This is a genomic window from Streptomyces sp. NPDC021080 (assembly GCF_044333225.1).
Lineage (GTDB): Bacteria > Actinomycetota > Actinomycetes > Streptomycetales > Streptomycetaceae > Streptomyces.
The window spans coordinates 348,789-406,459 of the sequence record NZ_JBIRQM010000010.1 but is presented as its reverse complement, the minus strand read 5'-3'; the positions used below and the strand labels follow the sequence as shown (position 1 = coordinate 406,459).

General features: G+C 72.3%; 45 protein-coding genes (2 of these 45 cut by a window edge). 27 read left to right on the top strand and 18 right to left on the bottom strand.

Annotation, left to right across the window (positions count from 1 at the left end; all coding sequences use genetic code 11):
- Both ACH4S8_RS26170 and ACH4S8_RS26165 read right to left on the bottom strand, forming a co-directional pair.
- Window positions 1-1,066, bottom strand: part of the annotated coding region (locus tag ACH4S8_RS26170) for a maltotransferase domain-containing protein (protein ID WP_398398040.1) (this coding region is incomplete at its 3' end). Its footprint begins 613 nt before the window's first position; 1,066 of its 1,679 annotated nt are in view.
- A gap of 221 nt (window positions 1,067-1,287) precedes the next feature.
- Entirely contained in the window at window positions 1,288-2,517 is a 1,230-nt protein-coding gene (locus tag ACH4S8_RS26165) for a S8 family peptidase (protein WP_398398038.1), read from the bottom strand.
- A 330-nt stretch (window positions 2,518-2,847) separates the two neighbouring features.
- Between ACH4S8_RS26165 and ACH4S8_RS26160 the strand changes: the two genes are divergently transcribed.
- Entirely contained in the window at window positions 2,848-5,466 is a 2,619-nt protein-coding gene (locus tag ACH4S8_RS26160) for a glycosyltransferase family 1 protein (RefSeq protein ID WP_398398036.1), read from the top strand.
- Between the two features lie 256 nt (window positions 5,467-5,722).
- Here the strand turns inward: ACH4S8_RS26160 and ACH4S8_RS26155 are convergent, their stop codons facing one another.
- The 3 genes from ACH4S8_RS26155 to ACH4S8_RS26145 form a co-directional block, all read right to left on the bottom strand.
- Entirely contained in the window at window positions 5,723-6,223 is a 501-nt protein-coding gene (locus tag ACH4S8_RS26155; protein ID WP_398398034.1) for a DUF1990 family protein, read from the bottom strand.
- Between the two features lie 70 nt (window positions 6,224-6,293).
- Window positions 6,294-7,958, bottom strand: coding sequence for a M4 family metallopeptidase (locus ACH4S8_RS26150; protein ID WP_398398032.1), 1,665 nt, complete (start codon window positions 7,956-7,958; stop codon window positions 6,294-6,296).
- 308 nt (window positions 7,959-8,266) lie between these two features.
- Window positions 8,267-10,312, bottom strand: a complete 2,046-nt coding sequence (locus ACH4S8_RS26145; RefSeq protein ID WP_398398030.1) for a M4 family metallopeptidase — start codon at window positions 10,310-10,312, stop codon at window positions 8,267-8,269.
- Between the two features lie 566 nt (window positions 10,313-10,878).
- Here ACH4S8_RS26145 and ACH4S8_RS26140 point away from each other — a divergent pair.
- Window positions 10,879-11,805, top strand: a complete 927-nt coding sequence (locus ACH4S8_RS26140) for a glycohydrolase toxin TNT-related protein (RefSeq protein ID WP_398398027.1) — start codon at window positions 10,879-10,881, stop codon at window positions 11,803-11,805.
- 29 nt (window positions 11,806-11,834) lie between these two features.
- Window positions 11,835-12,323 carry a hypothetical protein gene (locus ACH4S8_RS26135; RefSeq protein WP_398398025.1) on the top strand — a complete coding sequence of 163 codons (489 nt, stop codon included), beginning with the start codon at window positions 11,835-11,837 and terminating at the stop codon, window positions 12,321-12,323.
- Between the two features lie 155 nt (window positions 12,324-12,478).
- On the opposite strand, the gene ACH4S8_RS26130 is transcribed toward ACH4S8_RS26135, so the two are convergent.
- The 4 genes from ACH4S8_RS26130 to ACH4S8_RS26115 form a co-directional block, all read right to left on the bottom strand.
- Window positions 12,479-14,236, bottom strand: a complete 1,758-nt coding sequence (locus ACH4S8_RS26130; RefSeq protein WP_398398023.1) for an ABC transporter ATP-binding protein — start codon at window positions 14,234-14,236, stop codon at window positions 12,479-12,481.
- Window positions 14,233-16,005: an ABC transporter transmembrane domain-containing protein gene (locus ACH4S8_RS26125; RefSeq protein WP_398398021.1), complete on the bottom strand. Its 1,773-nt coding sequence runs from the start codon at window positions 16,003-16,005 to the stop codon at window positions 14,233-14,235. The genes ACH4S8_RS26130 and ACH4S8_RS26125 overlap by 4 nt, the downstream gene beginning before the upstream one ends.
- A gap of 67 nt (window positions 16,006-16,072) precedes the next feature.
- Window positions 16,073-18,166, bottom strand: a complete 2,094-nt coding sequence (locus tag ACH4S8_RS26120) for an ABC transporter ATP-binding protein (RefSeq protein ID WP_398398018.1) — start codon at window positions 18,164-18,166, stop codon at window positions 16,073-16,075.
- Window positions 18,163-20,334, bottom strand: coding sequence for an ABC transporter transmembrane domain-containing protein (locus tag ACH4S8_RS26115; RefSeq protein WP_398398016.1), 2,172 nt, complete (start codon window positions 20,332-20,334; stop codon window positions 18,163-18,165). Before ACH4S8_RS26115 ends, ACH4S8_RS26120 begins: the two co-directional genes overlap by 4 nt.
- Window positions 20,335-20,521: 187 nt before the next feature.
- Here ACH4S8_RS26115 and ACH4S8_RS26110 point away from each other — a divergent pair, with 187 nt between their 5' ends.
- From ACH4S8_RS26110 to ACH4S8_RS26095, 4 genes are read left to right on the top strand one after another with little or no spacing between them, the layout of a single operon-like run.
- Window positions 20,522-21,427, top strand: coding sequence for an ABC transporter ATP-binding protein (locus ACH4S8_RS26110; protein WP_398398014.1), 906 nt, complete (start codon window positions 20,522-20,524; stop codon window positions 21,425-21,427).
- Complete coding sequence (locus ACH4S8_RS26105) at window positions 21,424-22,158, top strand: ABC transporter permease (RefSeq protein WP_398398012.1); 735 nt, start codon at window positions 21,424-21,426, stop codon at window positions 22,156-22,158. Before ACH4S8_RS26110 ends, ACH4S8_RS26105 begins: the two co-directional genes overlap by 4 nt.
- Window positions 22,159-22,183: 25 nt before the next feature.
- Window positions 22,184-23,449 carry a sensor histidine kinase gene (locus tag ACH4S8_RS26100; protein WP_398398009.1) on the top strand — a complete coding sequence of 422 codons (1,266 nt, stop codon included), beginning with the start codon at window positions 22,184-22,186 and terminating at the stop codon, window positions 23,447-23,449.
- Window positions 23,439-24,077, top strand: coding sequence for a response regulator (locus tag ACH4S8_RS26095; protein ID WP_398398006.1), 639 nt, complete (start codon window positions 23,439-23,441; stop codon window positions 24,075-24,077). The genes ACH4S8_RS26100 and ACH4S8_RS26095 overlap by 11 nt, the downstream gene beginning before the upstream one ends.
- Window positions 24,078-24,110: 33 nt before the next feature.
- Here ACH4S8_RS26095 and glgX read toward each other — a convergent pair whose 3' ends face one another.
- Entirely contained in the window at window positions 24,111-26,435 is a 2,325-nt protein-coding gene (gene glgX, locus ACH4S8_RS26090) for a glycogen debranching protein GlgX (RefSeq protein WP_398398004.1), read from the bottom strand.
- Between the two features lie 151 nt (window positions 26,436-26,586).
- Between glgX and ACH4S8_RS26085 the strand changes: the two genes are divergently transcribed.
- From ACH4S8_RS26085 to ACH4S8_RS26060, 6 genes are all read left to right on the top strand, one after another.
- Window positions 26,587-27,816 carry an Ig-like domain-containing protein gene (locus ACH4S8_RS26085; protein ID WP_398398001.1) on the top strand — a complete coding sequence of 410 codons (1,230 nt, stop codon included), beginning with the start codon at window positions 26,587-26,589 and terminating at the stop codon, window positions 27,814-27,816.
- 168 nt (window positions 27,817-27,984) lie between these two features.
- Window positions 27,985-29,232 (top strand): Ig-like domain-containing protein, encoded by a 1,248-nt coding sequence (locus ACH4S8_RS26080; RefSeq protein WP_398397999.1) that lies wholly within the window; start codon window positions 27,985-27,987, stop codon window positions 29,230-29,232.
- A gap of 168 nt (window positions 29,233-29,400) precedes the next feature.
- Window positions 29,401-30,168: an enoyl-CoA hydratase/isomerase family protein gene (locus ACH4S8_RS26075; protein ID WP_398397997.1), complete on the top strand. Its 768-nt coding sequence runs from the start codon at window positions 29,401-29,403 to the stop codon at window positions 30,166-30,168.
- Window positions 30,169-30,570: 402 nt separating this feature from the next.
- Window positions 30,571-31,074 carry an ATP-binding protein gene (locus ACH4S8_RS26070; protein ID WP_398397995.1) on the top strand — a complete coding sequence of 168 codons (504 nt, stop codon included), beginning with the start codon at window positions 30,571-30,573 and terminating at the stop codon, window positions 31,072-31,074.
- Between the two features lie 794 nt (window positions 31,075-31,868).
- Window positions 31,869-32,702, top strand: coding sequence for a polysaccharide deacetylase family protein (locus tag ACH4S8_RS26065; RefSeq protein WP_398397992.1), 834 nt, complete (start codon window positions 31,869-31,871; stop codon window positions 32,700-32,702).
- The gene (locus ACH4S8_RS26060) at window positions 32,702-33,901 is read left to right on the top strand and encodes a YncE family protein (protein WP_398397990.1); all 1,200 of its coding nucleotides are present in this window, start codon (window positions 32,702-32,704) and stop codon (window positions 33,899-33,901) included. Before ACH4S8_RS26065 ends, ACH4S8_RS26060 begins: the two co-directional genes overlap by 1 nt.
- 38 nt (window positions 33,902-33,939) lie before the next feature.
- On the opposite strand, the gene ACH4S8_RS26055 is transcribed toward ACH4S8_RS26060, so the two are convergent.
- Window positions 33,940-34,575: a GNAT family N-acetyltransferase gene (locus ACH4S8_RS26055; RefSeq protein WP_398397988.1), complete on the bottom strand. Its 636-nt coding sequence runs from the start codon at window positions 34,573-34,575 to the stop codon at window positions 33,940-33,942.
- A gap of 48 nt (window positions 34,576-34,623) precedes the next feature.
- Between ACH4S8_RS26055 and ACH4S8_RS26050 the strand changes: the two genes are divergently transcribed.
- Window positions 34,624-35,538, top strand: coding sequence for a MerR family transcriptional regulator (locus ACH4S8_RS26050; RefSeq protein ID WP_398397985.1), 915 nt, complete (start codon window positions 34,624-34,626; stop codon window positions 35,536-35,538).
- Window positions 35,539-35,610: 72 nt separating this feature from the next.
- The gene (locus ACH4S8_RS26045; protein WP_398397982.1) at window positions 35,611-35,823 is read left to right on the top strand and encodes an EF-hand domain-containing protein; all 213 of its coding nucleotides are present in this window, start codon (window positions 35,611-35,613) and stop codon (window positions 35,821-35,823) included.
- Between the two features lie 195 nt (window positions 35,824-36,018).
- On the opposite strand, the gene ACH4S8_RS26040 is transcribed toward ACH4S8_RS26045, so the two are convergent.
- Complete coding sequence (locus tag ACH4S8_RS26040) at window positions 36,019-37,191, bottom strand: N(5)-(carboxyethyl)ornithine synthase (protein WP_398397980.1); 1,173 nt, start codon at window positions 37,189-37,191, stop codon at window positions 36,019-36,021.
- Between the two features lie 179 nt (window positions 37,192-37,370).
- Window positions 37,371-37,928: a glycoside hydrolase family 25 protein gene (locus ACH4S8_RS26035; RefSeq protein WP_398397978.1), complete on the bottom strand. Its 558-nt coding sequence runs from the start codon at window positions 37,926-37,928 to the stop codon at window positions 37,371-37,373.
- A 509-nt stretch (window positions 37,929-38,437) separates the two neighbouring features.
- Between ACH4S8_RS26035 and ACH4S8_RS26030 the strand changes: the two genes are divergently transcribed.
- The 6 genes from ACH4S8_RS26030 (at window position 38,438) to ACH4S8_RS26005 (ending at window position 44,996) form a co-directional block, all read left to right on the top strand.
- Window positions 38,438-39,628, top strand: coding sequence for an MFS transporter (locus ACH4S8_RS26030; RefSeq protein ID WP_398398067.1), 1,191 nt, complete (start codon window positions 38,438-38,440; stop codon window positions 39,626-39,628).
- 249 nt (window positions 39,629-39,877) lie between these two features.
- Window positions 39,878-40,963, top strand: coding sequence for a hypothetical protein (locus tag ACH4S8_RS26025; RefSeq protein ID WP_398397976.1), 1,086 nt, complete (start codon window positions 39,878-39,880; stop codon window positions 40,961-40,963).
- Between the two features lie 194 nt (window positions 40,964-41,157).
- Complete coding sequence (locus ACH4S8_RS26020) at window positions 41,158-42,246, top strand: hypothetical protein (protein ID WP_398397974.1); 1,089 nt, start codon at window positions 41,158-41,160, stop codon at window positions 42,244-42,246.
- Between the two features lie 21 nt (window positions 42,247-42,267).
- The gene (locus tag ACH4S8_RS26015) at window positions 42,268-42,996 is read left to right on the top strand and encodes a hypothetical protein (protein WP_398397970.1); all 729 of its coding nucleotides are present in this window, start codon (window positions 42,268-42,270) and stop codon (window positions 42,994-42,996) included.
- Window positions 42,997-43,007: 11 nt separating this feature from the next.
- Window positions 43,008-43,775, top strand: coding sequence for a hypothetical protein (locus tag ACH4S8_RS26010; protein ID WP_398397968.1), 768 nt, complete (start codon window positions 43,008-43,010; stop codon window positions 43,773-43,775).
- Between the two features lie 111 nt (window positions 43,776-43,886).
- On the top strand, window positions 43,887-44,996 hold the full coding sequence (locus ACH4S8_RS26005; RefSeq protein WP_398397966.1) for a M14 family metallopeptidase: 1,110 nt from the start codon (window positions 43,887-43,889) through the stop codon (window positions 44,994-44,996).
- Window positions 44,997-45,212: 216 nt separating this feature from the next.
- Here ACH4S8_RS26005 and ACH4S8_RS26000 read toward each other — a convergent pair whose 3' ends face one another.
- The 5 genes from ACH4S8_RS26000 to ACH4S8_RS25980 form a co-directional block, all read right to left on the bottom strand.
- Entirely contained in the window at window positions 45,213-46,232 is a 1,020-nt protein-coding gene (locus ACH4S8_RS26000; RefSeq protein ID WP_398397964.1) for a methyltransferase domain-containing protein, read from the bottom strand.
- Complete coding sequence (locus ACH4S8_RS25995) at window positions 46,229-47,587, bottom strand: dipeptidase (RefSeq protein WP_398397962.1); 1,359 nt, start codon at window positions 47,585-47,587, stop codon at window positions 46,229-46,231. The genes ACH4S8_RS26000 and ACH4S8_RS25995 overlap by 4 nt, the downstream gene beginning before the upstream one ends.
- 142 nt (window positions 47,588-47,729) lie before the next feature.
- Window positions 47,730-49,037 (bottom strand): MFS transporter, encoded by a 1,308-nt coding sequence (locus ACH4S8_RS25990; RefSeq protein WP_398397960.1) that lies wholly within the window; start codon window positions 49,035-49,037, stop codon window positions 47,730-47,732.
- Between the two features lie 20 nt (window positions 49,038-49,057).
- The gene (locus ACH4S8_RS25985; protein ID WP_398397958.1) at window positions 49,058-50,320 is read right to left on the bottom strand and encodes an ATP-grasp domain-containing protein; all 1,263 of its coding nucleotides are present in this window, start codon (window positions 50,318-50,320) and stop codon (window positions 49,058-49,060) included.
- Between the two features lies 1 nt (window position 50,321).
- Window positions 50,322-51,617 carry an ATP-grasp domain-containing protein gene (locus ACH4S8_RS25980; protein WP_398397956.1) on the bottom strand — a complete coding sequence of 432 codons (1,296 nt, stop codon included), beginning with the start codon at window positions 51,615-51,617 and terminating at the stop codon, window positions 50,322-50,324.
- 367 nt (window positions 51,618-51,984) lie between these two features.
- On the opposite strand from ACH4S8_RS25980, the gene ACH4S8_RS25975 reads away from it, so the two are divergent.
- From ACH4S8_RS25975 to ACH4S8_RS25950, 6 genes are all read left to right on the top strand, one after another.
- Entirely contained in the window at window positions 51,985-53,292 is a 1,308-nt protein-coding gene (locus ACH4S8_RS25975) for a hydroxyacid-oxoacid transhydrogenase (RefSeq protein WP_398397954.1), read from the top strand.
- Window positions 53,293-53,337: 45 nt separating this feature from the next.
- Complete coding sequence (locus ACH4S8_RS25970; protein WP_398397952.1) at window positions 53,338-54,795, top strand: aldehyde dehydrogenase family protein; 1,458 nt, start codon at window positions 53,338-53,340, stop codon at window positions 54,793-54,795.
- Between the two features lie 168 nt (window positions 54,796-54,963).
- Window positions 54,964-55,362, top strand: a complete 399-nt coding sequence (locus ACH4S8_RS25965; protein WP_398397950.1) for a response regulator transcription factor — start codon at window positions 54,964-54,966, stop codon at window positions 55,360-55,362.
- Window positions 55,363-55,481: 119 nt separating this feature from the next.
- Complete coding sequence (locus ACH4S8_RS25960; RefSeq protein ID WP_398397948.1) at window positions 55,482-56,456, top strand: GlxA family transcriptional regulator; 975 nt, start codon at window positions 55,482-55,484, stop codon at window positions 56,454-56,456.
- Window positions 56,457-56,485: 29 nt separating this feature from the next.
- Entirely contained in the window at window positions 56,486-57,535 is a 1,050-nt protein-coding gene (locus tag ACH4S8_RS25955) for an aspartate-semialdehyde dehydrogenase (RefSeq protein ID WP_398397946.1), read from the top strand.
- On the top strand, window positions 57,532-57,671 hold the start of the coding sequence (locus ACH4S8_RS25950; RefSeq protein WP_398397943.1) for a hypothetical protein. It continues 1,060 nt past the right edge of the window; the window shows 140 of its 1,200 coding nt (coding positions 1-140); the start codon lies at window positions 57,532-57,534; its stop codon lies off the right edge, out of view. The genes ACH4S8_RS25955 and ACH4S8_RS25950 overlap by 4 nt, the downstream gene beginning before the upstream one ends.

Below are 57,671 nucleotides of genomic sequence, written 5' to 3'. Positions count from 1 at the left end.
GGGTGAGCGCGGCGGCCAGCCGGGCGGCCACGGGACGGCCGGTGTCGCGCAGCGCGTCCACGGCCGCGAGGAGCGCGTCCCTGCTCTTCTTGCCCCGGGTCCCCTTCGGCAGGCCGGTGGCCGCCCGCTCGTACAGCAGGGCGCCCTCCTCCAGCACCAGCTCGGTGTCGAGACCGGCCGGGATCTTGATCCCCGCGTGATGCCGCCAGGTGGTGACCGGGTCGCTCCACGCCTCCACCGTGTACGTCCAGCGGCCCTCCGCGCCGGCGCTCACCCTGGCACCCCAGCGGTCGGTGCCGGGGGCCAGCTCGCGCATCGGCGTCCACGGCCCGGCCCGGCCCTCCGGGTCGCGCAGGACGACATGCGCGGCGACGGCGTCATGGCCCTCGCGGAAGACCGTGGCCGAGACCTCGAACTCCTCGCCCACCACCGCCTTGGCGGGACGGCGTCCGTTCTGCACGAGCGGGCGGACGTCGAGGACGGGGATGCGCCCGACGGCCGTCACCGGGGCGAGAGCCGGGGCGAGGGGGCCGTCGGCCGCGTCGGGGGTGCGGGTGGCGGGCACGGCGGCCCGGCCCGCCTTCGGAGCGGCGTCGCTCCGCTTGGCAGCGGTCCTCTCCGTCTTCGGAACGGCCTTCCCCGTCTTCGGGGCGGAGGACTTGACCGCCTTCGGGGTGGAGGCCTTGGCCGTCTTCGGGACGGAGGTCCTGGCCGTCTTCGGGACGGACGACTTGGCCGTCCTGGGAGCGGACGCGGCCGGCTTGGCCTTGGGGGCGGCGCCGCGACGGGCGGACGTTCCCGCGGCGGACGTGTCGGCGGGCGAGGTCTCCCGGGCGTCGGCGGGCGTGTCGGCGGCGTAGGCATGGGAGCCCGGGCCGGTGGCACCGGCGCTCGTGGGGCGCGCGCCGGGAGCGGACGCGCGGGCGGCCGACGGTTCCTCGGGCGTGGCGGGTGTGGCGGGTGCAGCGGGTGTGGCAGGTGTACGGGACTCGGCCTCGGCCGTGCGTGTCCGGGGTGTCTCGGGGGTGGTCGTCGGGGGTGGCGACGTGTGGTGCGTGGCGGGCATGACCGCTCCTGTCCGCGTCAACGTGGGTGGGCGGATGGGGTGTGGGGAGGTGGGGCCTGCGGGCGTACCGGAGGAGCCTTCCCACACTGTGCGGGTGGGCATTCCGGCACTTTGTTAACTACTCACGCGTATGTCTACACACAAGACCGGCCTCGTCCCGGGCAGGCGAGGCCGGTGCGGTGTGGCCGAATCACTCTGGTCGTACCGGCGTCACCCCGGGGTCAGCCGACGTGCAGGAGCCTGTTCGGCGAACCCGGGCCCGCGTCCGAGACCTTTCCCGGCACCGCCTGTCCCACCAGCGCCTTCACCACCTGGGCCGGTGCGGCCCGTGGACGGTCCGCCAGGTACAGCGCAGCCGCGCCGGCGGCGTGCGGGCTCGCCATCGACGTTCCGGAGCAGGTCGCTCTCGCCGTGTCGCCGGTGTACGAAGTCGACGTGATGTCCACCCCCGGCGCGAAGAGGTCGAGCGCGGGTCCGGTGTCGGAGAAGCCCGCCCGCGCGTCGCTCCGGTCGGTCGCGCCGACCGTCAGGGCCTGGGCGACCCGGGCCGGGGAGTAGAGCGAGGCCGGCAGCCCGGAGTTGCCGGCCGCGACCGTGTAGGTCACCCCGGAGGCGATGGAGTTGCGGACGGCCGCGTCGAGCCGGTCGTTGGCGTACCCGCCCAGGCTGAGATTGGCCACGGCCGGTTTCCGCGCGTGCCGGGTGACCCAGTCGATGCCCGCGATGACCTGGGCGGTGGAACCGGCCCCCCGGTCGTCGAGGACGCGGACGGCGACGACCCGGGCCTTCTTGGCCACGCCGTACGCGGTCCCGGCGATCGTTCCGGCGACATGGGTGCCGTGGCCGTTGCCGTCCTCGGCCGTCCGGTCGTTGTCCACGAAGTCCCAGCCGTAGCTCGCCCGGCCCCCGAAGTCCCGGTGCGTGATGCGGATGCCGGTGTCGATGACGTAGACGGTCACTCCCGCGCCCGCCGACGCGGGTGCCGTGTACCGCCCGTCGAGCGGCCGGCCCCGCTGGTCGATCCGGTCCAGGCCCCACGGGGGCGGGTTCCGCCGGCCGCCCCCGGGTGCCGTGCCGGTGTCCCGGACCCCCTCGAACGTCACCCGCGTGTCCTGGACGACGGAGGCGACGCGGGGATCCGCGGCGATCCGCCGGGCCTGTCTCCGGTCGGCCCGCACGGCGAAGCCGTTGAGAGCCGTGCCGTAGGTGTGGCTGATTCTCGCTCCGTACAGCCCGGCGACCGCCGCCGCTCCGACCGACGACGGAGCCCGTACACCCCTCTTCAGCGTGACGATGTAGCTGCCGCTGACGGACCCGGGCTCCCCCGCGCCGAGTATCCGTCCCCGCCCGGCCGCCTGCGCGGGCGGGGCGATGGCCGAAAGCACCGCGGCCGTCGTGACCGCGGTGACCCCCGCCGCCCAGCGCAGACGCCACTTCCTCGTCCGTGCCATGACCTGAGTTCCCCTCCTCAACTCGACGTACCGGGGCCGGGACCGGCCTCTTCGGGCAGGGTCCGGCCGTACGTCACCCGCTGAGCCTCTCGTGCGGGTGCGAAGCACCACAAGACCGCCCATGCGGGCAGAACCGGCCATGTCGTCCACGAGGTGTCCGCGAAGGTTGCGTCGATTTCCCGCCGATGTCACACGGTCGGCCCCGATCGGGGGCCGTGCCGCGATGCGCCGTGTCGCGAAGGCACCCTCGCCGCTAACGTCGTGGGTGACGAAGGGCGCACAACGCCGTGCGTCCCTCAGCCGCGTACGTCCCCCGTGAAGGTGGAATTCGTGAAGGCGATCCGCAGATTCACCGTCCGACCCGTTCTCCCCGAAGCCCTTCACCCGCTCAGCGACCTGGCCCGCAACCTCCGCTGGTCCTGGCACGCAGAGACCCGCGACCTCTTCCGGTCCGTCGATCCCGAGCGCTGGACCGCGTGCGGCGACGACCCCGTACGCCTGCTCGGCAGCGTGCCGGCCGGGCGGCTCGCGGAACTCGCGGAGGACAGCCGCTTCCTGCGCCGTCTCGCCGCGGCCCGTGACGATCTGCGCGAGTACACGAGCGGCGACCGCTGGTACCAGGAGCAGACCTCCGACCTGCCCACCGCCATCGCCTACTTCTCGCCCGAGTTCGGCATCACCGCCGCGCTGCCGCAGTACTCCGGAGGCCTCGGCATCCTCGCGGGCGACCATCTCAAGGCCGCCAGCGACCTCGGCGCCCCGCTGATCGGCGTGGGCCTGCTCTACCGGCACGGCTACTTCCGCCAGTCCCTCTCCCGCGAGGGCTGGCAGCAGGAGCACTATCCGGTCCTCGACCCCAACGAACTGCCCGTGGTGCCGCTGAGCGAGGACGACGGCACACCCGCCCAGGTGTCCCTCGCCCTGCCCGGCGGCCGCGCCCTGCACGCCCGGATCTGGCTCGCCCAGGTCGGCCGCGTCCCGCTGCTCATGCTCGACTCCGACGTCGAGGAGAACGGCGTCGGCGAACGCGGGGTCACCGACCGGCTCTACGGCGGCGGCAGCGAACACCGGCTGCTGCAGGAGATGCTGCTCGGCATAGGAGGTGTACGGGCGGTCCGGACGTACTGCCGGCTGACCGGGCACCCGCAGCCCGAGGTGTTCCACACCAACGAGGGGCACGCGGGGTTCCTCGGTCTGGAACGGATCGCCGAACTCGCCGACCAGGGACTGGACTTCGCGTCCGCGCTGGAGGCTGTCAGGGCCGGCACGGTCTTCACCACCCACACCCCGGTGCCCGCCGGCATCGACCGCTTCGACCGGGAGGTGGTCGCCCGCCACTTCGGCGCCGACGCCGAACTCCCCCGCATCGAGGTGGAGCGCATCCTCGCCCTCGGCATGGAGACCTATCCCGGGGGCGAGCCGAACCTCTTCAACATGGCCGTGATGGGGCTGCGTCTGGGCCAGCGGGCGAACGGGGTCTCCCTGCTGCACGGCCAGGTCAGCCGGGAGATGTTCTCCGGGCTCTGGCCGGGCTTCGACCCCGAGGAGGTGCCGATCACCTCGGTCACCAACGGCGTCCACGCGCCGACCTGGGTGGCGCCCGAGGTCTTCCGGCTCGGTGCCCGGCAGGTCGGCGCGCAGCGCACCGAGGACGCGCTGACCGTCGGCGGCCCGGACCGCTGGGACGCCGTGGCCGAGATCGCCGACCAGGAGATCTGGGACCTGCGCCGGGTGCTGCGGGAACAGCTGGTGCTCGAGGTACGGGACCGGCTGCGGGCGTCCTGGCGCCAGCGCGGCGCGGGCACCGCCGAACTCGGCTGGATCGACGGCGTCCTCGACCCCGACGTCCTCACCATCGGCTTCGCGCGCCGGGTCCCCTCGTACAAACGGCTCACCCTCATGCTGCGCGACCGTGACCGGCTCATGGACCTGCTGCTGCACCCCGAACGGCCGGTCCAGATCGTCGTCGCCGGCAAGGCGCACCCCGCGGACGACGGCGGCAAGCGGCTGATCCAGGAGCTGGTGAAGTTCGCGGACGACCCCCGGGTGCGCCACCGCATCGTGTTCCTTCCCGACTACGGCATGGGGATGGCGCAGAAGCTCTATCCGGGCTGCGACATCTGGCTCAACAACCCGCTGCGCCCGCTGGAGGCGTGTGGGACGAGCGGGATGAAGGCCGCGCTCAACGGCTGTCTCAACCTCTCCGTCCTGGACGGCTGGTGGGACGAGTGGTTCCAGCCCGACTTCGGCTGGGCGATCCCGACCGCGGACGGCACCGCGACCGACGACGACCGGCGGGACGAGCTGGAGGCCGGGGCCCTGTACGACCTCCTGGAGCAGCGGGTGGCGCCCCGCTTCTACGAGCGCGGCCAGGAGGGCCTGCCCGACCGGTGGATCGAGATGGTCCGCCGGACCCTGACCCACCTCGGCCCGAAGGTCCTGGCGGGCCGGATGGTACGCGAGTACGTGGAGCGCCTGTACGCCCCCGCGGCCCAGGCCCACCGTTCCCTCACCGCCGAGGCGGCCACCGAGCTGGCCGCCTGGAAGGCCCGGGTCCGCGCCGCCTGGCCGCGGATCAGCGTCGATCACGTCGAGGCGTCCTCGGCGACCACGACCGCCGAACTGGGCACCACGCTGTCGCTGCGCGTCCGTGTCGGCCTCGGTGACCTCGCCCCGGACGACGTGGAGGTGCAGGCGGTCGCGGGCCGGGTCGACGGGGACGACCGCATCGCGGACGCGGTCTGCGTCCCGCTGAAACCGGCCGGCGGGCCCGATCTGGAGGGCCGCTGGTCGTACGAGGGGCCGCTGTCCCTCGACCGCACGGGTTCCTTCGGCTACACGGTCCGGATCCTGCCGTCCCACCGCCTGCTGGTCTCCGGTGCGGAACTGGGGCTGGTGGCGGTGCCCTCCGAGGAGACCGGGGAGGGCGCGGGCCTGCTGATGCGCTGAGACACAGGCGCGTCACCTGAGTGGAAGGGGCGGGGCCGTGCCACGGCCCCGCCCCTCGGCCGTGCCGGCCGGGGCGGTCCGTGCTGCCGCGCTCGCCCTCCCCGAGCCGGGCGCGGGGCGGGACGTGCGCCACGCTTCCGTCCCCCGTCACACCGCTCGACTCGTACGGGAGCGGCGCCTGCCCAGGGGGCGGTCCGACCCGGCGCGCGTCACCGGCCCGGTCCTGCCGGTCACGGTCCGGGTCTCGCGGGCCGATTCAGTCGTCGAGGCCCGCGCACAGCCGCCGCATCACCTTGCCGCAGCGCTGGGCGTAGGCGCGCTGCAGTCCGCGCGTCGCGGCGCCGCCCGCGCGGGCGTACCACTTGGCCGCCCGGCTGAAGGCCGTGACCGTCAGCCAGACGGTGCCGTCGCCGGTGCGGTTCACGACGAAGGCCTCCTCGCCGCACTCGGGATGGCCGGAAAGGGTTCCGTAGGCCCACGCGGTGCGCCGGGGCTCCTCGGCGGTCCAGACTATGCGGCAGGGGGCCTTGATCAGGCCGATCCGGACCGTGACGTCGACGCCCGGCGCCGCCTTGCCGGCGTCGGAGACCATGCGGATCCCCATGGCCCGGTGCAGCTCCCAGGACATCAGGGCCTCGGACGCGCGCCGGAAGACGGCCTCGCCCTCGCCGATGCGGGAGCGGACGTGCAGTGGGTGGAAGCCCGGGGGGCAGCGGTCCTCGCGGGTCGCGCCCACGTCCTCGTACGTGTAGGGCATGGGGGCAAGAGTAAGGCGGCACCCGGCACCGTCCGGTGCCGGGTGCCGCCTCGGTTCGATTACGTTCGCGCTAGCTGACGTTGACCGCGCTCCAGGCGGCAGCGACCGCGTTGTACTGGGTGCTGCCGGAGCCGTACAGTGCCGCCGCCGCCGAGAGGGTTCCCGTGCGGGCGGACTTGTAGTTGGTCGAGGACGTGAAGTACGTCGTCAGCGCCTTGTACCAGATCTGCAGCGCCGCGGCGCGGCCGATGCCGGTGACCGTGGAGCCGCTGTACGTGGGCGAGTTGTAGCTGACTCCGTTGATCGTCTTGGCGCCGCTGCCCTCCGAGAGGAGGTAGAAGAAGTGGTTCGCGACGCCGGACGAGTAGTGCACGTCGAGGTTGCCGACGCTGGAGGACCAGTAGTCGGCGGAGCCGCCGTCCTTGCTGGGCTTGTCCATGTAGCGCAGCGGGGTGCCGTCGCCGTTGATGTTGATCTTCTCGCCGATGAGGTAGTCGCCCACGTCGGAGGAGTTCGCCGCGTAGAACTCGACACCGGTGCCGAAGATGTCCGAGGTGGCCTCGTTCAGGCCGCCGGACTCGCCCGAGTAGTTGAGGCCGGCGGTGTTGGCGGTGACGCCGTGGCTCATCTCGTGGCCGGCGACGTCGAGCGAGGTCAGCGGGTGCGTGTTGCCCGAGCCGTCGCCGTAGGTCATGCAGAAGCAGCTGTCGTCCCAGAACGCGTTGACGTACGCGTTGCCGTAGTGGACGCGGCTGTACGCTCCGACGCCGTTGTTCTTGATGCCGCTGCGGCCGAAGGTGTTCTTGTAGAAGTCCCAGGTCACCTGCGCGCCGTAGGCGGCGTCGGCGGCCGCGGTCTGGTCGGTGGTGGAGCTGGAGGCCGCGCCGGTGCCCCAGACGTCGTCCGCGTCGGTGAACAGCGTGCCCGCGGAGGAGGACGTGCCGTGCGACTTGTTGTACGTCTTGTGGCTGCCGCGGGTGCCGTCGGTCAGGCTGTACGTCGAGCCCGACAGGGTCGTGTTGAGGGTGACCGTGCCCGAGTAGAGGGTCTTGCCGGTGCCCGTCTCGATGCCCTGGTACTCGAAGAGCTTCTTGCCGGTGGCCGCGTCGGTGATGACGTGCAGCTCGTTGGGGGTGCCGTCGTCCTGGAGGCCGCCGACGACGGTCTCGTAGGCGAGGGTCGGCCTGCCGCTCGCGGCCCAGATCACCTTGCGGGGGGCCTGGTCGGCGGCCGTCTTGGCCGAGCCCGCGTCCTTGGCGGCGGTCAGCGCCTGCTTCTCGGCCTTGGCGGTGGTGACCAGCGGCTTGAGCGAGGCGACCTTGATGGCCGCCTTGGTCGCCTTGGTCACGCCCTCGGTCTTGCCGGCCTTGCTCTCGTGCACGACGAGGTCGCCGCCGAGGACCGGGAGTCCGTTGTACGTGCGTTCGTAGCGGGTGTGGACCGTGCCGTCGGCGTCCTTGACGACGTCTCTGACGACCAGCTTCTCCTTGGCGCCGAGACCTATGTGCCGGGCCGTCTCCGTCTTGGCGGCGTCGGCCTTCTGGATCAGCGCGGTGCGCGCGGAGGCGGAGAGCTGGACCGGCGACGCGGCGCGGGGGGTGACCCGGCCGGCGGGGGACGCCGCGGTCTGGGCGGAGGCACCGGTGGTCAGACCGGTGGTGAGCAGGGCTCCGGCGGCGACAGCGGTGGCGATGGCCAGAGTGGTGCGCTTGTGACGCGCGTAGAGGGGGGTCACGCAAGCTCCTTCTTGTGGGGACGTCCGAGCGGCGTGGGGGCCGGACGAACGGTTGTGAAGTTGCGGTGCGGGTGAGCCGTGCGGGTGAAGCGTGCCATCTCAGGCGCGTACATGTCAGGAGCCCATAAAGACCTTGGCCGAAAATCGTCGATCGGGTGAACAGTTGGGATACCGGAGGCCGAACGGGCCCGCCCCAAGGGCCGGTCGGTGCAAACTCCCTTTCGGGCAAAGGCGGGCGCCGCCCGGGGGGGTCGACCCCCGGGGGCGGCGCCCTGGCGCACCGCTCGCGCGCGGACCTCCGCAGCGGCCTACGGGAAGGTGAGCTTCCAGCTGTTGATGTAGCCGGTGTCCTGGGCCGCCTTGTCCTGGACCTTCAGTTTCCAGGTGCCGTTGGCGACTTCGGAGGACGCGTTGACCGTGTAGGTCGTGTTCACGTTGTCCGCCGAGTCGGACGAGCTGGTGCTCTTCAGGCGGTAGGTCGAGCCGTCGGGGGCGACCAGATCGATCTGAAGGTCGCCCCGCCAGGTGTGCACGATGTCCACCGCGACCGCGAGGTTCGACGGGGCGTTGCCGGTGCGGCCGCTGACCGTGATCGACGAGGTGACCGCCGGACCGTTGTCCGGAATCGATACGTCGGTCGTGTTCTCGAACGACGTGCCGCCACCGCCGCCACCGCCCGGCCGTGAACCGACGTTCACGGCGGCCCAGGCGTTCGCCACCGCCGTGTACTCGGCGCTCGTCGTGCCGTACAGCTCACCCGCCGCCGCGAGCGTGCCGGTGCGCGCCGACGCGTAGTTGGTGGTCGAGGTGAACTTGGTGGTGAGCGCGCGGTACCAGATCTGCAGCGCCTTGTCGCGGCCGATGCCGGTGACCGGAAGCCCGTCCGAGGTGGGCGAGTTGTAGCTGACGCCGTTGATGACCTTGGCGCCGCTGCCCTCGCTCAGCAGGTAGAAGAAGTGGTTGGCGACACCCGACGAGTAGTGCACGTCGAGGTTGCCGACGCCGGAGTACCAGCTGTCGGCGGAGCCGCCGTCCTTGCTGGGCTTGTCCATGTAGCGCAGCGGGGTGCCGTCGCCGTTGATGTCGATCTTCTCGCCGATGAGGTAGTCGCCCACGTCGGTCGAGTTGTTGGCGTAGAACTCCACGCCGGTGCCGAAGATGTCCGAGGTCGCCTCGTTCAGACCGCCGGACTCGCCCGAGTAGTTGAGGCCGGCGGTGTTGGAGGTGACGCCGTGGCTCATCTCGTGGCCGGCCACGTCGAGCGCGGTGAGCGGGTCGTTGTTCCCGGACCCGTCGCCGTAGGTCATGCAGAAGCAGCTGTCGTCCCAGAACGCGTTGACGTACGCGTTGCCGTAGTGGACGCGGCTGTACGCTCCGACGCCGTTGTTCTTGATGCCGCTGCGCCCGAAGGTGTTCTTGTAGAAGTCCCAGGTCTCCGCGGCGCCGTAGTGCGCGTCCGCGCCGGCCGTCGCGGCGTTCGACGTGGTGCCGTTGCCCCAGGTGTCGCTGGTCTGCGAGAACAGCGTGCCGGTGCCGGACGAGCCGTGGTTCAGGTTGTACGTCTTGTGGCCGCCGCGCGCGCCGTCGGTGAGCGTGTAGTTGGAGCCCGACTGCGTGGTCGTCAGGGTCACCTGGCCGCTGTACTGGGTGTTGCCGATGCCGGTCTCGATGCCCTGGTGCTCGAAGAGCTTCTTGCCGGTGGCCGCGTCGGTGATGACGTGCAGCTCGTTGGGGGTGCCGTCGTCCTGGAGGCCGCCGACGACGGTCTCGTAGGCGAGGGTCGGCCTGCCGCTCGCGGCCCAGATCACCTTGCGGGGCGCGCGGTCGGCGGCGGTGCTCTTCGAACCGGCGGCCCGGGCGGCGGACAGCGCCTGCTTCTCCGCCGCGCCCGCGGCGACCGCGGGCTTGAGGGTGGCGACCTTCAGGGACGCGTTCGTCGCCTTGTAGACGTGCCCGGTCCTGCCGGACTTCGAGGTGTCGACGACCAGGTCGCCGCCGAGGACCGGAAGTCCGTCGTACGTCCGCTCGTAGCGGGTGTGGACGGTGCCGTCGGCGTCCTTCATGACGTCACGGGCGACGAGGCTCTCGCCGGCGCCGAGACGGAGGTCCCGGGCGGTCGTGGCCTTGGCCGCGTCGGCGTCGCGTATCAGCTCGGCGCGCTGCGAGGCGGTGAGCTTCATGGCGACGGCGCCCGGGTTGATCCTGCCCGCCCGGGGGGCCTGTTCGGGGGCGGCGTTCGCGGCGCCCGACTGGACGGCCGCGGCCAGCAGCGCGGAGACGCCGACGAGGGCGACACCGGCGACACGGCGCTTGGTGATGTGGGAGGTGCGTCTGTGGGGAGAACTGCTGCTCAACACTGACTCCTTCTGCATGGCCGCGGGTCGCGCGGCCAGGGGAGACCGGGCGGTGTGGAGGAACCCGTCCGGGCAGAACTGGGCGTACGCGGAACCAGGTGCATGGGGTCGTTCGGCACGACACAGCGGGATTTGCTGTGAGGTTGCTGTGAAGTTGCCGAGGGAAGAGTGGCAGGAGATACCCCTTTCTGTCAGGACCGCGTCACGAAAATGGCCGGAAACGGTTCGTTGTCCGGATGGTCGAGTTCGATATACGGACTGTCCTTCGGGTGTTCGCCTTGGGGTGCAGACGTGACGGTGCGGCGGCCCGGGACCGTGGCGGTGTGACGGCTGCCGCTGCGGGGCGCCCGGGCGGGCGGCTCCGGCCGGGCGCCGCGTACCGCCAGATGACCGGCCCGCCGTCAGCAACGGAATGAAGCCCTGACCCTTTCGGGCGCCTTCCGGCACGTCCGCTCGCCCGCCTCCCGCCGCTGCGGTTTGAGTGATCCCCGCCATTCCGGTCCGTACCGGGCGTCCTCGACGGGCGGGTCGGCGCGATCCGGACACGAATTCCCGCAGGAGGTTTGGTGAGAAGGTCACATTGGTGTGCGAGCCTCGCGGCGCTGGGAGGCCTGACCGGCTCCCTGATGCTCGGGTCCCCCGTCTCGTCCGCGGCGCCCGACCGCCCGGCCGGCGGTCGCCCGGACGGCGTCCACGCCCTGTCCGCCACCCCGGGACCGAAGCCGGCCCCGGGTCACGTCAAGCCGTCCGACGAGCACGCCGGGTCCGCCACCCCGGGACCGAAGCCGGCCCCCGGGCACGTCAAGCCGTCCGACCAGCACGCCGGGTCCGCCACCCCGGGACCGAAGCCGGCCCCGGGGCACGTCAAGCCGTCCGACCAGCACGCCGGGTCCGACCCGTCGCGCGTGTGCGAGGGACTCGTACCGGATCCCGTCCCGCCGAGGCTGCGCCGCCTGTTCTTCTGCGGTGACTGGCGCCTCGGCCCCCGGCGGCTGCCGACCCGGGGTGTGCTGGGGAGGATCCTCCACCGCTACGACCGGCTCGGCGGTCTCACCGCCGTGACGTTCCTCGACAAGTGGTGGGACCCCACCGCCGACTCGGGCCAGGGCGACTGGCGTTACCCGCCGGACGACGGCTTCACCCACCGGAACGGGACCGTGATCGCCACCCCGCTGGTGCTCCACGCCGGCCTGAGGCTCGACCGCTTCGGCAGCGAGGCCGGCCGCTTCCTGGCCCCGGCGGGCACCAAGTACGGCAAGCGGGCCATCCCGCCGTCCAGCCTCAACACGATGGACCCGCGCTACCCGTACAACTACCACTCCTACGAGCTGGCCAAGGACGTGACGGTCTGCGCGGGCAGGACCGCCCCCGGGTTCGAGCAGTCCGGCCTCGGCACCCAGTACGTGACGTCGAGCAAGTTCTGCCCGGACATCCCCCGCACCACGGTGGCCGACCTCGTGAGCAACGGCACGCTGGTGCGGACCAACGACTGACCCCGCCCCACCCGTGGTGGTCCGCGACCGTGACCACGCGGAAGCCGGCCCCGGCGACGGCCGGGCCGGCTCCGCCCCGCAGGAAGGCCGAACGCTTGGACCGCTTCGCGCTGTGCCGGGCCCTCCGGGAAGCGGGGGTTCCCGCCGCGTACTACGAGATCGCGGACTGCCCCGGCGGCCACATGGCGGCCGACCGCTACTTCCTCGCAGGCCACGCCGGGGACTGGACCGTGGGCGTCCACGAGCGGGGGACCCGTGAGGTCTTCGAGCGGTTCGCCGACGAGGACGAGGCCTGCCGGTGGCTTCACGACCGGCTTCTCGGCGGGGAGCCGGCCGCCACGGAGCCCGCCCCCGTACCCGGTGGGCCCGCCGACCCGGGGCCCGCCGGCCCGGGGCCCGGCCCCGAGGCCCTGCAGCGACAGGCCGACGAAGAACTCGAAGCGGCCCTCACCGAACTGCGCCGCCGGACGCGCGGGGAGCACCGCGGGGAGCCCGCGGAAGGGGACGGTCCGGCGTAGGGATGCCGTCCGGGTCGGCCCGGCCGGCGCTCGGACCGCCTCGGCCCGGCCCGGCGCTCGGCCCGGGTCGGCTCCTCCAGGCCCGGACCGGGGCGGGTCGGAGCGTTGTCCGGCCGGGCCGGCGTCCGGACCACCGGCCGGGCCCGGGGCGTGGTTCAGCCGTCCGAGGGGCCCCGGTTCCCGTGCCAGGAGTGCCACAGCGCCGCGTAAGGCCCCTCGGCCGCCACCAGTTCGTCGTGCGTGCCCAGTTCGGTCACCCGGCCGTCCTCCATGACCGCCACCCGGTCGGCGTCGTGGGCGGTGTGCAGCCGGTGCGCGATCGCGATGACGGTCCGGCCCTCCAGCACGGTGGCCAGCGCACGCTCCGTGTGCCGGGCGGTCGTCGGGTCGAGGAGCGCCGTCGCCTCGTCGAGGATCAGGGTGTGCGGGTCGGCGAGCACCACCCGGGCCAGCGCCAGTTGCTGGGCCCGGGAACCGTCGACGGCCACGGCCCCGGGCCCCAGCTCGGTGTCCAGCCCGTCCGGGAGCTCCCCGGCCCAGTCGTCGGCGCCGACCGCCGCGAGCGCCGCCCACAACGCGCTGTCGTCGGCGCCCGGTTCGGCGATCAGCAGGTTGTCGCGGACCGTGCCCAGGAACACGTGGTGCTCCTGGGTGACGAGGACGACATGCCGGCGCAGCTGCTCCGGGTCGAGGCCGGCGACCGGCACCCGCCCGACCGTCACCGTCCCGCCGGTCGGAGCGTCGACGCCCGCCAGCAGTCTGCTCAGCGTCGTCTTCCCGGCACCGGAGGGGCCCACGACGGCGAGCCGTTCCCCGGGCCGCACCGTCAGATCGACCCCGCGCAGCACCTCGCCGCCGCGGTCGTACGCGTACCGCACACCGACGACGTCGATCCGGTCGTCCTCCGGTACGGGGGAGCCGGCCGAGGCGGCGCGCGGCGCGCAGGCCAGACCTTCCACACGGGCGAACGAGGCGCTGCTGCTCTGCAGTTGCTCGACCTGGTTCAGGATCTGGTCGAGCGGTTCGGCGAGCCGGTGCAGATACAGCGTCGCGGCGACCACGGTGCCGAGGCTCAGCGTCCCCCGGGCGTGCAGCGCGCCGCCCACCAGGAGCACGACCACGACCGGCACGACGTACGAGATCTCCACGGCCGGGAAGAACACGCTGCGCAGGAACAGTGTCCGCATCCGCGTCACCCGGGAGACCTCCAGCGCGTCCCGGCTCGCCCGGATCCGGCGCTCGCGCAGCCCGAACGCCTCCACCGTGCGGGCGCCGGACGCGGTGGCCCCGAGGATCTCGGCGACCTCGGAGGTGGCGGCCCCCTGGGCGAGATAGGCGCCGCGCGCCCGGCGCAGATACCAGCGCAGCGCGAAGGCGATGCCGGCCAGGCCCAGCACCCCGCAGGCGCCGAGCAGCGGGTCGATGACGAAGACGGCGACGAGGACGAACAGCGCCTGCGCGCCGGAGACCAGCAGCTGGGGTCCCGTGTCGCGCAGGGCGTTGCCCACCACCGTGACGTCGGCGGTGCCGCGTGCCGTCAGATCGCCGGTGCCCGCCCGCTCCACGACCGACGCGGGCAGCGTCAGCGTCCGCTCCACGAACTCCTCCCGCACCCGCGCGAGGGTCCGCTCCCCGAAGCGGTACCCCACGTAGCGGGCCCAGCGCGCCAGCAGCAACTGGGCCACCGAGGCCACCAGGATGACGAGCGCGGGCCCGTCCACGGCCTCCACGCCCGCGCCGCCCCGTACGTCGTCGATCATCCGCCCGAGCAGCCAGGGGCCGACCAGACCGGCCGCGGCGGCCAGCGCGTTCAGGGCGAGCACGGCGGCGAACACCCGCCCGTCCGCCCGGATCAGCCGCCCCGCCGCCCGCCGCACGTCGACGCGCCCCGCCACCGGCAGGTGGACCGTCACAGCACGACCTCCTCGTCCATGCCCACCGCGGGACCCGCGTCCCCGTCGTCACCCCTCTCGGCGTCCTCGTCCGGCTCCGTGTCGCGGGCCACCAGCGCCCGGTATCCCGGTTCCGTCCGCAGGAGTTCGCGGTGGGTGCCGGTGGCCGCTGTCTTGCCGTCGACCAGGAAGCAGACGGTGTCCGCGTGGTCCAGCACGAGCGGCGACGTGCTGGTCAGGACGGTCGTACGGCCCGAGCGGGCGGCGCGCAGCCGGGCCGCGACACTCGCCTCCGTGTGCGCGTCGAGCGCCGAGGTCGGTTCGAGGGCGAGCAGCACCTCGGGATCCGCGAGGAGCGCGCGCACGAGCCGGACCCGCTGCCGTTGCCCGCCGGACAGGTTCCGGCCCTGCGCGTCGACGGCCGCGTCGAGGCCGCCCGGCAGCCCGAGGACGATGTCGTCGGCGGCGGCCGCGCGCACGGCTTCGCCGATGGTCTCCTCGGCGAGGTCCCGGCGTCCGCGCACCAGCTCGCGCAGGGTGCCCGCGAACAGGTCGGCCTCGTGTTCGGCGACCAGGATCCGCTCGCGCACCCGGGGCAGCGCGACCCGGTCGAGCCGTACGCCGCCCCAGGTCACGTCCGAGGCCGCGTACCGGCCGAGCCGGTCGACGACGGCCGCGGACTGTTCGGGGCGGGCCCCGGCCAGCACGGTCAGCCTGCCCGGGACCACCCGGACCCCGGACTCCGGATCGTGCAGCACGGCCGGGAACCCCGGGGCGTCCTGCGCGATGGGGGGAGAGGAGGCGGGCTCCAGGGACAGGAACCGTACGACGCGCCGCGCGGCGACCACGGCCCGGGAGAGCTCGTAGCCGCAGTCGATGAAGAAGTACACCGGCAGGACGAGGACCGCGACATAGCCGTACACGGACACCAGCTGGCCGACGGTGATCTCCCCCTGGGCGGCCAGCCGGGCCGCGAGCCAGGTCACCACGGCCAGGAAGACGGACGGCAGCCCCATGCCCAGCGCCTGGATCCAACTGGTCACCGCGCCGACCCGGTACCCCTGTTCCCGCAGTTTCTGAGAGTCACGACGGAACGCGTCCGCGAACAGCCCCTTGCCGCCGAGGCCGTTCAGGACGCGCAGACCGCCCGCGAGGTCGCCGATCCGCGCGGTCAGGACGGCCTGCCGCTCGCGGTACCCCGTCTCGGTCCCCTGGAGGCGCACCGTGAGCGGCCCGACGAGCCCGGCCGTCAGCGGAACCCCGAGCAGGATCACCGCGGAGAGCAGCACCGAGACCGGCAGCAGCAGCGCCGCCACCACGCCGTAGGTGACGACCGCGGCCAGACCGGGCCCGACGATCGTCAGCGAGTTGCTGATCGTGTCCACGTCGCGGACGCCGACCGTGACGATCTCCCCCGTGCCGATCTGCCGCGAGAGCGCCGCGCCGAGCCGGGCCGCGTGCTCGACCACGAGTTTGACCGTACGGAAGTTGGCGTCCATCCGGACCTTGGTCATCGTGCGGTGCCGTACGACACCCAGGCCGGCGTTGAACACCCCGGCGGCGAGCACGGCGGCCGTCCAGCCGGCCAGCGCCGCCCCGTCGCCCGGCGCCAGACCGTCGTCGATCGCCCGGGACAGCAGATACGGCGTCAGCGCCATGAGCCCCATCCACACGCTGGAGACCACCGCGCCGGTGACCGACCGGTACGTCTGCCGGGTGACCAGCCACCACAGGAAGTGCCAGCCGCCCCGGCGGTCCGGTGCCCCCGGATCCGCGTAGGTGTCGATCACCGTTCCTCTTCCACCCCTCGGTCCGTTCCTCGGCCCACTCCTCGGCCCGCCCCTCGTCCCTCCGCCGTCAGACGAGGCTGTCGCGCCAGGCCCTGTGCAGATCGGCGAACCGGCCCGTGCCCGCAACGAGTTCGTCGGGTGTGCCGTCCTCGACGATCCGGCCGTGCTCCATCACCAGCACCCGGTCGGCGATCGCCACCGTCGACAGCCGGTGCGCGATGACCACCGCCGTACGGCCCCGCAGGACCGTCGACATGGCGCGCTGCACCGCCCGTTCGCCCGGGATGTCGAGGGAGCTGGTCGCCTCGTCGAGGATCAGGACGGCCGGGTCGGCTAGCAGGGCCCGGGCGAAGGCGACGAGCTGACGCTGGCCCGCGGAGATCCGGCCGCCGCGCTTGCGTACGTCCGTGTCGTAGCCGTCGGGCAGCGCGCTGATGAAATCGTGTGCGCCGATCGCCTTCGCCGCCTGCTCGATCTCCTCGCGGGACGCCTCGGGGCGGCCGATCGCGATGTTCTCGGCGACCGTGCCCGAGAACAGGAACGCCTCCTGGGTCACCATCACGACCCCGCGCCGCAGTTCGGGCACCGGCAGCTCGCGCAGATCGACGCCGTCGAGCAGGACCCGCCCGTCGGAGGGGTCGTAGAACCGGGCCAGGAGCTTGGCCAGCGTCGACTTGCCGGCGCCGGTCGAGCCGACGACGGCCACCGTCTGGCCGGCGGGCAGCGTGAGCGAGAAGGAGGGCAGGACCTCCCCGCCCGTGCGGTACGCGAAGCGGACCCCGTCGAACACGACCTCACGGCCGGGGTGTTCGGAGGCGAGGGCCGGCAGCTGCCGGGGCACGGACGGCTCCGGCACGGACGGCGTCTGGGCCAGCAGGCCGGCGATCTTCTCCAGCGAGGCCGCCGCGGACTGGTAGGAGTTCAGGAACATCCCGAGACGGTCGATGGGGTCGTAGAGCCGGCGCAGGTAGAGGACCGCCGCGGCGAGCACACCGAGTGCCAGCGAACCCGACGCCACCCGGTGGGCGCCCCAGAGCACGATGCCCGCGACCGCCGTGTTGGCGACGAGACGGGAGCCGACGACGTATTGGGCCATCTCCAGCAGGGCGTCGCCGTTCGTCCTCTCGTGCCGCGTGTTGAGCACCTTGAACTCGGCCTCGTTGGCGGCCTCCCGGCGGAACGCGCGCACCGGCCGGATGCCGTTCATCGTCTCCGCGAACTTCACGATCACCGCGGCGATCGTCGTCGAGCGGACGGCGAAGATCCTGCCCGCGCGGCGCTGGTAGCGGCGGATGAGCAGGTACAGCGGCACGAAGGAGGCCACCGCGACCGCGCCGAGGCCCGGGTCCAGCCAGAGCAGCATCGCCGAGATGTAGACGAAGGAGAGGATGACCGTGACGAGTTCCTGGAGCCCCTCGCTGAGCAGTTCGCGCAGCGACTCGACATCCGTCGTGGAACGGGAGATCAGCCGGCCCGAGGTGTAGCGCTCGTGGAAGTCGATGCTGAGCGCCTGGGCGTGCCGGAAGATCCGGCCGCGCAGATCGAGCAGCACGTCCTGGTTGACCCGGGCCGAGGCGATGATGAACGCGTACTGGAGGGCGCCGGAGGCCGCCGAGCACACCAGGTAGGCGGCACCGACGGCGATCAGCGGACCGTGGTCGTCCCGTCGGAAGGCCGGTACGGCACGGTCGATGGCGTACGCCACCAGCAGCGGGCCCGCCTGCACGGCGGCCTGCTGGAGCAGCAGCAGGACGGTGGTCACGGCCACCCGGGCCCGGAGCGGGGCGAGCAGCGAGCGCAGCAGCGTCGCGGTCGCGCCCGGGGGAGTGGGCAGGGTGTCGTGGTCGAACGGGTCCTGGTACGGCTCGGGTTCCGGGGCCGCGGGGCTCTTGTGCCGCCGACCGTCCGGTCCGTCGTCGGGTCCGTCGTCCGGGGTATCGGTGCCGGTGTCGATGGCGGTTCCGGTGCCGTCGTTCCGGTCCGTGTCCGGTTCACCGCTCCGTCCGCTGTCCCCCGCCTCGCCGGGACCCCGTCCGGTTCCTCCGCCGGCTCCTTGGTCCGGACCCCCGTCCGGACCCCCGTCCGGACCCCCGTCCGGACCCCCGTCCGGTTCCTCGTTCGGTTCCTTGTCCGGTGCGGTGGTCGTGGGCGCCGCCGTCATCGGCCGTCCTCCTCTGCCCCCGACATCAGGTGGGCGTATTCGGCATGGGTGCGCAGCAGTTCGTGGTGGGTGCCGACCGCCGCGATCCGGCCGCCGGAGAGCAGGGCCACCCGGTCGGCCAGCAGGACCGTGGACGGGCGGTGCGCCACGATCAGCGCGGTCGTCTCCGCCAGTACCCGGCGCAGAGCGGCCTCGACGGCCGCCTCGGTGTGCACGTCCAGCGCCGACAGCGGGTCGTCGAGCACCAGGAAACGCGGCCGGCCGACCACCGCGCGGGCCAGGGCGAGCCGCTGCCGCTGCCCGCCGGAGAGGCTGAGGCCCTGTTCGCCGACCTGCGTGGCCGTGCCCTGGGGCAGCGCGTGCGCGAAGTCGGCCTGCGCGACGGCGAGGGCGCGGTCCAGCTCCGCGCGGCCGGCAGAATCGGCGGCGCCCATCAGGACGTTCTCGCCGACCGTGGCCGAGAAGAGGGTGGGTTCCTCGAAGGCGACGGCGACGAGTTCGCGCAGTTCCTCGCGGGGCATCCCGGTGATGTCCCGGCCGTCCAGGGTGATCCGGCCGGACGTCACCTCGTGCAGGCGGGGGACGAGCGCGGTGAGGGTGGTCTTGCCGGTGCCGGTGGCCCCGACGAGCGCCATGCTCTCGCCGGGGCGTACGTGCAGGTCGATGCGGGCCAGCACGGGCGGCGCGTCCGCGGGAGCGTCGGGATAGCGGAACTCGACTCCGTGGAACCGCAGTCCGCCCTCGCCCCGGTCCCGGCCTTCGCTCCGGCTTTCGTCCTGGTCCTGGTCTTCGTCCCGGTCCCGGCCCTCGCTCCGGCTTTTGTCCCGGCCCTGGCCCTCGCCCCGGTCCCGGCCCTCGGCCGTGTGGGCGGCCCGCTCGACCGGTTCGCCGCCCTCCCGTGCGGCCGTGGCGTCGCTGTCCCGCGTGGCCGTGGCGATGGCAGGCGTGGCCTCGCCGGACAGGCCCTCGGCGCCGCCCTCGCGCGTGGCCGTGGCCCTGCTGTCCCGCCCGGCAGTGACGCTGCCCTGCCGCCCGGCCGGGGCGTTGCCGCCCGGCGCGGCCGAGGCATCGCCGTCCCGCGCGGCCGGCCCGCTGTCGTTCCGCGCGGACCCGGTCGCGGGTTCCCGGGGCGTCACCGGCCCGGCCAGGACGGCCGTGTCGTCCGACTCCGGCGTCGCGTTCATGACCTCGAAGTACCGCTCCGTCGCCGTCGCCGCCTCCTGGCTCATCGCGAGGAGGAAGCCGATCGAGTCGACGGGCCAGCGCAGCGCGAGCGCGGTCGACAGGAACGCGACCAGCGTGCCGGCGGACAGACGGCCGTCGGCGACCTGGACCGTGCCGAGGACGAGGGCGGCACCGATCGCGAACTCGGGCAGGGTGACGATGACACCCCAGATCGAGGCGAGCAGCCGGGCCTTGACCAGTTCCGTGCCGCGCAGTGTCCGGGACAGTTCGCGAAACGCGCGCGCCTGGCTGCGGTGGCGCCCGAACCCCTTGATGATCCGGATGCCGAGCACGCTCTCCTCGACCACCGTCGTCAGATCGCCGACCTGGTCCTGCGCCCGTCGCGCCACTTCCGAGTAGCGCCGCTCGAAGAACCAGCAGACGACCATGACGGGAAGCGCGGGGGCGAGGAGCACCAGCCCGAGGGTCCACTGCTGGGCCAGCATGATGGCGATGCCCGCGAGGATCGTCACGCCGTTCACCAGCAGGAAGGTCAGCGGGAACGCCAGGAACATGCGGACCAGCATCAGATCGGTCGTCGCCCGGGACAGCAGCTGGCCCGACGCCCAGCGGTCGTGGAAGGCGACCGGCAGCCGCTGCAGATGGCGGTACAGGCCGGCCCGCATCCCCGCCTCGACCCCGGCCAGCGGGCGGGCCACCAGCCACCGGCGCAGCCCGAACAGACCGGCCTCGGCGATGCCGAGCAGCAGCAGGTACAGCGCCCCGAGCCACACCCCCGCCGGATCGTGCCCGGCGACCGGACCGTCCACCATCCACTTCAGGATCAGCGGGAACACGAGCGAGAGACAGGACGCGACCACCGCGACGAACGCCGCGCCGAACAGGCGCGCCCGCACCGGCCGTACGTACGGCCACAGGCGCAGCAGGCTGCGTACGGTCGAACGGCGGGGGTGGTCGGTGGTGACTGCATCGAGAGTGGTCATCACGAGCGAGCCTACGTTTCACCACTGACAGTGCCCACCGAGTTTTCGGCGTACCTGAGGGGAGCGAAGGGTCCGCGGCCGGGCCCGGCGACCGCGCGGTCGTACCGCCGTATCAACCGATCGGCTGATGCCGGTCCGAGCGCGATGGCCGATGTGACGGCGGGGGCCGCGCTGGGACTCTCGGGGCATGTCAGTCATCGAAGTGAGCGGACTGCGCAAGTCCTACAACGGCCGGGCCGTCGTCGACGACGTCTCCTTCACCGTCGAGGAGGGCGAGATCTTCGGGATCCTCGGCCCGAACGGCGCCGGCAAGACCACCACCGTCGAATGCGTCGAGGGGCTGCGGGTCCCCGACGCCGGCCGGGTCCGGGTCGCCGGCCTCGACCCCGTCGCCGACCGCGAGGCCACCAGCCGCGTCCTCGGCGCCCAGCTCCAGGAGAGCGAACTCCAGCCGAAACTCACCGTGCGCGAGGCGCTGGAGCTGTACTCCGCGTTCTACCCGGACCCCGCCGACTGGCGCCCGCTGGCCGAACGCCTCGGCCTGACCGGCCGGCTCGGCACCGGCTTCGGAAAGCTCTCCGGCGGCCAGAAGCAGCGTCTGTTCATCGCGCTCGCGCTGATCGGCGGCCCGCGCGTGGTCGTGCTCGACGAGCTGACCACCGGACTCGACCCGCGGGCCCGCCGCGACACCTGGGAGCTGATCGAGGACGTCCGCGAGCGGGGCGTCACGGTCCTGCTGGTCACGCACTTCATGGAGGAGGCGCAGCGGCTGTGCGACCGGATCGCGGTCATCGACAAGGGACGCGTGGCCGCCCTGGACACCCCGGCCGGTCTGATCCGCCGCTCCGCCGGTTCCACCGTCATCAGCTTCACCCCGTCCGCCCCGCTGGACGAGCGTGACCTGGCGGCGCTCCCCGCGCTGGCGTCCGTCGAGCACAAGGACGGCCGCGTCACGCTGTCCGGCACCGACGAGACGGTCAACGCCGTCGTCACCCTGCTCGCCCGCCATCGCGTCACAGCCCACCAGCTGCGCGTCACCGACGCCACGCTCGACGACGCGTTCCTCGACCTGACCCGGGAGGCCACGGCATGAACACCGCCGTCCTGCGCACCGAGATCCGCCTCTTCCGGCGTGAACCCGGCGCCCTGTTCTGGATCCTGCTCTTCCCGACCCTCCTGCTGGTGATCCTCGGCTCGATCCCGTCCTTCCGGCAGCACCAGGCCGATCTCGGCGGTCTGCGCACCATCGACGTCTACGTCCCGGTGGCCGTCCTGCTCGGCCTGATCGTCGGCGGACTGCAGTCGATGCCGCAGACCCTCACCGGCTACCGCGAGCGCGGCATCCTGCGCCGCATGGCCACCACCCCGGTCCGCCCCGGTGCCCTGCTGTCCGCGCAGACGGCGGTGTACGGCGGTGCCGCCCTGGCGTCGGCGCTGCTCGTGCTCGCGGTCGGCCGGCTCGCCTTCGGCGTACGCCTGCCGAGGCAGCCCCTCGGCTACCTCCTCGCCCTGCTGGCGGCCGTCCTGGTCGCCCTCGCCCTCGGATCGGTGGTGTCGGCGCTGTCCCGTACGACGAAGATCGCCGGCGCGATCGGATCGGCCGTGTTCTTCCCGTCGATGTTCTGCGCGGGTGTGTGGCTGCCGGTGCAGTCCATGCCGCACCTGATGGCCCGGATCGTCGGCTTCACCCCCTTCGGCGCGGCCGCGCAGGCGCTGAACCAGGCGGCGGCCGGTCACTGGCCGGGCTGGGGTCACCTCGGCGTGCTGGCGGTGTGGATCCTGCTGCTGACCGGTGCGGCCGTCCGCTGGTTCCGGTGGGAGTAGGCGGCCGGCCGTGCAGACTGGGCCCATGACCGTGACGGACCGACAGCTCGACCGGCGCTGGGAGCAGCTCCACACCTGGGGGCCCTACGGGCTGCTGGGCACCAGCATCGTCCTCGCGGTCGCCTCCGCCGATCCGCACGCCGCCTGGGCCAAGTGGTACGCCGCCTGGGCCCTGTCCGGTGCGGGGGTCGTGCTCCAGCTGTGGTGGCAGGGCACCCGTCCCCGCCGGTCCGGCCGCGGCCGGACGCCGTCCCGGGCCGGGACGGCGTACTACGCCGTCCGGTGGGCCCTCGCCTTCGCCCTCACCTGGATCACCCCGTTCTTCGCGTTCTACGCCGCCTGCGGCTACATGGACGCCGACGAACTGATACCGGGCAGGTGGCAGCGGCTCGGACTGTTCGCGAGCGCGGTCACCGTGGCCGGCGCGCAGGCGGGCGGAATGCCGTTCGAGGGCGGAACCCAGTGGATCGTCTTCGCCGGTCTCCTGGCCGCCAACTCCGGCCTGCAGATGGTGGTCGCCCACCTCACCACCCAGGAGGCGCAGCGGGTCCGTGAGCGTACCGAGACCATCGCCGAACTCGAGCGCACCAACGCCGCGTTGCAGCAGGCCCTCGACGAGAACGCCGCGCTTCACTCCCAACTCCTCGTCCAGGCACGGGAAGCCGGGGTCGCCGACGAACGCCGGCGGCTGGCCGCCGAGATCCACGACACCATCGCCCAGGGGCTGACCGGCATCATCGCCCAGCTCCAGGTCGTGGCGAACGCGCCCGATCCCGCCGGCGCCCGCGTCCACCTCGAACGCGCCTCGGCGCTCGCCCGCCACAGCCTCGGCGAGGCCCGCCGCTCGGTGCACAACCTGGCCCCGGTGGCGCTGGCGGACGACGGTCTTCCCGAGGCGTTGAAGAAGACGGTCGCCGAATGGGGCGAACGCACGGGAGTACGCGCCGAGTTCACCGTCACCGGCACCAGTGAGCAGCTCCACGACGAGGTCTCCGCCACCCTCCTGCGCATCGCCCAGGAAGCCCTCTCCAACGCCGGGCGCCACGCGGCGGCCGGCCGGGTCGGGGTGACCCTGAGTTTCATGGGCGACGAGGTCACCCTCGACGTCCGCGACGACGGCCGCGGCTTCGACCCGCTCGCCGTCCCGGCCCGCACCGGCACCGGCGGATTCGGCCTCGACGGCATGCGCGCCCGGGCCGAACGCATCGCCGGCCACCTCGCCGTGGAGTCCGAACCGGGCCACGGCACGGCGCTGTCGGCTCGCGTACCGTTGGTACGCCATGACCGATGACCCCCGCATCTCGCTGCTGATCGTCGACGACCATCCCGTCGTACGCGACGGCCTGCGCGGCATGTTCGAGTCCGCGCCCGGTTTCACGGTCGTCGGCGAGGCGGTGAACGGGGTCGAGGCGCTCGAGCGGGCCGCCGTCCTCGACCCGGACGTGATCCTGATGGACCTGCGCATGCCGGGCGGCGGGGGAGTGGACGCCATCGCCGAACTGACCCGGCGCCGCTCCCGCGCCCGGGTCCTCGTCCTCACCACCTACGACACCGACTCCGACACCCTGCCCGCGATCGAGGCGGGCGCGACCGGCTATCTGCTCAAGGACGCGCCCCGCGACGACCTGTTCACGGCGGTCCGGGCCGCGGCCGAGGGCCGCACCGTCCTGTCCCCGGCCGTCGCCTCCCGGCTGGTCTCGGCCGTGCGCGCGCCCGCCTCCGCCGAGTCCCTCTCGGCCCGCGAACGCGAGGTGCTGGTCCTGGTGGCCAGGGGCACCTCCAACCGCGAGATCGCCCGTGAACTGTTCATCAGCGAGGCGACCGTGAAGACCCATCTCACCCACGTGTACGGCAAGCTGGGCGTCAAGGACCGTGCGGCGGCGGTGGCGACGGCGTACGAGCGGGGCATCCTCGGCTGACCTCCGCGCCGGGCGGCCGCGGGGGCCGTGCCCTCAGCGGACCCTCAGCAGCAGGACGGACCGCGCCGGGACCGTGATCGCCGTGCCCGCCCGGTGCGTGAGCGCGGGCGCCTCCGCCTGGTCCTCGCGCGAGGTGTCCACGACCACCTCGTACCCGGCGGCCCAGGGCGTCCCCGGCAGCTCGAAGGAGGCCGGCCGGTCCCCGGCGTGCAGCACGGCGAGGAAGCTGTCGTCGACGACCGGGACGCCCCGCGCGTCCCGGCCGGGGATGTCCCGGCCGGACAGGTACATGCCGAGGGTCGCCGCGGGCGCGTACCAGTCCCGTTCCGTCATCTCGGTGCCCCGTGCGGTGAACCAGGCCAGGTCCCGCAGTCCGTCCGCCGAGTGCGCCCGCCCGGAGAAGAACGCCCGGCGGCGCAGCACGGGATGCGCGTGCCGCAGCGCGATCAGACGGGACGTCAGCTCGAACAGCGCCCGCCAGTGCGGGTCGTCGAGCTGCGACCAGTCGACCCAGCTGATCTCGTTGTCCTGGCAGTAGGCGTTGTTGTTGCCCCGCTGGGTGCGCCCGAACTCGTCCCCGGCGACCAGCATCGGCACCCCCGTGGACAGCAGCAGTGTCGTCAGCAGGTTCCTCAGCTGGCGCCGACGCAGCGCCTGCAGGCCCTCGTCCTCGCTCTCGCCCTCGGCCCCGCCGTTCCAGGCCCGGTTGTCGTCGGTGCCGTCCCGGTTGCCCTCGCCGTTGGCCTCGTTGTGCTTGCGTTCGTACGACACGAGGTCGCGCAGGGTGAATCCGTCGTGCGCGGTCACGAAGTTGACGGAGGCGTACGGGCGCCGGCCGCCCCAGGCGTACAGGTCGCTCGACCCCGACAGGCGGTAGCCGAGGTCCCGTACGTCGGGCAGCGCCCCGCGCCAGAAGTCCCGTACGGCGTTGCGGTAGCGGTCGTTCCACTCCGTCCACAGCGGCGGGAAGGCGCCGACCTGGTAGCCGCCGGAGCCCACGTCCCAGGGTTCGGCGATCAGTTTGACCCGGCGCAGCACCGGATCCTGGGCGATGACGGCGAGGAACGGCGACAGCATGTCGACGTCGTGCATGGACCGGGCCAGGGCCGCCGCCAGGTCGAAGCGGAAGCCGTCGACGCCCATCTCGGTGACCCAGTAGCGCAGCGAGTCCGTGATCAGCCGCAGCACCTGCGGCTGCACGACGTGCAGGGTGTTGCCGCAGCCCGTGTAGTCGGCGTAGCGGCGGGCGTCCGACTGGAGCCGGTAGTACCCCCGGTTGTCGATGCCGCGCAGCGACAGCATCGGGCCCAGCTCGCCCGCCTCCGCGGTGTGGTTGTAGACCACGTCGAGGATGACCTCGATCCCCGCCGCGTGCAGTGCGCGCACCATCCGTTTGAACTCGCCGACCTGTTGGCCGCGCGTGCCGGAGGCGGCGTAGGCCGCGTGCGGGGCGAAGTAGCCGATCGAGTTGTAGCCCCAGTAGTTCCTCAGGCCCCGGCGCAGCAGGTGGTCCTCGTGCGCGAACTGGTGCACCGGCAGCAGCTCCACCGCCGTCACCCCGAGGTCCACCAGGTGCTCGATCGCCGCCGGATGCGCCAGTCCGGCGTACGTGCCGCGCAGTTCCTCGGGGATCGAGGGGTGCAGACGGGTGAATCCGCGCACGTGCAGTTCGTAGATGACCGAGTCCGCCCAGGGGGTCTTGGGGCGGTGGTCGTCCGACCAGTCGTCGTCGTCCTGGACGACCACGCCCTTGGGGACCAGCGGCGCCGAGTCGCGGTCGTCGCGCACGGTGTCGGCGACCTGCTGCTGGGGCCAGTCGCGGACGTGCCCGTACACCTCGGGCGGCAGGGTGAAGTCGCCGTCCACCGCACGGGCGTACGGGTCGAGGAGCAGTTTCGCCGGGTTCCAGCGGGCTCCGGTCCACGGGTCCCAGCGGCCGTGCACCCTGAAGCCGTAGCGGCGGCCGGGAAGCACGCCGGGGACGAAGCCGTGCCAGATCTCGTGGGTGAGTTCGGTCAGCGGGACGCGTGTCTCGGTGCCCTCCTCGTCGAAGAGGCACAGGTCGACGGCTTCCGCGCCGCCCGCCCACAGCGCGAAGTTGGTGCCCGTGGTGCCGTCGGGACCCGCCCTGAAGCGTGCGCCGAGCGGGGTCGGGGCACCCGGCCAGGCGTCGACGGGCGGCGGCGCCGCCGGGCGCCGTGAGCCGTTCAGCGCGGGAGCGGCCGGCCCCACCGCCGGGTCCGCGGCCGCGGGTGCGGCGGCGGACGGCCCCGCCGGGTCCGTGACGGTCTGCGCGGGCAGCCCGCCGCCCGCGGCGCGTCCCTCGTGGACCGCCTCCTGCTCGGGTGCGCTCGACACCGGTCAGCCTCCCACGGCTCGTGGAACGGCACGGAAAAGGGTGCACGGCGTCCCGGCCGCGGCTCCTTGGCGCGTCGTCCTCCCCACTGTTCTGCCCAGAGCGTGGCTCGCACTCACGTTTCCCCGCAGCGGCGGCGTCGTTGGGTCCCTTGTGAAGCACGTACAGACGCGCGCGCGGCGCGCAGGGGCCGCGCTGGCCGCCGCAGTGACCTGGGCCGGTCTGCTGGCCGGAGCCTCCGGCTGCACCTCCTCCCCGATCCCGGACGGGATCGGGGAGGCGTTCGGCAAACCGAGGTCGCCCGAAGACGTCATCCACGTCTCGCCCGACGACAACACCAAGGGCGTACGGCCGCAGGAGGCACTGCTGGTGCGGGTGCCCCGCGGGCGCCTGGAGTCCGTGAAGGTCGTCAGGTCCCAGGACGCCGAGGAGTCACCCGTACCGGGACACATCAGCGAGGACGGCCTGTCCTGGAAACCGGACGAGGCGCGGCTCGCCCTGGCCGCCAAGTACACCGTGGACGCGGTGGCCCTGGACGGCGACGGGCACCGCTCGGCCCGCCACACGACGTTCACCACGGCCGTCCCCGGCGAACGGTTCATCGGGTACGTCACTCCGGAGGACCGCTCCGTCGTCGGCACCGGGATGATCGTCTCCCTCCAGTTCAACCGGGAGATCGCGAACCGGGCCGCCGTCGAGCGCGCCATCCACGTCGAGGCGCACCCGGCGGTGCAGATCCGCGCGCACTGGTTCGGCGGCGGCCGCGTCGACTTCCGCCCGGAGCGGTACTGGAAACCGGGCACGAAGGTCACCGTGGCACTGCGGCTGCGCGACGTCGAAGGGGCACCCGGCGTGTACGGACTCCAGTCCAGGTCCTTCTCGTTCACCGTCGGCCGCGACCAGACGTCCCTCGTCGACGCCCGCGCCCACACCATGGAGGTGCGCCGCGACGGCAACCTCCTCGCCACGGTGCCGATCACGGCCGGGGCGCCGAAGACGACGACGTACAACGGGAAGATGGTCGTCACCGAGATGCTCGAGGTGACCCGGATGAACAGCCGGACCGTCGGCTTCGGCGGTGAGTACGACATCCCCGACGTGCCGCACGCGATGCGCCTGACCGACTCCGGCACCTTCCTGCACGGCAACTACTGGGCGCCGGACGCCTTCGGCAACACCAACGTCAGCCATGGCTGCGTGGGTCTCAGGGACGTGAAGGGCGGCAGTTCCGACACCCCGGCGGGCTGGTTCTTCGACCGCAGCCTCATCGGTGACGTCATCGAGGTCGTCCACAGCAAGGACAAGACGGTCGCCCCCGACAACGGACTCGGCGGCTGGAACATGGGCTGGAAGGAGTGGAAGACGGGCAGCGCAGTCGACTGATCTTCGCTCCCCGGTGCAACCATCTTCGCGGTCGATGGTCCAAGTTGCGACGGAACGGTGACATTCACCTGACACGGAGCTCAAAACCGTGAGGTTAATATGCGCCAGTGATCGCGTGGGACGCGCCGGGGTGGGGGCCTGATCAGGCCTTGCGAGGGGAGAAAGACTGTGAACGTGCGACCGATATCGGGGGCGTCGGCAGGTGGACGCTCACGCGGCCGCAACAAGCGGTGGGCGGTGATCGTCGGCGGTGCGCTGCTGGCCGTCACGGCCTGCGGCGGGGGCGGGGGAACGGACTCGGGGTCCGCAGGGAAGGACAAGGACGGCAAGGGCAGCACCACCACGGAGAGCAAGCAGTCGGTGGCCGTCGTCACGATCGCGCCGAAGGCCGGCGCCAAGGACGTCGACACCAGCGGCACCCTCAAGGTCACGGCCAGTAAGGGCAAACTGACCGAGGTCACCGTCAAGGACAACGAGGGCGCGAAGATCGACGGCGAGATATCGGCCGACGGCAGCGGCTGGACGCCCGCCACACACCTCGCGGCGTCCACCAAGTACCAGGTGCACGCGGTCGCGAAGGACTCCGAGGGCCGCACGGCGGCCGAGGACTCGTCCTTCACGACGCTGAGCCCGCAGAACACCTTCACCGGCAACTTCACGCCCGAGGACGGCTCCAAGGTCGGCGTCGGCATGCCGTTCTCGGTCCGCTTCACCCGGGGCATCACCAAGCCGGACGACGTCGAGAAGGCCATCAAGATCACGACCGAGCCGGCCGTCGACGTCCAGGGCCACTGGTTCGGCAACGACCGCCTCGACTTCCGGCCCGAGAAGTACTGGAAGGCCGGCACCAAGGTCACCGTGAAGCTGAACCTCGACGGCGTCGAGGGCCGCAAGGGCGTCTACGGCAAGCAGGCCAAGACGGTCTCCTTCACCATCGGCCGCGACCAGGTGTCCGTCGTGGACGCCAAGAAGCACACGATGAAGGTCATGCAGGAGGGCAAGGTCGTCAAGACCATCCCGGTGACCACCGGCAAGCCCGGCTACGCCACCTGGAACGGCCAGATGGTCATCAGCGAGAAGTTCACCGTGACCCGGATGAACGGCGACACGGTCGGCTACGACGGCGAGTACGACATCAAGGACGTCCCGCACGCCATGCGCCTGACCAGCTCCGGCACCTTCGTGCACGGCAACTACTGGGGCGGCGGCGCCTTCGGCAACTACAACGCCAGCCACGGCTGCGTCGGCCTGCGGGACGTGCGCGGCGGCTACGACAGCGGCGTGCCGGCCGCCTGGTTCTTCAACCACTCGATGGTCGGTGACGTGGTGGTCGTGAAGAACTCCACCGACCCGACGGTCGACCCGGCCAACGGTCTCAACGGCTGGAACATACCCTGGGCGGACTGGATCAAGTGATGCGCCGGAACGGATCGTGTGACGGTCCGGCAGGGGATCGGCCGGCCGCCTCCGAGCGGATCGGGTGACTCCGTCCGACCCGATCGCGTGACCGTTCTCCACCGGGCCGGGTGTGCTGTGACTCAGCACACCCGGCCCGGTGCCGTTAACGGCCACTAACCTGCTTCCATGACTGTGCATCTCGAAGTGGCCGAAGGCGTGGGCACCATCCGCCTGGACCGCCCTCCCATGAACGCCCTGGACGTGGCGACGCAGGACCGCCTCAAGGAGCTGGCCGAGGAGGCCACGGCCCGGCCGGACGTCCGTGCCGTGGTGCTGTACGGCGGGGAGAAGGTGTTCGCGGCGGGCGCGGACATCAAGGAGATGCAGGCCATGGACCACGCCGCGATGGTCGTGCGGTCCCGGGCCCTGCAGGACTCCTTCACCGCCGTCGCCCGCATCCCCAAGCCCGTCGTCGCCGCCGTCACAGGGTACGCGCTCGGCGGCGGCTGCGAACTGGCCCTGTGCGCCGACTACCGCATCGCCGGGGACAACGCCAAGCTTGGCCAGCCCGAGATCCTGCTCGGCCTGATCCCCGGCGCAGGCGGCACCCAGCGGCTCTCCCGGCTGATCGGCCCCTCCAAGGCCAAGGACCTCATCTTCACCGGCCGCATGGTCAAGGCCGACGAGGCCCTCACGCTCGGGCTGGTCGACCGGGTCGTGCCCGCCGACGAGGTCTACACCGCCGCCCACGCCTGGGCCGCCAGGCTCGCGCAGGGCCCGGCCATCGCGCTGCGGGCCGCGAAGGAGTCCGTCGACGCGGGTCTGGAGACGGACATCGAGACCGGACTGGCCATCGAGCGGAACTGGTTCTCCGGCCTGTTCGCGACCGAGGACCGCGAGCGGGGCATGCGGAGCTTCGTGGAAGAGGGCCCCGGCAAGGCGAAGTTCCTCTGAGCCGTCCGCCGCGCCGGCCCGGTGAACGGTGCCCCGTCTCCCGGGCCGGGGTCCCGTCTCCCGGGGGCTCGTCCCCCCGGAGCGGGGTTCCCCGTTCCCGGCCGGCGCGGTCCGGCTGTGCCCCCGCCCTTCCCTCCGGTCGACGCGCGGTTGACGCGGTGTCATGGCGGCGTCCCCCGTTGGGGCGTTTTATCCCAGGCTTAAGACAACCTTAAGCACGCCTTGCCGTCGGACGGTGGCGATTGCCCTCGACCGGCCTGTTCTGGCAGGTCGGACGGGCTGTCGTCGCCCCTGAACTGCCTCTGGCATATGCCGATCGGATGGGGCGGAATGTCGTGTTCCGGGGGGCCTATTCCCGTGGAACGGCCCCGAAAGGGGCTCTGGGCGTCCATGATGGGGGGCATGGCGGGGCTGGAGGGTATGGAACAGCCGCGGCGGCACGGAAGTGCGACCGCGGCGCGCTGGACACCTGCGGTCGAGGACGAACGAGCGCTCAAGGCGCTGGAGTTGTTCGGCAATCCCACCGAGGGAGAGGTGCCGTTGCCGTCCCGCCCGGAGTCCGCGGCCACCGCGCGCCGGCTCACCCAGGTCGTGGTTCTGCGCCACTGGGGTCTGTCCCCGAAGATGACCGAGGACGCGGTCTTACTCGTCTCCGAACTCGTGGGCAACGCCGTACGGCACACCGGCGCCCGTGTGTTCGGACTCCGTATGCGCCGCCGCCGCGGCTGGATCCGCATCGAGGTCCGTGACCCCTCCCGCGGCCTTCCCTGTCTCATGCCGGTCCAGGAGATGGACCTGAGCGGCCGGGGTCTCTTCCTCGTCGACAAGCTCTCCGACCGCTGGGGCGTCGACCTGCTGCCCCGCGGCAAGACCACCTGGTTCGAGATGCGCGTCGTCGACCGCTGACCCACGTCGACCGCCGGCTCCGGGCCGACCCCGGCCCGCGTCGACTGGTCACGCATGGACTCCGGATGCGCGGGGGGCTCGGGCGGCACGCATGCCTCGGGGCACGCATAAGCCCCGGCCGCATGGCAGCCGGGGCTTGCGGGGTGCCGCGGAACGAATGGGGTGTGAACCGCGCCACCGGCGACAACCGTGGCCCGGGTCAATGGGGGGAGGTCGCACTGCCGACTATCGCAGACCTGTCCGACTGATCCAAAACAGGGGTCTCCCACTCCGCTCACGGTCCTCGCACCCGAAGGCTTGCACTCCCGCGCGGGAAGACTGCGGCCCTGCGCCGGGGAGTTGGCGTTGTGGTCCCGTACCGAGAGCCTGTGCTCCCGCGCCGGGAAGCCTGTGGTCCCGTACCGGGAAGTCTGCAGCCACACGCTGGGGAGCCGACGTTCCTGCACCGGGAAGTCTGCGTGCCCGCGTCGGGGAGCCGGCGTTCCCGTGCCCGGAGGTCTGTGTTCCTGCGCCTGGAACGTTGCGCCTCGTGCCCGGAGGTCTGTGTTCCTGCGCCTGGAACGTCGCGCCTCGTGCCCGGAGGTCTGTGTTCCTGCGCCTGGAACGTCGCGCCTCGTGCCCGGAGGTCTGCGGTCCCGTGCCCGGAACGTCGCGTCCCGTGCTCGGAGGTCTGCGGTCCCGTGCCCGGGGGCTCGTGGGGTCGTGTGTGCGAGCCGCGCAGCGACCCGCACCACCACCCGGTTGGGTCAATCGCCGGTTTTTCGGCTGATTCGCCCTTAAATGGTCCGGTGACCATGCCCGCCGAAGACCACGCAGCCCCCGCCCCGCCCCGGCGCGCTGCCCTGCTCACGGGACTCGCGCTCACGGCAGGAACCCTCGCCGCCGGAACGACCGCGGGCTGTTCCGCCCCGCGAGCCGCCCACGCCCAGGGCCTCACGGCACCTCCGGCCGCGCCCAGCGCACCCCCCGCCACGGCGACCCGCGGAACCCCCGCGACCGCCCCCACCCCCCGCGGCTATCCCGCCCAGCCCCCCGAAATCACCCACGGCCCCCGCACCCACCCGTCCAAAGTGGCGCTCACCTTCCACGGCCAGGGCGACCCCGCCGTCGCGAAGGCGCTGCTCGGCGAGGCGGAGAAGGCGGGCGCCCGGATCACCGTCCTCGCCGTCGGCACCTGGCTGGACGAGCACCCGGACCTCGCCCGCCGCATCCTCGACGGCGGCCACGACCTCGGCAACCACACGCTTCGCCACCTCGACATCAACGCGATGACGGCGACGGAGGCGGCCGCGGAGATCCGGGGCTGCGCGGACCGCCTGAGGCGGCTCACCGGCTCGATCGGCACCTGGTTCCGGCCCTCCCGCAGCCCCCGGGCCTCCCCCCTGGTCCAGCGCCTCGCCCGCGAGGCGGGCTACCCCCACACGCTCTCCTACGACGTCGACTCCCTCGACTACACCTCGCCGGGAGCCGCCGCCGTCACCCGCAAGGTACTGGCCGAGGTCCGTCCCGGCTCCGTCGTGAGCCTGCACTTCGGATACGCCGACACGGTCGCCGCCCTCCCCTCCCTTCTGCACGAACTCGACCGCCGCGGCCTCGGCGCGGTCACCACCACGGAGCTGCTGAGCTGATGCTGACGCCACCCTCCTCCCTGCGCCGTGCGCTGATCGCCGGCACCGCCCTCACCACGTTCGCCGCCCTCGCGGGCTGCGGCGGGACATCCCCGGACCACGCCGAGCAGGTCCACCGCACCACCAAGGCGGCCGTCCGGCCGGCTCCGGTGAAGAAGCCGGCCGTCCAGGGCCTGCCCGGCATGCCTCCCCTGCTGGACCCGACGGACGTCTACGCCGCCGACCGGCCGAACCGACTCTCCCCGGTGGTCAAGGACTTCCCCTCGCGCGTCTACGTGCCCAACACCAACTCCAACACGGTCTCGGTCATCGACCCGCACACGTACAAGGTCATCGAGACGATCCCGGTCGGCGTCCAGCCCCAGCACGTCGTTCCCTCCTGGGACCTGAAGACCCTGTGGGTCAACAACGACCGGGGCAACACCCTCACCCCCATCGACCCGAAGACCGGCAAGGCCGGCGAACCCGTCGACGTGCACGACCCGTACAACCTCTACTTCACGCCCAACGGCAAGTACGCGATCGTGATGGCCTCCCTCGACCGCGAGCTCGTCTTCCGCGACGCGCACACCATGAAGACCGTCAGGACGGAGCCGGTCAGCTGCTACGGCGTCAACCACGCCGACTTCTCCCCGGACGGCCGCTACTTCATCGTGTCCTGCGAGTTCAGCGGCGAACTCCTGAAGGTCGACACCGAGCGGATGAAGGTGATCGGCCAGCAGAAGCTGCCGTTCCACGGGGCGATGCCGCAGGACGTCAAGATCTCCCCGGACGGCAAGCGGTTCTACATCGCCGACATGATGGCCGACGGCGTGTGGATCCTCGACGGCGACAAGTTCACCCGGCCGACCCTGCTGCACACGGGCAAGGGCGCCCACGGCCTCTACGTCAGCCGGGACTCGCGCGAGATGTACATCTCCAACCGCGGCGAAGGCACCATCTCCATCTTCGACTTCAAGCAGAACCGCCTCACCAAGAAGTGGCGTCTGCCCGACGGCGGCAGCCCCGACATGGGCGGCGTCTCGGCGGACGGCAAGGTCCTGTGGCTCTCCGGCCGGTACAACTCGGAGGTGTACGCCATCGACACCCGCACCGGAGACCAGATCGCCCGCATCCACGTCGGCAGCGGTCCGCACGGCCTCGCCGTCTACCCCCAGCCCGGCCGGTACTCGCTCGGCCACACCGGCATCTTCCGCTGACCCGCCCGCGCCGGGCCGTTCGCCGTTCGCCGACCCGCTCAGCGGGCCGGGAGCAGCAGCGCCTCCGCGCCCACCGGCAGGTAGCCCGCCGCCTGGAACGCCCGCAGACTGCGGGCGTTGCCCGGCGAGACCTGCGCCCACACCGGTTCCGTCGCGAGGTGCCGGGCGGCCGTCACCAGCAGCCTGCCCAGGCCCCGGTGCCGTACGCCGTCCGTCACCTCGACCGAGACCTCGAGCCGGCCGGCCACCCCGCGCCCCAGCACCACCACCCCGCCGTCCGCCTCCCAGGCCCGCACCTCGTCGCGGCGCCCGCGCGCGTACGCGACGCGGGGATGGTCGGGACCGGTGAGCTCCACCAGGTCCAGGAGCGTCTCGCCGGGCAGCGGCGCCGCCACCAGCAGGGCGTCCACCGTGTCGTGGGCGCGGCCCGTGCGGTCCATCAGGGCCGTGAGGAAACGGGGGCTGAGCGGGGCGGCGAGCGGGTCGCAGCCGGCCGCCCGCAGCGCGGCCCGCACCCACCGCGGATCCTCGTCGGTGAAGACGACCGAGTGAGCGGTGAGGGAGAGGACGCCCGTGTCCCGGAGCGAGGGCGCCCGCACGATCGTGGTGGTGCCGTCGTCCGGCGGGAAGACATCCCGCGCGGCCGCGTCGAGGATGTCCCGCAAGGTGTCCATCACGCGCTCCTTGAGTCTCCACCCACTGGAAGGCCCAGACTCGCAGACATGATCGACGACGGCACCGGACTCTTCACCATCGGCGAACTGTCCCGGAACACCGGCCTGAGCGTCCGCACCATCCGGTACTGGTCGGACGAGGGCGCGCTGCCCCCGGCGGCCAGGTCGGCGGGCGGCTACCGGCTGTACGACGCCGGTTCCGTGGCCCGCCTGGAGCTCATCCGGACCCTGCGCGAACTCGGGCTGGGTCTCGGCGACGTGCGCGGGATCCTGGCGGGCGAGACGACGGTGGCGGAAGTGGCGGCCGCGCACGTGGCCGCGCTGGACGCGCAGATCAGGTCGCTGAAGGTGACCCGGGCGGTGCTGTCGACCGTGGCACGACGTGGTTCGAGCGCACAGGAGACGACACTCATGAACAAGCTGGCGCGGCTCTCGGCCGCCGAACGCGGACGCATCATCGACGATTTCATGGAGGAGACCTTCGGCGGACTGGACACCGCCGACCCCGACATCCGCACCCGGCTGCGGTTCGGCGTCGGTGATCTGCCGGACGACCCGACCCCCGAGCAGGTGGACGCCTGGGTGGAGCTGGCCGAGCTGATCCAGGACCGCGGCTTCCGCGCCCGGATGCGCGAGATGATCGAGTTCAACGCGGCGGACCGGGGGCCGGACGTGCCGCCGGGCACCTCCCTGTGGTTCATGAGCCGGCTGGTGCACCTCGCGGGCGAGGCGCTGGAGCGAGGCGTGGACCCCGGGAGCCCGGAGGCGGACACGGTGCTGAGGGGGCTCCTCGGCACCGCGGACCGGGCCGCCGTCCTGGCCCGCATGGAGTCCGCGGCCCATGCCGAGGTGGCCCGTTTCCGGGAGCTGAGCGCCCTCGCGCGCGGCATGGACCCGCTGTCGGCGCACCGTGAGGAGTTCGCGTGGGTGGTCGCGGCACTGCGCGCTCACGCGGACCGTTAATCTGACCTCCGTACACACAGCAGTCGCCCATGCAGTCACGCATGCGGTGATGCACGACGAAGGGGCGGACCGGTGGCCGACATCGAGGAAGCACGCAAGCAGTTCGAGCGGATCGATTCGGACGGTGACGGGTTCATCACCGCGGCCGAGTTCAAGACCGCTCTCGCCCAGGGCGGCGACTGGAACGTCACCGAGTCGGTGGCGGAGGCCGTCATCGCCACCCGTGACCTCAACGGCGACAAGGTCCTCTCGTTCGACGAGTTCTGGATCCACCTGAACAAGTGACGCCGTCCGGAGGGGCGCCCGCCGGAGTTCCGGTGGGCGCCCTCCGGCGTGACACCCCCGTCGTCCGGGTGCCCCGGCCCCGGCGTTGCCGGGTTCCGGGCCGCCCGGACGCCGTACGTCCCGGAACAGGACGTTCGCCCCCGGAGCGCGCGGCGGACTTCCGCGGGTGAGCGGTCCGCAGGCCACGAACCGGATCTAGACCGCCCGGCTCAGTGAGCCCACCGGGATCCGTGGAGCGTGCGGGTAGACGGCGGAGCGGTGCTGGAAGGAGAGGATCTTCGGATTCTGGACGACGCCGTCACGGATTTCGATGGCCTTGCGGACCGTGACGTCGGCGTCCCATGCGGTGGGGCCGCCCATGACCTTGCGCAGGTAGGGAAGGAGCGCCTCGCTGATCTCCCAGGTGGCGGAGTTCCACAAGTGGGACGGGCTGTGATCCACCGCGTAGTAGTGGCAGCCCGCTCCGACGGTGGGCATGGGCTCGCCGAAGGTGGTCGGGCGGGCCCAGGCGAAGCCCATGCCCTCGTCGCAGGCGACGTCGATGAAGAACGTGCCCGGCCGGAACCGGGCGAGTTCCTCGTCGGTGACGAACATGAGCGGCGCGTCGGTGTCCTGCAGGATGCAGTTGACGATGATGTCGAATCCGGCCAGGTACTCCGCCAGCGGCACGGGCCCGGCCGGAGTGGAGGCCTGCAGGCGTGAGGAGGTGCCCGGCTGCTCCTCGAAGTGGCCCATCACGACCGAGGGCATCGGCGAGGCCACCGCCGCGGCGGCGCGCTGTGTGAGCACCGTGACGTCGGAGACCCCCATGGCGCCCAGGCCGGTGACCGCTCCGCGCGCCGTGGCGCCGAAACTGATGACCACCGCGCGCAGGCGGCGCCCGTAGCTGCCGGTCAGCCCGCCGAGCTGCAGGGCGTGCAGCACCGAGCAGTAGCCCGCGAGCTCGTTGTTCTTGTGGAACACATGGACGCTGAAGGCGCCCGAGGAGGTCCAGTGGTTCATGGCTTCCCAGGCGATCAGCGTCAGCCGCCGGTCGATGCCGATCTGGGTCATCTTCTCGTCCTGCACGCAGTGCGGCCATCCCCACAGCACCTGGCCCTCGCGCAGCTCGGCGAGGTCGTCGTGCAGGGGCTTGGGCAGCAGCAGGATGTCGCACTCGGCGACGAGTTCCTCGCGGGAGCGCAATCCGGCCACCAGGGGCCGCAGCGCGTCGTCGGTGACGCCGAAACGCCGGCCGTAGCCCCGTTCGAGGAAGATCCTCTCGCGCACGTCCGGGGCGATCCGGTCGAGGTGGCCGGGGTGCAGCGGCAACCGGAACTCGTTCTCCTTGCGGGAGGAGGCCAGTACTCCGAGACTCATCAGACTCATGTGGGGCGGCTCATTTCCTGCCGGACGCGATGTGCTCCGGCCTTGCCGTTCCCCGAGGGCGACGCCGCGACGGATGGCGGCGTGCGAGGTGCGCTCGGTAAGGCAACCGTACTCCGGTCCCGGCCGCCGCCCGCCCGCCGCTCTTCCGGGCCCGGCGGACGGCGGTGATCCGACGGCCTCTAGGCGCTGTCCGCCCACGCGCGCAGGGCCGCCTCGGTGTCGAAGTCCGCGACGTCCCGGTCCACCGGCTCGGAGGTGTACTGGTGGAAGCGCCACTTCGCCTGGATGCGGGGCTCGCCGGCGGTCACGTAGTCGGCGATCCACAGGCCGTCACCGGCGTACGAGGTGGTGTCGACGTTCAGCCAGAAGTCCCGGTTCGTGTAGAGCACCACGCGGTTGTCGGGGCGGAGCTCCTTCACCCGGCGGATGAAGCGGTCCTTCTCGGCGTTGCTCGCGTGGGTGCCGTCGCCGGTGGTCTCCCAGTCGACGGCGAGCAGGTCTCCCGCCCGCTCGGGGGTCTTGCTCACGAAGTACGCGGCCTGGGCGGTGATGTTGCCGGGCCACAGGAAGTGGTAGAAGCCGACGACGCAGTCCGCGTCGCGGGCGGTCCGCACCTGCGCGGTGAGTTTCGGGTTGACGTACGAGCGGCCTTCCGTCGCCTTGACGAAGACGAAGGAGAGGCCGGCGGTGCCGTAATCGGACGACTGGTAGGCGCTGACGTCGATGCCTCGCAGCATGGGTGGAGCCTCCGTGCATGGGGGGAGGGGGACGGAGTCACGCGGGGCGCTGCCCGGTGACCAGTGCCCGGTGACCGGTGACCGGTGACCGGTGACCGTGGGGAACGGCCGCCGTTGTCCACGGGGCGGTCCGTGAGGGACAACTTCCTTTGGGTTTCCCCCACTTCGCCCCTTCCACGCTCGCACGCGTGAGCGGCGCACCCGCATCGGCCCTCGCGGGCCGGCCCGGTCGGCCGCGCCTGTCTGGCCCATCGGCCGGCCGGCCGGGGCCGGGTGGCCCACACCGCGGGGTCGCCGTCTCGCGGATTCTGGCTCCGGGGCGGCGAGGTGCGCGAACGGCCCGCCCGCCCTGCGGGACCGGGGGACGACCGGGCCCGGTCGGCGTGAGTGAAGGAGCGGGCGGAATGCTGCAATCGTCGAGAAACCGGGACCCGGAGCAGGGGCACGGGCAGGAGCACGGGCGGGAACCGGTGCCCCGGCCCGTGGCCGTACCCGGCCGGGCGTGGCTGATGCTGGCGCTGGCCACCGCCGGCTTCGCGGTCAACTTCTGGGCGTGGGCGCTGCTCAGCCCGCTCGGCCCGCGCTTCAAGGACTCCCTCGGCCTGTCCTCCTTCCAGCAGTCGCTCCTGGTGGCGGTGCCGGTCGTGGTCGGCTCACTGGGCCGCATCCCGGTGGGTGCCCTCACCGACCGGTTCGGCGGCCGGGTGATGTTCCCGCTGGTCTCGGCGGCCACGATCGTCCCGGTGCTCTACCTCGGTCTCGCCGGGCACTCCTCGCTGGCGGCCCTGCTGGCCGGCGGTTTCTTCCTCGGCATCGGAGGCACGGCCTTCGCCGTCGGGGTGCCGCTCGTCAGCGCCTGGTTCCCGCCCGAGCGCAGGGGCCTGGCCATCGGCGTCTTCGGCGCGGGCATGGGCGGTACCGCCGTCAGCGCCCTGACCACGGTGAAGCTGGTGGACGCGCACGGCCTGGCCACCCCGTTCCTGATCACCGCCGCCGTGCTGGCCGTGTACGCGGTGACGGCGGCGCTCCTGCTGCGCGACGCCCCGGGGCGCGCCGTGCCGACGGAGCCGCTCACCCGCCGGCTGGCCGCCACCGTCCGTCTGGGCATCACCTGGCAGGCCTCGGCCCTGTACGCGGTGGCGTTCGGCGGCTACGTGGCCTTCTCCGTCTACCTGCCGACCTACCTCAAGACCGGCTACGGCCTGCCCCAGGCCGACGCCGCGGACCGGATGGCCGGATTCGTGCTGCTGGCCGTGGCGATGCGGCCGGTCGGCGGCTGGCTGTCGGACCGGGCCGGACCGGTCCGGGTCCTCACCGGATCGCTGAGCGTCCTGCTCGCCGGAGCGGCCGTGCAGTCGCTGACCCCCTCGCTGGCCCCGGTGGGCACCACCGCCTTCCTCGCCATGGGCGCCGCCCTCGGCGCGGGCAGCGGAGCGGTCTTCGCCCTGGTGGCACTGCTGGCCCCGGGAAACCAGGTCGGCTCCGTCACCGGCATCGTCGGCGCCGCGGGGGGCCTGGGCGGATTCCTGCCGCCCCTGGTCATGGGGGTGCTCTACGGGACGTACGGCGACTACGGGGCCGGCCTGGCCCTGCTGGGGCTCGTCGCCGCGGCGGCACTGGCCTTCACCGGCACCGGAGTCCGTCGCGCGGTGTCCCGGCGGACCCCGGCCACCCCCGTGGCCGCGGCGCGCACCCGCTGACGCTCCCGGCGGTCACCATCGGGCCGGCCCCTCGTCCGCCGGGGGACCGGCCCCTTCGTCCGTGGCGGGGACCGGGGAACCGGTCCGCGGGCGCGGGACGGCGGCCGAAGAAACTACCGCACTCCCCGTCCATCCCGACACGGTCGGAAGTACCAGTCGCGAAACAGGGCGCAGGGACCATCGTCCTATATCCCTTCGCCCCCACGAACCGTCACATTGGAGACCACGGCGAGAAAACGTGAAAAGGTCATGACGGGAGTGATCGTGTCCGCGCAGATAGCAATTGATCCCGGCCGCTTCAGCCAGTTCGGTGAAGCCACCGGAAGCACCTTCTGTCTGATCACGAATTCCGAACTGGTGGACCGGATCGACGTTGTCGAGACGGCGCCGTACCGTGAATTCCTCACCATCACACTGGACGCCGGAGACCGGTTCGAGGAAATTCTCGAAAAGAAGATCCCGGAACCCGCGCACGTGCTCGTGGTCTCGCCCCACAGGTTCTTCGAGTCACCCGACCCCGCTCTGGTGGGGCAGCGGAAGATCATGGGCATGGCGTGCAACTCGACGCCGACGACCCTCGACGAGATCCGGCACTTCCTCGGGGTCATGGAACGGACCTCGGCGGCCGACCAGGCGGCGTTCTGCGACACCTTCTTCGAACTCGCCGAGGACTCCGAGCAGCTCGTGTACCTCGATCCCGTGCACGGCACCCGCGCCACCCTCGACCACCTGCGCGAGGGCCTGGTGTGGAACCAGCAGGCCGGCCCGCTGGACTGGGGCGACCAGCAGATCGTCCCGTCCGGCGAGATCAGCGTGCTGCCCGTCGAGATCAGGGAGTTCGACGAGGCGCTGAAGCTGCCGCTGGAGGGCGAGATCACGCTGCGCGGCTACCCGATCCTGCACAACGGCACCCCCTCCTTCTCCCGCGCCGACCAGGCCCGTATCCACGCGCAGCTCTGGGCGATGCACGACAACGCGATCAAGGCCACCGTCGAGGACGGCCGGATCACGCGCCTTCGGGCGCTGGACGCGGGAGCGGCGCCGGCCGTGGCGATGCTGGAGCAGATGTTCGCCGTGGACTCCCGGTACCGGATCGTCTGGGAGATCGGCCACGCCCTCAACACCTCGCACGACATCCTGCCCGGGAACCACGCCATGAACGAGGTGTACGGCGGCACGGAAGGCTGTCTGCACTTCGGCCTCGGACTCACTCCGTACACCCAGTACCACCTGGACATCATCTCGCCCGACACCCGCGTGCTGACCAGTAATGGAGTCGCGGTGATCGGCCACCCGGACCACCCCACCGTGGAGAGGGTCGTGCCCCTCTCATAAGGGTCGCGACCGCCCGGCCGGGGTGTACGCAAGGAAATCAACCCAACAGGAGGTGACTCCCCATGAAGAAGATCAAGGTGCAGAAGAACCGCAACTACCTGGGCACGCTCCTGGGCTGAGTACCGACCCGCGGCGGGGCGTTTCACGATGCCTCGCCGCGGGGTTCTCATTTGTTCTCTTCGAGGGAGTTTCCCGTGCCACCGCTGGAACTCACGACGAGCGACTTCGATCAGTTCGGCCGGCCGGCCGGGACATTCTGTCTGATCACGAGCGAACAGTACGGCGAGTCCTTTTCCCTGAATTCCGGTGACGGGTATTCCGGCGTGCTCCACCTGACGCTTCCCCCCGGCACCCGCCTGGGCGAGCTGATCGAGCGGAGCGTCCCCGCGGACGCGGCGGTGCTGGCGGTCTGCCCCGGGCGGTTCCTCGACTCGCCGACCGAGCGGGAACTGGGCGGGCGCAGGCTGGCCGTGCTGCCGGCCGGGTCCACGCCGCTGACCCACGAGCACGTCCGCTACTTCCTGCGCACCGCCGCTCTCACCGACGCCGACGAGCACGCCCGCGTGGCCGAGGAGTTCTTCGACCTGGTGGGCGACAGCGACCGGCTGACGATCGTCGACGACGTCTCCGGCACCGAGGCCGAGTTCGACCACACGGTGGGCGACTGCGTGTGGAACCAGCAGGCGGGCGTCCTGGAGGAGGGCGACCAGCAGATCTTCCCCTCGGGCAAGCTGAGCGTGACCGCCGCCGAGATCACCACCTTCGAGCCCGAGGCCCGGCTGCTCGGCCTCAACGGCGAGCTGACCCTGCGCGGCTGGCCGATCGTCCACCGCCACGAGGACCCGGCCGACGGCGCCGACCAGCAGCGGCTGTTCGAAGCGCTCGCGCCGCTCGTCTCCGACGCCGTGACGCTGCGCGTCGCCGCCGGAAGCATCGAGAGCGTCACCCCGCGGACGCCGAGGGCGGCGTCGGCCGCCACGGAGCTGGAGAAGCTCCTCACCGACGATCCGCGCTACCGCGTCATCTGGGAACTCGGCTTCGGGATCAACACCAGCACGGAGATCATCCCGGCGAACTGCGGCCCGAACGAGGTGTACGGCGCCACCGCCGGTGTCGTGAACCTCGGCCTGGGGATCACGCCGGCCACGCGCTTCGCCCTGGCCTTCCTCTGCCCCCGCAGCTCACTGGTGACATCGGACGGTACCGCCGTCCTCGGCGCCCGCAAGGCGGTACGCCGCGGCCGGATGCAGCGCGTCTCCAGCGCGGGCTGCGGCTGCCACTGACCCCAAGGAGGGAAGCACGCCATGACGATCAACCCCGAACTGCGCAAGAAGGTCGACGCGGTCCTCGACACCTTCATCAAGGACTTCTACGAGACGGTCCCCTACGCCCAGCACCAGAAGAACGCCTCCGAGCTGAACCTCGACTACTACAAGCGGCACAACATCGAGACGATCCTGCGGCTGCGCCGCAAGCGGACGGTCGACGCGCTGGCCATCAAGTACTTCACCAAGGTGGACCCGGTGCAGGCCAAGGCGTGGGCGCACTACACCGACGACGAGATGCTGCACGACCGGCTGTTCGCCGCCGACCTGGCCAAGGTCGGGGTCACCAAGGACCAGATCTACTCCACGGAACCCCTGCTCTCCACCAAACTCCTCACCGGATACCTGCAGTTCGGCATGGAGTTCGAGGACAGCCCGATGGCGCTGATCACCAGCGTGTACTTCGTGGAGTACGTCACCACGCGCACCCAGCCCGACTGGCTGGACAACCTGGGCGACGTCCTCGGCGAGGAGAACGTCAAGGGCGCCCGCGCCCACGTCAACACGGACCTCGACGACGACCACGACGACTTCGTGTGGCGCGTGCTGTCCACGCTGATCCACTCGGAGGACGACGAGCGCAAGGTCGTCGAGCACCTCCACAACGTCTACTGGCTGTGGAAGCTCTACTTCGTGGAACTGCACCAGCTCACCGTGCTCGGCAAGAGCGACGCCCAGATCCCGCTGCCCACCGCGTCCGAGGTCTGAGCGGGGCAGCGGTGGCCGACGACGACCGAACCACGCGGCCCGGCGGGCGGCCCGGGGTCGAGGTGCTGGCCCTGCCGCCCGGCCGGGAGCTGCCGAGCAGGACCGAGAAGTGGATCGTGGACGGTCTGGTCCTCGCCATGCCGGGACTCCACACCCGGCAGCTCTTCACCCTCCGCCGCGAGATGCTGACCGACGCCGAGTACGTCGTCGTCGGGGTGGACCGCGAACGCGACCGGGTCGTCTCCCTGCTCACCTCCCGCTGGGCCGAGATCCCCTCGGGGCGGCCCTGTCTGCACATCATGATCCAGTTCGTGGGGGACGCGTACCGGGGCGCCACGGTGTTCAAGGAGAGCTGGGCGCTGCACTTCGCCCGGCTGCTCGCCGAGGGCCGTCCGTTCCCCGAGGTGATCGCGCTCAAGACGTACAACCCCGTGGCGCACTGCGCCATGGCGGCGTTCGGCGGACATCCGGACATCACCATGTACCCGGACCTCGCGGGCAAGGACGACAGCCGAAAGGCCCTGGCGGCCGAGGTGGCCGCGGCGCTGGCCCCGCGGGCCGCGTTCGACCCGGAGCGCGGGGTCTTCCCCGGCATCGGCCGTCCGCTCGACCTCTACCGGGAACGGCCGCTGAGCCATGTGCCCGAGGCCAACCGGTACTTCGCCGAGCACACGCGGCCGGGCGACCGGGTGCTGTGCCTGCTGGACGTGCCCACGCGGGCCGGGGCGCACGCGATCCTCACGGCCCTGGGGGTCCCGTCGCCCTCCGGCAGGAGCTGAGCCCCGCCGGCGGGCGGTTCCCGGCGCGGCGGACGAGGCCGCGGGCCGGGCGCCCGCGGCACCGCTCCGGAAAGTCCAGGCAGGTCAGGCACTCCAGGAACGCGAGGCAGCATGGCGGACACATTTCCCCTCGACTACTCCCGGGCCCGCGCCGCGTTCCTGGGCGCCGCCGAGGAGGCGGGCGCGCGCCTGAGGACCTTCACGCTGCCGGGGCACCTCGGGCCCGACGGCGGCGAACTCTGCGTGGACACCGCCCGTCTGGGGCCGCCCGGCCCGGCGAAGCTCCTGGTGACGGTCTCCGGGACCCACGGTATCGAGGGCTTCTGCGGCTCGGCCTGCCAGACCGGCATCCTGCTCGGGGAAGGCGTCGCGAAGGCCGCTGCCGGAGCGGGGACCGGCGTCCTGCTCGTCCATTCCCTCAACCCCTACGGCTTCGCGTACCTGCGGCGCGTCAACGAGGACGACATCGACCTCAACCGGAACTTCGTCGACCACGAGGCTCCGCCGCACAACGACGCCTACGACGCCGTGCACCGCACACTCGTGCCGCCGGACGCCGCCGCCTTCGCCCCCGGCGAACTGGTGGCGGACCTCACCGCGCTGCGCGAGCGGCTCGGCCCGCAGCGCCTCCAGGAGGCCGTGACCCGCGGCCAGTACCGCCATCCCGACGGGCTGTTCTACGGCGGACACGCGCCCGCCTGGTCCCGGCGGGTGTTCGAGACGGTGATCGCCGAGCAGATCGCCGGCGCCGGGCACGTCGGTTACATCGACCTGCACACCGGGCTCGGCGAGCGCGGTGTCGGTGAACCCATCTTCCGCGGCGGCCGTGACGCCGACGCCCGTCAGCGGGCCCGCCGTTGGTACGGCGACGCGCTCACCACCTCGGAGGAGGGCACCTCCTCCTCCACGCCGATCGTGGGCAACACGGCGACGGCGGTGGCGGACGGCCTCGGCGCGGGCGGCCTGCTGACCGCGATCACCCTGGAGTTCGGCACCCTGCCGGGCCCCGAGGTGCTGCTGGCGCTGTGCGCCGACACCTGGCTGCACCGGCACCGTCCGCCGGCCGACGCGGTCCGCTCCGACCTCAAGCGGCTGATCCGCGACGCCTTCTGCCCGGCGGAGGACGCCCGCTGGCGCGAGCAGGTGTTCCAGCGGGCCCGCGAGGTCTTCGACCAGGCCCTCACCGGCCTCGCCGACGCCAAGCCGGGAGAGCCCGGCTGACCGTCCGGCAACCCCGCCCGCACCACCGTCGGCGACCACCCCCCTGGGTGGCCGCCGACGCCCGTTCCGCCTGACCCCGCCGGCCGGCTCTCCCGTCGCGCCGGTCGCCGGACCGCGTCGGGCGGGGTCGTGCCGGCCCTCGCGTGCCGGTGGGCGCCGGCCCGCGCCGCATCGGACCGGCGCCGTGCGCCGGTCCGGTTCCGTCACGGTGCCGCCTCAGCGGGCCTTCCGGCCGATCGCGAGTACGGCCGTTCTCGGCAGGGTGCACGTCCATGAGCCGGCGGACGGGTCGTACGCGACCGAGAACGCCTCCAGGGAGCCGTCCGCGCGCTCGGCGCGGAAGACCGTCCTGGCCCGCTCCACGGTGTGGCGCGCGGCGTCCGCCGGGTACCTCGCCTCGATCCCGGCGAGGCCGTACATGTCCAGCAGATAGCGCCCGAGCTCCAGTTCGGCCTCCCGGGCCGTGGGCGCGGTCGCGGCATAGGGGTCGGCCATCTCGGTCACCTCACCCGACTCGAAGCCCGCCTTCGTCAGATACCCCCACATCTCCTCCCGGGTGAAGTGGTCGAAGGCGTGGCCGGTCCGCGAGTACGGGTCGACGACCTCCCGGAACCAGGTGTCCATCGGGGACCCGACGAGGAAGTCGTGCAGCAGCAGGACACCGCCGGGCCGCAGCACCCGGTACGCCTCGTGGACGAGTTCGGCGCGGTCGTCGGCGGCGATGTGGTGCGATCCGTAGGCGACGAGGACCGCGTCGACACTGCCGTCGCGCAGGAGCAGCCGGTCGGCGCGCTGCACCAGTGCCGGACAGCCCGCCGCCCAGGCGGCGCGCACCATGTACGGGGAGGCGTCGCAGGTCAGCACGGACAGACCGGTCAGGCGCCGGGCGTTCGCGACCCTGCGGACCAGGCCGTCGCCGCCGAGCACGTCCACGACCACGGCGGGCCGGCGGTCGGTCCGGGCCGGCACCAGGGAGAGCAGGTGGTGGATGCCCCGGGCGCGTGCGGTGAGGTTGCGGGCCTGTGCGCGGAGGTAGGAGGAGCCCCGGCCGCCGGCCCCGTCATCGCCGAAGTCGTCCCTGACGTCGCCGGCCTCGGCCAGTACACGGGCCCAGGCCCGGGCCCGTTCCGGGTCGACGCACGCGTGCAGGTCGGGGGCCGCCCGGCCGAGCCGGCCCAGGTGATCCGCCATGTCGGCCTCGGTGAACACGATCCGACGTCCGGTCAGTTCCGTCACGGCCGTTCTCCCGTGGACTCCAGGAAGAGCGCGAGGGCGAGCGCCATGCGTTCGATCTCCTGGGGGTCCACGCTCTCGTCGGGCGCGTGGATGAGGCACTGGGGCTCCTCGACCCCGATCAGCGCGATCTCCGCGTCCGGGAAGGTCTCCTGCAGCGCGTCGCAGGTGGGGATCGAGCCGCCCTGGCCCGCCGTCGTCAGCTCCCGCCCGAACGCCTCCCGCATCGCCTCGGCCAGATGCGCGTAGGCGGGGCCGTCGGTCCTGGCCCGGAAGGGGCGGCTGGAGGAGAGCCGGACGGTCTCCACCTCGACCCCCCAGGGGGCCGCCCGGGTCAGATGCGTCCTCAGCGACTCCCAGGCGGCGTCCGGTTCGGTGCCGTAGGGAATGCGCAGATTGAGCTTGGCGGTGACCTCGCCGAGCACGGCGGGGGCCGAGCCGACCACCGGCGGGCAGTCGATGCCGACGACGGTCAGGGCGGGCCTGGCCCACAGCATGTCCGCCACACTGCCGTCGCCCACCAGACGGACGCCGTCGCGCACCCCGATGTCGTGGCGGTAGCGCTCGGCGGGATACTCCGCGCCCTGCCAGCGCCCGCTGTTGTCGAGGCCGTCCACGGTGGTGTTGCCGTCGGCGTCGTGCAGGGTGGCGAGCATCGCGATCAGCGCGTTGAGCGGGTCGGGGGCGGGGCCGCCGAAGGACCCGGAGTGCACCGGCCCGGCCAGCGAGCGGACGGAGACGGTGGCGTGGACGACACCCCGCAGGTCGGTGGTGGCCGTGGGCACCCCGGCCGCGGAGTTGCCCGTGTCGCACACCAGGACGGTGTCGGCGTACAGGAGTTTGGGGTTCTCCCGGATCAGGGCGGCGAGACCGCCGGTGCTCTGCTCCTCGGCGCCCTCGGATATGACCTTCACGCCCACCCCGAGCCGGGTCAGGTCGCCGAGCGCCCGCAGCGCGGTGAGCTGCATGACGATGTTGCCCTTGCAGTCGGCAGCGCCGCGCCCGTACCAGCGGCCGTCGGGGCGCTCGGTCAGGGTCCAGACCGGGGTGGTCCAGGCGGGTTCGTCGAGCGGCGGCTGGACGTCGTAGTGGCTGTAGAGGAGGACGGTGGGGAAGCCGGGGGCGGCGGGCAGACGGCCGAACACGGCCTTGCTGCCGTCCGGCGTGTCCAGCAGCCGCATCCCGGGGACGCCGGCCTCGGTGAACAGCCGCGCGACCAGTGCGGCGGCACTCTCGCACTCCTCCACCGGGTACTGCCGGGGGTCGGCGACGGACCGGTGCACGACCAGGTCCCGCAGATCCTCCTGAGCCCGGCCCATCAGTTCGCGTACCCGTGCGCGCAACGCCTTGGGCGGCATGCGGCCTCCTTCTCGGTCGGTGTTCGGGGGTGTGCTCCGGGTCGTTGCGTACGGGCGCCCGAGGCGCGCGAAGCCGCACGGCGGGCCGGTCGGCCAGCCAGTCGGCCTGTGGTCCGGCCTGTCGTACGGCCGGGCCGGACGGTCAGCCGGACGGTGACGGTGACGGGGACGGCGTGGCGTCCGGCGCGGGCCCCGCGGCCCCGCGCCGGTCCACCGCCTCGGCGAGCGAGCGGCGCACCCCGCGGGCGCCCGCCCCGTATCCGAGCCCCACGAGGGCCAGTACCAGCCAGAACAGCGGCAGTGCCCCGTGGCCGGCGGCCAGGTCGAAGCCGCCGCCGACGAAGCCGCCCAGCATGCCGCCGACGCCCCAGGCCATCGTGGAGTAGCCCAGATACAGGCCGGTGCGGCCCTCGGTCGCGAGGCCCGCGACGACCGCGTCGACCACGCCGCAGAAGAGCGACTCGCCGATCGAGGTGACGATCACGGCGGCGACGACCGGGCTGATCCCGTCGACCGAGCACAGCAGCCAGCCGCCGCCGAGCAGCACCCCGGACGCCGCGAACAGGTCGAGGCGGCCTGCCGTGGAGCGCTTCTCGACGCGTGCGCCGATCAGCCACACGGCCAGCATCACCACGACGGCGTTGCCCGCGGTGAACACGCCGACCAGGTCGGAGGAGAGCTTCTGGTGGACGACGGTCAGCGGCAGCGCGATGCGGTACTGGGTGATGAGGAACCAGCCGCCGACCGCGAGCGCGCAGAAGACCATCAGCGGGCGGTCGCGCAGCGCCTCGGCCATGGCGGCGGGTCTGATGGGCGCCGCGTTCGTGGCGTGCAGCCCGCGCAGCAGCACCGCGGAGGTCACGGCGAACCCCAGGTGCAGCGCGGCCGCGATGAGGAACCCGGCCTTCATCGCGCCGGCCGCCATCAGGGCGGTGCCGATCAGCGGGCCGATCAGGGCGGCTCCGTTGATGGACACGTAGTAGCGGCTGAGGTTGGCCGCGACCCCGCCGGACCTGCTGGAGGCGAGGACGCTGCGGGCGCCGTTGTTGTTGAGGGAGCCGCCGATGCCGAGCAGCGCGACCGCCGCGCCCCAGACGGCGAAGCTGCCGCCCGCCATGGTGAACACGACGTACGCGCCCGCCTCGACGGCGAGACCCAGGCTCAGGATCCGGGCGGCGCCGAACCGGTCGCTGACCCAGCCCGACGGGATGCCGAGCCCGCGCCGGGTGAACTCCATGACGGCGAACAGCACACCGGTCCGGAAGCTGCTCAGCCCCTCGTCCTCGGTCAGGTGCACCGCGAGGAACGGCACGACCATGAAGAAGCCGATGTTGGTGGTGAAGCGGCCGAGGATGACGACGTACGCCGGACCCCGGCCGGCGAGGAACCGGCCGGAGCGCGCTTTTGGAGTGTCCTCCGTCCGCGTTCCGGAGTTCCCGGCGAGCGTCACCCTGTCTCCCTTCCCGGAGGTCACCGCGCTCCCTCCCCGTCGGTGCGGACGACGATCCGGGCGGCCGCCGCGTCGGCCGCGTCGGCGGCGGACTTCGGGTCGGGGCCCGCGGCGACGACATGCCCGGCCCGGTTCCAGGAGTCCCCGAGCGGCATCAGTTCGGTTCCCACGGCCGGGAGTTCGCCGACGCGGACGACGCCTTCCACGGCCAGGGCCCCGGCCACGCCCGTCACCTCGGTGACGCGGCCGGGCCGGGGGGTGAGGTAGCGGATCGAGGCGCCGCCCGCGTGGCCCGTGGCCGGGCCCGGCAGCACGCCGTGGGCGAGGGCGAGGACGGCGCCCTGCAGCATGTCGACGCCGGTGACGTGGTGGACCAGCTCCCAGATCTGGTCGCCGCCCTGCCGGGCGTTGATCTCGACGACGGTGGCGCGCTCGCCGTCCTCGGCGAGCATCACCTCGGTGTGGCAGGGGCCCCAGGCGTAGCCGACGGCGTCCAGGGCGTTCAGCGCCGCGTCGACGACCGCCTGATGCCGGTCCGGTGGCAGCGGCGCGGGCAGGTCGTGGCCGGTCTCCACGAAGTGCGGGGCGCCCGAGGTGTGTTTGCGGGTGACCGCGAGGACCCGGTGGCGCCCGGCGGCGGACAGCGACTCGACGCTGAACTCCTGGCCGGTGAGGAACTCCTCGGCCAGCACACGGGACGCCGACTCGTCCCGGGGCCAGGCGAAACCGGTTCTGGCGCCGCTGGTCCAGGCCCACGCCCGGTCCAACTCCGCTTCCGTGCGCACGAGATGGACGCCGGTTCCGCCGTTGCCGTCGACCGGCTTGAGGATCACGCCGGCCGGACAGCGGCGGAGCAGCTCGCGGGCCTCGTCGACGTCGGCGCACACCCGGTGGGCCACCGTGCCCAGGCCGCGGTCCCTCAAATGGGCGCGCATGGCGGCCTTGTCCTGGGTCAGGGCGAGCGTGGCGGGTGAGTTGCCGCGCGCGCCCAGCGCCTCGGCGACCACGCTCGCCGGGCGCAGCGAGAGTTCGGTGAGCCCGAGCACCGCGTCCACGGGGCGCCGGGCGTGCACGTCGCGGGCGACGGCGAGCAGGGCGTCGGGGTCGGTGAAGTCGGCGTCGACCACCGCGAGGGCGAGGGATTCCTCCAGGTCCCGGTCCCCGCCGGGGCGGTGGACCACGGTGAGGGCGACGGGCAGGCCGACGAACTTGCCCAGGATGTCGTGGCGGGGGCAGATGAGCAGGAGATGGGGTACGTGGGCACCGTACGACTGGCCCGGCATGTCAGGCGGTCCCCCTCTCGCCGGCCGCGTCCTCGGCGCGGGCCGCGTTCCACGTCCGTTCCAGCTCGCGGATGCGGGCCGAGTCCTTCGCGATGGCGTCCCAGTCGTCGGCGCCCTGGACGACCCAGCCCAGGCTGGTGGTCACGTCGTTGGTGAGCGGCATGTCCCGGCCCTCGGGCGGGATCGCCATGGAGTACGTGGTGGGCAGGTCGGCGATCGCCCGGAGGATCTCCATGTTGTGCACCGGTCCCGCCCGGTCCGAGCAGAGCCAGAGCGTGCGGACCTCCTTGACGAGTTCGTACGACGGCACGAACTCCCCGTCGAGGACGTGCCGTACGGTGCGTTCGATCTGGTTGTCGCCGGTGGCCAGGGATCCGGAGATCATCATGCAGCTGCCCGAGTAGCGTGCGGCCAGCTCCACCAGGCGGGGCCCGTCCGGTGTCATGATCGCCTCGGCGTGGGTGGAGCCGTTGCGGATGCCGGCGGCGTCGGCGGCGCGCATCACGTAGGGCGCGAGGACCGCCACGTCCGGGTGGTCGGGGGCCAGGAAGTCGGCGACGTCGTAGATGCCGATCCGGGGGCCCCGGTCGTGCTTGGCGTAGACGCAGGCGTCGACCAGTCCGTGCCGCCCGTCCACCGAGTACAGGTCGACGATGTACTCGGGTCCCTCCAGGAACTCCTGCACGATGACGGTGTCGTTGCGCAGTTCGAACCCGTTGACCTGGCCGAGGATGTGGGTGAAGTGGCCGAGCCACTCGCCGCCGGCCGGAACGAGGTGCACGTTGTCGGTCCCGGCGCTGTGCGGCGGCTTCAGGACGAGCGGCCGGCCGGTGAGGCCGCTCGCCTCGATCCAGGCGGCGGCCTCGGCGGGGTCGGCGGTCGACAGGGTGCGCGGACCGGGCACTCCGGCACGCTCCAGGGCCAGCGCCATCTCCCCTTTGTGGCGCTGGCATTTGGCGCTGCCGGGTACGTTCTGGAACTGTGGCATCAGACGTTCCACGAGCCGCGCGGCGAATTCGACACCGCTCTCGTTGCCGGTGACGATCGCCACCGGGTCATAAGATTCCACAAGCTTTACCATTGCTTCGAAGTCGCCGTCGTAATAATGCACGGCCTCGAAGTCGTCGGGGTACCAGATGTTCTTCTTGACGAATTTCGCCAGTGGCTGTGGGGTGCTCATGACGGTGACCGGCAGCACATCGCGGGCCCGGAAGGCGCTGGCGAAGCCCCGGTCGTCCCCGTCCCTGATGTGGTAGCCGTCTACGACGATCACGTACCGCCGCCCAGTGGACTTCATGGCTCAACTCTGCTGGCCGGGACGCCTCCGGCGACAGTGGCGGAACTGACACGCAACCACGATTTCCTGCCAGCGGGCTCCCGTGGGCGCGCCCCGGGCCGGGCCGGTGGCGGGGGTGGAGCGGGGGTGTTGATCCGCTGACTTCCGATATGCGCCGGTGGTTGTGATTGAGCCGTTTCTGTCATAGGGCAAGGGACCTATGGCGGGAGCAAGACCGACTGGCTACTGTGGCCCACGCCTGGTCGAAATTCAGTGTGAAGGTGACGTCGATTCGCCGAGTCGAGCGAGACGTCCGGGCGCGCGTCGCCGTTCGTCATGTCATTTTCTCGGAATTCCGGGTCAAGTCGATGAAGGCGGGGGACGGACTGTGGAATCTCTCGGGTGGGGCGGAGAGGCACCGGAACACGAACGCATAGTCGCCTGGCAGGCTCCGCCGCTGAAATTCGGCGTCGGCGCCACCGGGGAGATCGGACACGAACTGCGCAGGGCCGGCGTCGCGTCGGTGCTGCTGGTGACCGATCCCGTCCTGTCCGGTCTCGGCCTGCCGGCCCGGGTGGCCAAGCAGATCGAGCAGGAGGGGATCTCGGTCACGCTCTTCGACCGGGCCCGGGTGGAACCCACCGACACGAGCGTCGCCGAGGCGGCCCGTGAGCTGGAGACCCTCCGGGTGGACGGCTACGTCGGTCTCGGCGGCGGCAGCTCGATCGACACCGCCAAGATGCTGAACCTGCTGCTCAGCCACCCCGGACGCCCGGTACGCGACTACCTGAACGCCCCGATCGGCGCCGGAGCCCCGATCCCCGGTCCGCTGAGGCCCCTGGTGGCGGTGCCCACCACGGCCGGCAGCGGCAGCGAGTGCACCGCCATGGTCGCCCTCGGCGTCACGGACCTGAACGTGAAGACGGGCATCAGCGACCTGCGGCTCATGCCCTCCCTGGCACTCGTCGACCCGGCGAACACCCTGACACTGCCCCCGGCCGTCACCGCCTCCTCGGGCTACGACGTCCTGACGCACGCCTGCGAGTCGTACACGGCCCGCCCCTACGACCGGCGTCCCCCCTATCCCACGCCCGGGGACCGTCCGCTGTACATCGGCGCCAACCCGATCAGCGACGTGTGGGCGGAACAGGCCCTGGAGCTGGTCGGCCGCTACCTCAGGCGCGCCGTCCTCAACTCCGCCGACCTGGAGGCCCGTACGGGCATGAGCCGGGCGGCGAGCTTCGCGGGGATGGGATTCGGCAACGCGGGGACGCACATCCCGCACGCCTGCGCCTATCCGGTGGCGGGAATGGTGCGGGACCACCGGCCGGACGGGTACGAGGTCGACCACGCCATGGTGCCGCACGGGGCGGCGGTCGTCTCCACCGCGGCCGCGGCCTTCGAGTTCACCTACCCGACCTCTCCCGAACGCCATCTGCGTGCCGCCGAGCTGCTCGGCGCGAACCTCGACGGCGTCACCGCGGCGAACGGCGCGGACGTGCTGCCGGCCACGCTGCTGAGCATCGTGGCGGACACCGGAGGACCCACCGGGCTGCGGGACTTCGGCTACTCCGCGAAGGACCTCCCCGGACTCGTCGACGGTGCGCTCAAACAGCGGCGGCTGCTGGTGTGCTGCCCGCGCGACGTCGCCGCACACGATCTCGAACGGGTCATCGCCGGCTCGATGACCCACTGACCCACCGAAGCAGCGCGCCCCCACGCCAAGGAGCTGGATGCACCCGTGAGTGATGCATCGATACCGGAACACCCGGCCGTCATCGCGGGGAAGCAGGTTCCCACCGACCGGTGGATCGACGTCCTCGATCCGTCGGACGCCCGCGTCGTCGCGCGCGTCGCCCGCTGCGGCCCGGCCGAGGTCCGGGCGGCCGTGGAAGCGGCCCGGCACACCCACGAGACGGTGTGGCGGTTCGCGACGCCCAGGGAGCGGTCCCGGGTCTGCCGCCGCATCGCCGAGCTCCTGGGCGCCCGGCGCGAGGAACTCGCCGCACTGGAGACCCTCGACACCGGAAAGCCGCTGAGCCAGTCACGGGCCGACGCCGACGTCGCCGCCCGCTACTTCGACTTCTACGCGGGCGCCGTGGAGGGGCTCGGCGGCGAGACCATCCAGCAGCGCCCGGACCGCCCGGCCTTCACCCTGCGCGAGCCCTACGGCGTGTGCGGGCACATCATCCCCTGGAACTACCCGCTGCAGATCGCGGCCAGAACCCTGGCACCCGCCCTCGCGGCCGGAAACTGCTGCGTCCTCAAACCGGCCGAGGACGCGCCGCTGACCTCGCTGAGACTGGCCGCGATCGCCGAGGAGGCGGGACTCCCGGCGGGGGCCCTGAACGTCGTACCCGGACTCGGAGCGGAAGCGGGAGCCGCGCTCGCCGCGCATCCCGGCCTGGACCGCCTGGCCTTCACCGGCTCGCGCGAGGTCGGCGAGGCCGTGATGACGGCGGCGGCGCGCACCATCGTGCCGGTCACCCTGGAGCTCGGCGGAAAGTCCCCGCACCTCGTGTTCCCCGACTACGACGCCGCCCGCGCGGTGCCGCAGATCGTGGAGTCGATCACCGAGCACGCGGGACAGAACTGCTCGGCCGGCAGCCGGCTGCTCGTCCACCGCTCCGTCCACGACGACCTGGTGGACGCGCTCGTCGAACGGTTCCGCGCCCTGACCATCGGGCCGGGCGCGGCCGATCCCGACATGGGACCGCTCATCTCCGCGAAACAGCGCGACAGGGTGCTCGGCCACCTCGCCGAGGGCCGGCGTGACGCCGTGCTCCGTACCGGAGGCGGCGTCCCCCGAGGGGAGGCGTGTGCCGAGGGGTTCTTCGTGGAGCCCGCCCTCCTCGACCATGTCACCCCGGAACACCGGGTGTTCAACGAGGAGATCTTCGGTCCGGTCCTGTGCGTGTCGGTCTTCGACTCGCCGGAGGAAGCGGTCGCACTCGCGGAACACACCACGTACGGACTGGCCGCCGGAGTGTGGACGTCCGACGTGACCCGTGCCCACTGGCTCGCCGGGCGGCTGCGCGTGGGGCAGGTGTTCGTGAACAACTACAGCGCGGCCGGAGGAGTCGAGCTGCCGTTCGGCGGCTACCGGCGCTCGGGAATCGGAGTGGAGAAGGGGCTGGAGGCGCTGCGTGAGTACACGCGGTGCAAGACGGTGGCGATCCACGCGCAGCTTCCTTCCTGACCCGGAGCGTCGGCCGTTTCGTACGTCCCCGGCCCCTACGGAGAAGAGCGGTTCGTTCAATCAGCCTCGGTGGAGGGAGTTCATCTGATGTCGCCTGTTGTGCGCGGGTCGGTCGGGGAAGTGAGGACTCGGCAGTGCTGTGCGGTCTGCGGGGCACCGGCGCAGCCCGTGACGGCCTTGGCCGAGGGCGTCGCCAAGGTGCACAAGGCCCTGGGCGAGGCGCAGGACGCCCTCGAGGCCCAGGAGCAGCTGATCGAGGACTTACGGGCCGACGGCCGACGCGGTGCCGTCGCCGCCCCGCCGCCCTCCGCGGAAGCGCCGGCGCCACGGCAGGCCCTCGCCGTGCTGACGGCCCGCGAACGTCAGATCCTGGTGCTCATCTCCCAGGGGAATTCGAACCGGCGGGTGGCCAAGGCGCTCGGCATATCCGAGAAGACGGTGAAGAACCACTTGTCCGCGGTCTTCATGAAGGTCGGCGCGTCCGATCGGACGCAAGCCGTCGTCATGGGCATCCGCAGCGGGATCGTGTCCATCGGCCAGCCCGTCGACGATGTGTCCCACCCCTGAGCACGGTCGGTGAATGCCCGCCGGCCTCCGGGGCCATGCCGTGAGTATGAGGGCCGATCCGGCCATGCGACAGCGGAGTGACTGTCAGAACACCATGTATTACTGCCACATTGGAAAACATGCTGAAGAACGTAGCCGCGGTCCTGCTCGACAATGTTCATCCTTTCGAGCTGGGTGTCGTCTGTGAGGTCTTCGGGATCGACCGTCGCGAAGAGGGGCTGCCCGCGTACGACTTCGCGCTCGTCGCCGCGGAATCCCCCTCGGTGCGGGCGGTGCCCGGATTCACCATCAGCACGCCCTACGGCCTCGACCGGCTGGAGGAGGCCGACCTCATCGCCATCCCGGTGGGCGACGACTTCCACACCCGGGAGTTTCCGCCCGCCCTGCTGGAGGCCCTGCGCCAGGCGGTGGCCCGCGGGGCCCGGGTGGTCAGCGTGTGTGTCGGGGCCTTCGTCCTGGGCGCCGCGGGGCTCCTCGACGGCCGCCGCTGCACCACCCACTGGCGGTACGCCGAGGCACTCACCGAGCGCTATCCCAAGGCCCATGTCGAACCGGGCGTGCTGTACGTCGACGAGGACCCGATCCTCACCTCGGCCGGCACCTCCGCGGGGATCGACGCCTGCCTCCACCTCGTGCGCAAGCTCCAGGGCAGCGACGTCGCCAACGCCATCGCCCGGCGCATGGTGGTGCCCCCGCACCGGGAGGGCGGCCAGGCCCAGTACATCGAACGGCCGGTGGCGCAGTACGGGGAGGACGGTGTGCGCGAGGTGCTGACCTGGGCCGAACAGCACCTGGACCAGGAGATCAGCGTCGAGCAGCTGTCCGCGCGGGCCTGCATGTCGCCGCGCACGTTCGCCCGCCGCTTCCGGGCGGAGACGGGAACCACGCCCTACCGGTGGCTGCTGGCCCAGCGGGTGCTGAGCGCCCAGCGGCTGCTGGAGAACACCGACGAGACGATGGAGGCCGTGGCGGCCCGTACGGGATTCGCCAACGCGGCCGCCCTGCGGTACCAGTTCGTGCACTTCCTCGGCACCACTCCCCACGCGTACCGGCGGGCCTTCCGGGGCCGCTCACCGGACGCGACCACGTACTGAGCCCCGCGCGGGGCGACAGGAGGACGGGAATGCTGCGCATCGCGGTAGTCGGCGCCACCGGAGCGGTGGGCCGGGAATGCCTGGCCCTGCTCGACGACGGGATCGTGCCCGTGGAACAGGTGGTGCCCGTGGCATCGGCGCGCAGCGCCGGCCGGGACCTGGGCGGTGAGCTGGGGCTGTCCCTGCCGCTGGCGGACCTGGTCACCCTCGACGAGCTGGACCCCCGGGACCTGGACGTCGCCGTCTTCTCCGCCGGCGCGGAGATCAGCGCCCGGGAGGCGGAGCGGCTGGCCTCGGCCGGGGTGCTGGTCGTCGACAACAGCTCCGCGTTCCGGATGCGGCCCGACGTCCCGCTCGTGGTGCCCCAGGTCAACCCCGGCGCGCTCGACGAGCGCCCCGCCTCGGGCCTCGTGGCCAACCCCAACTGCTCGACGATCCAGCTGGTCCGCGCCCTGCACCCGGTGCACGAACTGGCCGGCCTGGAGAGCGTCGTGGTGGCGACCTACCAGGCGGCCTCCGGCGGCGGGGTGCGCGGCCTGCGGGAACTGGCCGAGGGGTCCCGGGGCGTCCTGGACGACCCCCGGGCGCAGGGCGTCCCGGGCGGGCGCTTCGGACAGCCGCTGGCCTTCAACCTCGTCCCCGAGATCGGGCTGCAGGACGAGGACGGGTTCACCCACGAGGAACGCAAACTCGTCCGCGAACCACGCAGGATCCTCGGTCTGCCGGACCTGCGGGTGAGCGCCACCGCGGTACGGGTACCGGTCTTCGACTGCCACTCCGAGGCCGCGCACCTGCGGCTGCGCGAGCCGGTCACGGCCGCGTCGGTCGAGGACGCCCTGGCCGCGACGCCCGGCCTGCGGGTCCACCGGCGCTCCCACAGCCCCTCGTACCCCATGCCCCGTACGGTCTTCGCCCGGCGCGAGGACCGCGCGCTGGTCCACGTCGGCCGCGTCCGCGTCGAGCCGGAGGACGACCGGGCCCTCGCGCTCTGGGTGGTCGCCGACAACCTGTGGGTGGGGGCCGCGCTGAACGCGCTGCAGATCGTCGGGCTCGCCGCCAAGAACGGGTGGCTGGGATGAGCGGCCGGCACACGCCGGACAGCCGCCCGCTGGTGCTGAAGTTCGGCGGCTCCGCCTTCGCCGACCTCGACGGCTACCGTCGCGTGGCCCGGTACGCGATGCGCCGCGGGACCGAGGAGGAGCGCCCGCTGGTCGT

Bases quoted from the DNA above. Each gene is read 5' to 3' on its own strand.
- ACH4S8_RS26105 (WP_398398012.1), top strand. From the start codon at position 21,424: ATGAACACCGCCGTCCTGCGCACCGAGATCCGCCTCTTCCGGCGTGAA.
- ACH4S8_RS25995 (WP_398397962.1), bottom strand. From the start codon at position 47,587: ATGCCGCCCAAGGCGTTGCGCGCACGGGTACGCGAACTGATGGGCCGG.
- ACH4S8_RS26075 (WP_398397997.1), top strand. From the start codon at position 29,401: ATGACTGTGCATCTCGAAGTGGCCGAAGGCGTGGGCACCATCCGCCTG.
- ACH4S8_RS25985 (WP_398397958.1), bottom strand. From the start codon at position 50,320: ATGCCGGGCCAGTCGTACGGTGCCCACGTACCCCATCTCCTGCTCATC.
- ACH4S8_RS26035 (WP_398397978.1), bottom strand. From the start codon at position 37,928: ATGCTGCGAGGCATCGACGTCAGCGCCTACCAGTCGTCCGATTACGGC.
- ACH4S8_RS26100 (WP_398398009.1), top strand. From the start codon at position 22,184: ATGACCGTGACGGACCGACAGCTCGACCGGCGCTGGGAGCAGCTCCAC.
- ACH4S8_RS26065 (WP_398397992.1), top strand. From the start codon at position 31,869: ATGCCCGCCGAAGACCACGCAGCCCCCGCCCCGCCCCGGCGCGCTGCC.
- ACH4S8_RS26070 (WP_398397995.1), top strand. From the start codon at position 30,571: ATGGCGGGGCTGGAGGGTATGGAACAGCCGCGGCGGCACGGAAGTGCG.
- ACH4S8_RS26110 (WP_398398014.1), top strand. From the start codon at position 20,522: ATGTCAGTCATCGAAGTGAGCGGACTGCGCAAGTCCTACAACGGCCGG.
- ACH4S8_RS26115 (WP_398398016.1), bottom strand. From the start codon at position 20,334: ATGACCACTCTCGATGCAGTCACCACCGACCACCCCCGCCGTTCGACC.
- ACH4S8_RS26055 (WP_398397988.1), bottom strand. From the start codon at position 34,575: ATGGACACCTTGCGGGACATCCTCGACGCGGCCGCGCGGGATGTCTTC.
- ACH4S8_RS26005 (WP_398397966.1), top strand. From the start codon at position 43,887: ATGGCGGACACATTTCCCCTCGACTACTCCCGGGCCCGCGCCGCGTTC.
- ACH4S8_RS26120 (WP_398398018.1), bottom strand. From the start codon at position 18,166: ATGACGGCGGCGCCCACGACCACCGCACCGGACAAGGAACCGAACGAG.
- ACH4S8_RS26095 (WP_398398006.1), top strand. From the start codon at position 23,439: ATGACCGATGACCCCCGCATCTCGCTGCTGATCGTCGACGACCATCCC.
- ACH4S8_RS26030 (WP_398398067.1), top strand. From the start codon at position 38,438: ATGCTGGCGCTGGCCACCGCCGGCTTCGCGGTCAACTTCTGGGCGTGG.
- ACH4S8_RS25980 (WP_398397956.1), bottom strand. From the start codon at position 51,617: ATGAAGTCCACTGGGCGGCGGTACGTGATCGTCGTAGACGGCTACCAC.
- ACH4S8_RS26050 (WP_398397985.1), top strand. From the start codon at position 34,624: ATGATCGACGACGGCACCGGACTCTTCACCATCGGCGAACTGTCCCGG.
- ACH4S8_RS26040 (WP_398397980.1), bottom strand. From the start codon at position 37,191: ATGAGTCTGATGAGTCTCGGAGTACTGGCCTCCTCCCGCAAGGAGAAC.
- ACH4S8_RS25955 (WP_398397946.1), top strand. From the start codon at position 56,486: ATGCTGCGCATCGCGGTAGTCGGCGCCACCGGAGCGGTGGGCCGGGAA.
- ACH4S8_RS25960 (WP_398397948.1), top strand. From the start codon at position 55,482: ATGCTGAAGAACGTAGCCGCGGTCCTGCTCGACAATGTTCATCCTTTC.
- ACH4S8_RS26155 (WP_398398034.1), bottom strand. From the start codon at position 6,223: ATGCCCTACACGTACGAGGACGTGGGCGCGACCCGCGAGGACCGCTGC.
- ACH4S8_RS26060 (WP_398397990.1), top strand. From the start codon at position 32,702: ATGCTGACGCCACCCTCCTCCCTGCGCCGTGCGCTGATCGCCGGCACC.
- ACH4S8_RS26015 (WP_398397970.1), top strand. From the start codon at position 42,268: ATGACGATCAACCCCGAACTGCGCAAGAAGGTCGACGCGGTCCTCGAC.
- ACH4S8_RS26165 (WP_398398038.1), bottom strand. From the start codon at position 2,517: ATGGCACGGACGAGGAAGTGGCGTCTGCGCTGGGCGGCGGGGGTCACC.
- ACH4S8_RS26025 (WP_398397976.1), top strand. From the start codon at position 39,878: ATGACGGGAGTGATCGTGTCCGCGCAGATAGCAATTGATCCCGGCCGC.